The sequence below is a fragment of the Acinetobacter sp. SwsAc4 genome (assembly GCF_013391535.1).
In the GTDB taxonomy this organism is placed as follows: domain Bacteria; phylum Pseudomonadota; class Gammaproteobacteria; order Pseudomonadales; family Moraxellaceae; genus Acinetobacter.
In genome coordinates, this window is record NZ_JACAXC010000027.1 from 1 (window position 1) to 41,349 (window position 41,349).

Sequence of the window (41,349 nt, forward strand, 5' to 3'; positions counted from 1 at the left end):
TCCACTTTAGATATTTGTTTAAGATGAGATGTAACTCATTGAAATGTGTCATCATATTCGTCGTCAGAAAACAAGTATTATGCCATTATTTCAATGAGTTGTCTTTTTTTGTCGTGTACAAAGAATAAAGTTAAAGGTGAGTTGGAAAACTACTTAAAAAGCTTGTCGATGTATAAGCTCTCAATTTTTCAACCTTCACTCTTAATTGGTAAGCGTAGTGAAGTACGAGTTTTAGAAGATGTGGCACAAACGTTATTTAAATTGGTCGAAAAAACTTGGACCAAGCCGTTTAAATATAAGCCTGTAACCGCAGAACAATTGGCGCATACTATGCTAAATGCAGCTCAAACTCAGACAGCAGCATTCAAGCTGTACGATAATTTGAGTATACAACAAACCCAATAATGGAGATTTTTCAGTGACTACGATTCCTTTTGTAACTTGCGACTTGTTAGATGATAATCCTGAGAAAGATTTACAGGTCGTAACACCATCATTGGACGGTAAATTTTTTAAAAGTTATGGTGCGCGTAAAACCTTTGGTGGGCAGGTTGTAACAGTCAAGTGTTTTGAAGATAACTCACGAGTAAAAGAGCTATTGGCAACTGATGGTGCAGGTAAGGTGCTGGTTGTAGATGGTGGCGCTTCTATGCGTTGCGCCCTGATGGGTGACTTGATTGCTGAATCAGCGGTGAAGAACCAATGGAATGGCGTGGTGATTTATGGCTGTGTACGTGATGTGGATGCAATTGCGGAATTAGACTTGGGTGTGCATGCATTGGCTGCAATGCCGCAAAAAAGTAATCGTAAAGGCATAGGTGAAGTAGACATCACATTGTATTTTGGTGGTGTGACCATTAATTCTGGCGATTATATCTATGCAGATAATAACGGAATTGTGATTGCCAAAGAAAAACTAGTCGACTGCTAAAAGGATAACAGTATGCTTAAAATGGTGAGCCATCAGTTTAAAGTTTTACAATCAGTAGCTGCAACACTTATCGAAGGTGGGCGTGGTGTGTCAGGAACACCATTTCCGAATCAGCCTGAAAAACCAATCAAGCTATATGAATTTGAAGGTTCACCATTTTGCCGACGTGTTCGTGAAGTTATTACGCTTCTGAATTTGGATGTTGAAATCTATCCATGTCCGAAAGGTGGTGAAAAATACCGTCAAATCGTAAAGCAAAAAGGTGGGAAAAAGCAGTTTCCATTTTTAATTGATGAAAATACAGGTGATCAGTTATACGAATCACAAGACATTATTCATCATTTATTTAAGCATTATGGAAAAACGGGACAAACTCCAAAGAAATATAGTCATTATCCTAAATTGCCGTATGTATCGACTTTGGCTACTGTTGCAAATGCAGCACGTGGTGTATGGATTAACAAGAAAATTGTTAATCGAGCAGCACCAGAACAATTACTTGAATTGTGGAGTTTTGAAGGAAGTCCCTATACACGATTGGTTCGTGAAGTTCTGACTGAATTGGAAATTCCGTATATTTTGCATAATGTTGCGAAAGAACGTTGGCAAGATATGGGTCCTGCGATTTTGCGTTTAAAACCAGGAAAATATATTCCACTACCAAATGGTAAGCGTGAAAAGACTGTTGAAGTGATGGGACGAGATATTCAGGTTCCGTATTTGGTTGATCCGAACACAGGCGTGAAAATGTTTGAGTCAGCTAAAATTGTTGAGTACCTCAAGAAGCAGTACGGATAATAGAATAAATTGTAAAAAAGCATCTTTTAGAAGATGCTTTTTTTATATATGGAGTCTAGCAGTTGCTTTAATGATTGGTTTAGCGGTTTAATAGGCTCGAAATAGCCATATGATCAATTCCAAAATGTTAAGCCAACTAACGAACCTATTCAAAAGTTCAAAGGAAACACCTGAACAGTTATTCCTCAAAGAAAATGACTTGGTTTTTGATAGTCGCGGTGCAATTTATAGGGGCATCGTTTTGAATGAGTTAGGATTTCGTCTGGAATATTTCTCAAATCGAAAATTAGATCGATTTGATGATCTAGAGAAACTGTTTAGGATTGCACCACAAATTAATGAAAAAATTGATTTAGAAATTCATTCGCAACGTTTTGTAGAACGTTTGGGGAATACAGAAGAAAATCTCAAAGAGTTCAAAGAAATGATCAAAATTTTGAATGATTATTATGTGAAATTTCAAAGACCAAGATAAGCCAATATGTCCTTATGAATAGTAGTATAAAAAAAGCTGAATCAGATGATTCAGCTTTTTTGTGGGTAATCTAGCAATTATTTTTCAATAATAGCAGTTACACCTTGACCACCAGCAGCACAGATCGAAACTAAGATACGACCTGAACCTTTTTGGTTTAAGATTTTCGCAGCAGTCGCGATGATACGACCACCAGTAGCAGCGAATGGGTGACCAGCAGCTAAAGAAGAACCTTTAACGTTTAACTTGCTACGATCAATTGAACCTAAAGGTGCATCTAAGCCTAAACGCTCTTTACAGAACTTCTCATCTTCCCAAGCTTTCAAAGTAGAAAGTACTTGTGATGCAAACGCTTCATGGATTTCGTAGTAGTCGAAGTCTTGAAGTTTAAGGCCAGCACGCTCAAGCATACGTGGAACTGCATAAGCAGGAGCCATCAATAAGCCTTCTTTTTTACCAACGAAATCAACCGCAGCAGTTTCAGTGAACGTCAAGTAAGCAAGAACTTCGTGACCATTTGCTTTAGCCCACTCTTCAGAAGCTAAAAGTACGCATGAAGCACCGTCAGTAAGTGGAGTAGAGTTACCCGCTGTCATTGTTGCAGCTTCGCCTTTACCAAATACTGGTTTTAATTTTGCTAATTTCTCAGCAGTTGAGTCAGCACGTAAGTTGTTGTCACGGCTTAAACCTAAGAACGGTGTGATTAAGTCATCGAAGAAACCTTCTTCGTATGCTTTCGCCATTTTTTGGTGAGAAGAAGCAGCTAAAGCATCTTGATCTTCACGAGTAATACCCCATTCAAGAGCAGTGATTGCTTGGTGATCCCCCATTGAAAGACCTGTACGTGGCTCACCATTTTTCGGTGCATCCATCAAATCTTTAACATTGATTTTTTTCAATGCTTTCAGGCGGTCTTTACCTGTTTTAGCGATGTTCAGCTCAAGCAAAGCTTTACGTAAACCGTCACCCAATGCAATCGGTGCATCAGATGTGGTATCAACACCACCTGCAATACCCACTTCGATTTGACCCAAAGCAATTTTGTTTGCAACAAGGAAAGCTGCCTGTAAGCCAGTACCACATGCCTGTTGAATGTCATAAGCTGGAGTTTCTGGTGCAAGCTGAGTATTTAAAACACACTCACGAGTCATGTTGAAGTCACGGCTGTGTTTTAATACCGCACCTGCAACCACTTCACCTAAACGTTGGCCTTGTAGGTTAAAACGCCCCACTAAGCCGTTTAATGCTGCGGTGAACATATCCATGTTTGAGGCAGTGAAATATGCGCCGTTTGAACGAGCGAATGGAATACGGTTACCGCCAATAATGGCAACACGGCGAACAGTGTTTTGGCTCATGCTTTTATCCTGTTGAACAGAAGGTTTGGTTGTTTTAGCTGTTGCTGCTTTTGTAGATGTAGAAGAAGCAGTGCTTTTTGTACTACGACTGGTAGAACGAGGACGAGTCGTTTTAGTTGTCGTACTTGCTGCTTTAGGAGTTGCGTCAGCACTTTTACTTGGAGTAGAAGTTGCTTTTGATGTATTTGACACAGTCTCTTGAGCAGAATTCTCGACTGCTGGATTTTCTTGAGTTGTTTTGCTCATAAGGCTTTTCCAAGCATAATTGCGATATTCTTACTATAACCATAGCATATTTCCAGTACTGCTGTATTGACTAGAATGACGCTTTAGACCACATTCAGGTCAAGACATCCAGACATGAAGTCAAGTATGATTTATTGTGAGTCAATCAAACATTGGTTTCATGTTATTTTGCTGACATGGTTTAGATGTTTGTAAAAATTCATTTGTATGAGAGATAATAATCATGACCGATCAATACCAAGCATTTACACAATCACCTTTGGGTAAATTTGTTGTAAAAAATTTAGGTTTACCATCACCAGTTAGCTTAGATCGTTTTGTAAGTGCCCAACCTGTTGTAAATGGTGCCGTATTGCTTGGCGCAGCACCTTCAAGCACAATTTCTGCTGCTATTGCTCAAGTTCTTAGCAATATCCATGCAGATAGCTACGTAGGCAATAATGTTGAATTACAACAAACTGCTGCAAAAGTAGGTTTAAACCTTCGCCCTTTAAATGCAGATGATAAAGAATCTAAGTTTAAAGCAGTCGTATTTGATGCTTCAGGTATTCAAGATTCTGAACAGTTAAAAGCGTTGTATAACTTCTTTAATCCAATCGCACGTCAAATCTCAAGTTCTGGTCGTGTAATTGTAATTGGTACAACACCTGAAACAGCTAAAACCGTAAAACAAGCGATTGCTCAACGTGCGCTTGAAGGTTTTGTAAAGTCTGTTGGTAAAGAATTCAAAAAGGGTATCACTGCTCAAGTGGTTTATGTAGATCAAGGTGCTGAAGCAAACTTAGAGTCTACTTTACGTTTCTTAATTTCACCACGTTCTGCTTATGTATCTGGTCAAGTGATCCGTATTTCTAAAGCAGAAACAGTGAAATTAGATTGGGCTAAGCCACTTGCGGGTAAAACTGCAATCGTAACAGGTGCAAGCCGTGGTATCGGTGAAGCAATTGCACAAGTATTGGCACGTGATGGCGCACATGTGATTTGCTTAGATGTTCCTCAACAACAAGCTGATCTTGAGCGTGTTGCGGGTTCAATTGGCGGTTCAGTATTGGCAATCGATATTACTGCTGCTGACGCTGGCGAGAAAATCAAAACTGCTGCGGCTAAACAAGGCGGTTTGGATGTCATCGTTCACAATGCAGGTATTACTCGTGACAAAACTTTGGCAAACATGAAGCCAGAGCTTTGGGATCTAGTCATCAACATTAACTTGTCTGCAATTGAACGTGTTAACGATTACTTACTTTCTAATGATGGTTTAAATGCAAATGGTCGTATCGTTTGTGTATCATCAATCAGTGGTATCGCGGGTAACTTGGGTCAAACCAACTATGCAGTGTCTAAAGCAGGCGTAATTGGTTTGGTTAAATTTACTGCACCAACATTGAAGAATGGTATTACGATCAACGCGGTTGCACCAGGCTTCATTGAAACTCAAATGACTGCTGCGATTCCATTTGCGATTCGTGAAGCTGGTCGCCGTATGAACTCAATGAACCAAGGTGGTTTACCTGTAGATGTTGCTGAAGCAATTGCTTGGTATGCTTCTACTGGTTCAACAGGTGTGACAGGCAACGTTGTTCGCGTATGCGGTCAAAGCTTGTTGGGCGCTTAAGCGTTAAAAGTTTTGAAGAGGGGGTGCTTGTGCATCCCTTTTTTATAAAAATATAGAAAGGTTCATTATGAATACACGCCATTTTAGTCAATTACCAAAGCCTTACTTAGCTTATCCAAAAGTTATTCAAGGTTTAATTTTTAAAAAGCCAAAAGGTGAAAAAGTATTACCACAAGTTGAATATGTGGTAGATACGCTTAACATTGATGCAAAACACTTAGAAAGCTATAACGAAATTTGTGGTTTTAAAAATGATGGTTTTGTACCAGCAATTTATCTAGCAGTACTGTCGCAAAGTCTGCAAATGCATATGATGACCAGTGAAGCGTTTCCATTTGCGATTTTAGGATTGGTGCATATCCGTAACCAAATCAAACAAACTCGTAAAATCGGTGTGAATGAGCAAATTACGTTGTCATGTAAATTTGGCGAACTTCAGCCACATGATAAAGGCTTACAATTCGATTTCATTACAACTGCCAAAGTGGGTGGTGAAGTGGTGATGGAAAGTTTAACGACTTATTTATCACGTCAAAAAACTGAGAAAAAAGCTTCTGAAAAATCGAAAGAATCTAAAGAGCCTGCATATCAGCCAAAAGCAGAATGGAATATTTCTGAGAATACGGGTCGCCGCTACGCATTGATTTCAGGTGATTTTAACTTGATTCATATTCATGCAGTCACAGCCAAAGCATTTGGTTTTAAACAAGCGATTGCACATGGCATGTGGAGTAAGGCAAAAGCTTTGGCGAGTATTGAATTACCAGTTGCTTATGAAGCAGATGTTTGGTTCAAGTTGCCGATGTATTTACCATCAACTGTTGAGTTTTTAACAGCTGCTGAATCAAAACAAACTGATTTCTTGATTCGTAACGTTAAATCTAAAAAGCCGCATGTTGCGGGAACAGTGAAAGCACTTTAATACTGAATCGTATGGTTGAGTCAGCCCTTTTGTTCGCAAGAGGGTTATTCTAAAAAATATAAATATCATAAGGACATGTGCATTGATTAAAGAGATTTTATTTGCCGATACGCATAACTATCATGGCAAGGTTGATCATCGTTTTATTGATCTAGCAATCCAATTCAGCCGTTTGCAAGATGCACGAAGCCATCAGGGTGGTGCTGCGTTGGTGGTTTATTTCCAAGGTCATAAAGTTGTCGATATTTTCACGGGTAAAAAATCTCAAGATCAAGATTGGCAAGCAGATACTTTGTCGATGTGTTATTCGACAGGTAAAGGAATTTTAGCAACGCTTGCACATATTTTAGTAAGTGAAGGCTTACTGGATTACGATACGCCAATTGCACATTATTGGCCTGAGTTTTCCCAAAATGGCAAAGCCAATATTACCTTGCGTCATGTGTTGTCCCATCAAAGTGGTTTGTTTGATATTCGCAATTTGATTGATACAGCAACGGAAATGTTGGATTGGTCGCATATGTTAGAGCTAATGGCTGCTGCTACACCTCGTTTTGCAGCAGGACAAAGTTTTGCTTATCAACCGCTGACCTATGGTTGGCTCGTAGGTGGGGTCATTGAAAAAGCAGCGAAACAGCCTTTAAGTTGGTTAATGCAGCGTTATCTGGTGCAACCACTTGAGTTGAATGGTGCTTATTTTGGTGTGCCTGCTTCTGAACTGGATCGGGTTGCTCGTTTACTGGAAAAACCTAAAAAACCATCTGCACCAAAGCCACAAGTTAAAAAAACTGATTCACCACGCAAAGCCTCATTATCAGAAAAGTTCTTAGAACTTTCAGGACAAAGCCCTCAAGATTTCCAAGATGCGATGATTCCAAAAGGCATGCGTAGTTTTAGCTTCTATAGTGATGCAGGCCTACAAGCCGTGATTCCCGCCGCCAATGGGGTGTTTACAGCAGATAGTCTTGCTAAAGTTTATGCAATGCTTGCCAATCAAGGGCAGTGGAAAGGTCAACAATTTATTCGTCCAGAAGTATTTAAGCAGTTAAGCACCGTACAATCTAAAGCACGTGATCGAGTGATGCCAATTCCAATGCATTGGCGTTTAGGCTATCACCGTATTTTGACGATGGGCAAACGTGCGCCACATGGTTTTGGACATATGGGCTTTAATGGTTCAGGTGCATGGTGTGATCCTGATCGTGAACTCAGTTTCGCTTATACGCATAATTTTAGTACCACTTCTCCAACAGGCGATTATCGTTTATGGGGCTTGAGCCAAGAGACGCTCCGCTGTGCCGATGCAATCTTAAATGGGCGGAAAGGCTGGTTTTAATTTGATCTGGTGTAATGAGGCTGCATATAGTAAATAATAGCCTCCAATGACCTGAAAAAATACCTTATCTCAATAAGCTTAGATAAGGTTTTCTAAGGAATCTTAAGTTCGAAAGCACGTAAGATCTTGCATAACTGAATCATGGGTAGACCCATCAACGTAGTTTGATCGTCACCAACCATTTTCTCAAATAAGCTAATCCCTAAGCTTTCACACTTAAAACTGCCTGCGCAATGTAACGGTTGATCAATCTCGATATAACGCTCAATTTCAGCAAGCGTCAATTGGCGAAATTTCACTTGGTAATGCTCAACCAGTGTTGTTTCAAAGCCAGATTGCAAGTGCTGAACACTGAGAGCGGTGCTAAAAAACACGATTTTCCCTGAGTTTTCTTGTAATTGTTGAATAGCATTTTCAACACTTAAAGGCTTACCAATGAAGTCATATGGTGCGTGTTCACGCCAAGCGACTTGATCAGAACCAATGACAATCGCATTGGGATTCTGTTCAGCAATGACACGTGCCTTCTCATAAGCCAGACGTTTAGCCAAATCATCGGCATGTAATTCACCCATTGCAGATTCATCAATATCAGGTGAAATACAACGATAGTCCAATCGTAAACGATCCATCAAGTCTTTACGAGTTTGGCTGCTCGATGCCAAAATCAATTCAAATTGATTCATTAGACCGCATATTCCACGAGAATATTCAGTGGCACATAATGCAAAACCGCGTTATGGCATGCATTCAACTTAATCGGTGGAGCATGACCTGCTTCGTATGCTTCAACCCAACGAGTCACACAAATACACCAAAAATCACCTGGTTTTAATCCAGGGAAACCCACTTCTGGTAAAGGTGTAATTAAATCATTCCCAACTTTTTGTGAAAAATTTAAAAAATCTGACGTCATTTGCGCGCACATGGTGTGCTGACCTAAATCCGTGACCGCTGTATGGCAAAAACCATTACGGAAATAGCCCGTGATTGGGTCAAAGCAACAACTAGATAAAGGTTCGCCAAGAACATTTAAACGATTAATTTTTGGATCAGGATGAATAGACATAAGAATACAAAGATTTAATGACGATGATTATGATAATCAAAAGTGAAATTTTAGACAGCTTTTCTGCAAAAAAACTCACCTTTATTTTAGAGAATCATTTAAAATTGTGCCGTTTTTAAAATCAACTAGAGAGCCATCCATGAATTTTCAGCGCATGACGGACCTTGATTTAGCAGGTAAACGTGTTCTTATTCGTGAAGACTTAAACGTTCCTGTAAAAAATGGGGAAATTACCAGCGATGCACGTTTACGTGCTGCATTACCAACAATCAAAGCTGCGTTAGATAAAGGCGCTGCGGTAATGGTATTTTCTCATCTTGGTCGTCCTGTAGAGGGTGAGCCAAAGCCAGAGCAATCACTTGCACCAGTTGCAGCTTATTTAAGCACTGCATTGGGTCAGGATGTTAAATTATTTACTGATTATTTAGATGGCGTTGAGGTTGAAGCGGGTCAAGTGGTATTACTTGAAAATGTACGTTTCAATCATGGCGAAAAGAAAAATAAAGAAGAGCTTGCACAAAAATATGCAGCACTTTGTGATGTATTCGTTATGGATGCATTTGGTACTGCTCACCGTGCAGAAGCGTCAACAGAAGGCGTGGCACGTTTTGCTAAAGTTGCTGCTGCTGGTCCGTTATTAGCCGCTGAATTAGATGCGCTAGGTCGAGCAATGCAAACACCTGAAAAACCAATGGTAGCAATTGTTGCGGGTTCTAAAGTATCAACAAAACTTGATGTATTAAATTCACTTTCTAGCATTTGTGATCAATTGATTGTGGGTGGTGGTATTGCTAATACATTCCTTGCTGCTGCTGGTTTCAATGTTGGTAAATCTCTCTATGAAGCTGATTTAATTGACACTGCAAAACAAATTGCTGCAAAAGTAAGTGTTCCATTACCAACTGATGTCGTTGTTGCTGACGCAACTCAAATCGACTTCAGTGACTTCTTAGGTTCTTTGGCAAATGCTCAAGCAGTTGTTAAGAAAGTAGAAGATGTTGCAGATACTGACATGATTTTAGATGTTGGTCCTGAAACTGCACAAGCTTTTGCAGAAATCTTAAAAACATCAAAAACGATTCTTTGGAATGGTCCAGTAGGCGTATTTGAAGTTGATCAATTTGGTGAAGGGACTAAGACGCTTTCATTGGCAATTGCTGAATCTACTGGTTTTTCAATTGCAGGCGGTGGTGATACATTAGCAGCTATTGATAAATATGAAGTAGCTGATCAAATCGGTTATATCTCAACGGGTGGTGGTGCATTCTTAGAATTTGTAGAAGGCAAAACATTACCTGCGGTGGCTGTGTTACTTGAGCGTGCTTAAGTCAGGTTTAGCTTCTGTTATATAACAAGTGATTAAAAAAAGAGTCGATATCAATCGGCTCTTTTTATTGTGTCATTAAAATGTCATATATTTGCAATATAATCGTCATCAACTTAACCAAGTAACTGTGGAAAGCCGTGATGAAAATGAAATTAACCCTTGCCGCTTTAATTATTGCTCCAATCATGTTGACTGCATGTGGAAAGAAAGAAGAAGCAAAAAATGTTGAACAGCAAGAACCAGTAGCTTCAGAAGTATCAGCACCGACTACGCCAGAGCAACAAGCTGCGATCAACGCAATTGATAAGCCAGAATTACAAGATAAGAAGAATGCTGAAGCAGTAAGCCCAGCTTCAGAAGAGGCTGCGAGCGAAGCTCACTAAGCTGAATGTAATAAAAAAGCCGATATTAATATCGGCTTTTTTATATTTATGAATTTGCTTTGCAATAGAAAGTAAGCGTTGTTTGATAGTCATCATCTTTGGCTAATGATGCATTTTTACCTGTAATCGTTCCAAGTACACCCGCAGCAGCTTCCACCAATTTGCCTGTTTGTTCATCGACTACACCTTTTAAAACGCCTTGATATGCAGTTTTCTCATCAACCACGACTGGTGATGTATTTCGGGTGCAAGTTTTTTGAGCGGCACTAATGGCATTATTTTTAGCGATCAAATTGGTTTTACCAATTCCCGTCACTTCATATTGATTATTTTCTTTTTGAATCGCTAAGGTGTTGGTCGGTGTTGATGCACAGGCGGTGAGCACGAGTATCAAGCCACCTAATAAACTCATGATTAACGTTTTTTTCATTGCTTGTTCTCAAGTAGTTACCTCATTGGATTATTTGAACATATTATTTTTAATTGCTTTTGCAGGTTATGTACAGTTTGTAGTAGCACTCTGTTAAATTTCTCAAATTGATGATTAAGCAAGGATTAAACGTGGTAGAAATCAGTTAGATTATGCTAATCTAAACAAATCCTTGTGTTAGTTAGATTCATGTCAATGACGGACTCAAATATAGAGACAATTCATCAAAATATTCATCAACGTCAATCTATTGGGCAATTAATTGAGCCAGCACCGAATACAAAACAACTCGAAAAAGCGGTACAAGCAGCATTAACTGCACCCGATCATCATCGTTTAAAACCAACCCGTTTTGTGGTTGTAACACCTGAGCAACGAGCGGCTTTTGGTGAGTTTTTAGCAAATGCTTTAGCTGATATGGGCGAAAATGACCCTGCACAATTAGAAAGAGTGAAGCATCATCCATTTCGCGCGCCACTTTTGGTTTTAGCACTTACGACAATTCAGGATCATCCGAAAGTCCCGCATTTTGAACAAATTTTAAGTACGGGTGCAGCCATTCAGAACTTTTTATTGTCTTTGCAAGTACAAGGTTTTGCGAGTATGTGGCGTTCTGGTGCAGTTGTAGAATCCAATTGGCTTAAACAACAGTTGGGCTTAAAAGAGCAAGATTTGATTTCTGGTATTATTTATATTGGAACAGCTGCTAAAACGATTGCACCTCGTGCAGAAATAGAGAGTCAAGATTTTTTAAAAATATGGCAACAAGTTTAATCTTATTGATGAATGATTAAAGAAAGAAATTGGTTTCAGGAAAAAAAATGACAGAGTTAAAATTTAGTGATTTAGTTGAGCCTGTGGCTGTAGATCAAAAAACAGCATTAAGAATTACGGTATTAGGTGGTGGAAGTTTTGGTACAGCAATGGCAAATTTAGCTGTACGCAATGGTTGCGATACCATGATTTGGATTCGAGATGCGGCTGTAGCAGAAGAAATTAATCAAACACATATTAATAAACGTTATTTACCTGATTATCCATTAGAGCCAGCTTTGCGCGCTGTTGCTGATTTAGAATTAGCAGTAAGAGATCGAGATATTATTTTGGTCGCAATTCCTAGTCATTCATTTCGTGATGTTTTAAAACAAATTGCGCCGTTTATTACAGCCCAAGCAGTAGTTTCATTAACCAAAGGCATTGAAGCAAAAACCTTTAGTTTTATGAGTGAAATTATTCGCGCAGAATTACCAGAAGTTCCTTATGGTGTTTTATCAGGTCCTAATCTAGCAAAAGAAATTATGGCAGGCATGCCATCAGGAACAGTGATTGCAAGTGAATCGGAATTGGTTCGCTATGCGGTACAACATGCTTTGCATAGCGCATTGTTCCGTGTTTTTGGTAGTGATGATGTACACGGTGTGGAACTTGGTGGTGCATTAAAAAATATCTATGCAGTTGCCATGGGAATGGGCGCAGCTTATAACATTGGTGAAAATACCAAGAGTATGATTTTGACCCGTGCTTTGGCTGAGATGAGCCGTTTTGCAGTCAAGCAGGGTGCGAATCCTTTGACTTTCTTAGGGCTTTCTGGTGTAGGTGATTTATTCGCAACTTGTAATAGTCCATTAAGTCGCAATTATCAAATTGGTTTTGCACTCGGTTCAGGCAAAACACTTGATCAAGCAACCAAAGAGTTAGGTCAAACAGCCGAAGGGATTAATACCATTGTCCAAGTACGTGCTAAAGCACAAGAACTGGATGTTTATATGCCGATTACCAATGCCTTATATGAAGTTATTTTTGAAAATGCGCCACCAATGACGATCGCTTTATCATTGATGAAAAATGGTCATCGTAGTGATGTAGAATTTGTTTTACCACATCATGAAGTTTAATCAGAAAACTGTCATCAATCATTGTTAATATATAGGTATAAATAATAAGGTCGTTATATGCAGTTAACTTTAGTACGTCACGGTCAAGCATCTCCAGCAATCAATGGTAATGATACTCAACGCCCATTAACAGTGCGTGGACATCAACAAGCTGAGCAAACAGGACATTTTTTAAAAGATGTCATTCAGCCTGAAATTTTTATTGTTAGTCCGCTATTACGTGCCCAAGAAACTTTGGCACACATCAAAGCTCATTTTTACGGCATTCCTGTTTTAATTTGCGATAAAATTAAACCTGATGATGATGCTAAAGATGCAATTGAATGGTTATCTAAATTACCCTATGAATCTATTGCTGTGGTCTGTCATATGAATGTTGTGGCACATATCGCAGAGCAATTGACCCATGAGAATTTTAATCCGTTTGCATTAGCAGAAGCACGTATTTATGATCAAGCTGTGATTGCTAATGGTTTATCAACACAAAAGAATCGTTTTATACCAACACTATAATTTATATATCCGCGATAGGATAAGGGTACTGAACACCGATGCTGTATATATGGATGCCCGAAACCAATGGAACATGGTATTGGTCGGCAGGGGAAAATTGGTTGCAGGCAAATAGTCTTGAGCAGTTGATTCAGGACTTACAAGTGCATAATGGAAAAGAGGCAGTGGTCTATTTTCCAAGCCGTAATGCGCAAATCTTGCAACAGCCTATGACAAAAATGCACTACAAGCAGTTAGGGCAAGAAGGGCTTAAATACTTATTAGAAGAATATGTAACTTTGCCAATCGATCAAATGAAGGTGGTTCATCATTTTCAAAATGATCAGCTTAGTGTGATGGGCGTGGCTCATTCCACAGTTGAGACATGGCAACATGCGCTTAGTCTTTTGCCAATTCAAATTGCAGCGTTCTTACCTGATTTTCTAATTTTGCCAACGCCAGAAGAAAACCAAGTGGTGATTGCAAACCTCTATGATCACTTATTGGTAAGAGAATCGGAATGGTCTGGTAATTCATTGGATGACTTGGGATTATTCCTTGAGTTTCAAACACCTGAAACGAATTATAAGCTGGCAAATCTTAGTTCAACTGAATTAGAAACAGTTATGGCTGCTTCAACCCAAGATCAATACACTGAATTTAGTTACCAATTTCAGCCCTTGGCAAAGGCAAAACAGCATCCATTTAATGTTTTGCCAAAATCCAAGAATGCAGAAGTTCAGTGGTCAGGTTATTGGAAAGCTTCAGCATTGGTTTTGGTTGCCGTCATTTTTGTTCAATTGGGTTATGACGCTTTACGTTGGTCTAAACTAAAAAAAGTGGCTGATCAGACATCGGCTCAGGCGATAGATCAATATAAATTGTGGTTTGGTGAAAATAGTCGCGTTACTGAGCAAAACATTAAAAGTCAGTTCGAAAGTCAATTACGAATGAGTCAGCTGGGTGATACACAAGCACTTTCGCTGTTGAGTCGAGTAGGACCGATTTTAATGCAGAAACAGATCATTGCTCAGCAAGTCAATTATGATGCTTCGACTTTAGCAATGTCATTAAAAGCTAAATCTGCAGATGACTTACAAGGATTAACTCAACAATTAAACCAACAAGGTTTCCAAGCTGAATTGGGTAATGTGCAAGCAGATTCGATTGGTGCGATTGGGGTGGTAAAAGTAAAATAATGAAAGCATTAACAAGTCTACAAAATAGTTTCGATCAAAAAATTGAAACCTTAAATCAATATTTACAGAGCTTATCTGTACGTGAACGCGTGATGGTAATTTTCACAACAGTTTTTTTAGTTGTTGTGATTATTGGTTTTGCATTATGGAAAATGCATGCTTTGGCCGAGCAACAGCAAAAACGTTTAAATGAATTAAAAGATTTAATGGTTTGGATGCAAAGTAATGCAGTAACAATGAAACCTGCAAATGATCTGGAGCTATCAGCAGCAGATAAAATTCAACGTACGGCACAACAACAAGGCTTATCGGTTTCTTCACAGCAGAATGGTGAGCAAATTCAAATTGTCGCTGAACATCAAAATTATGCTGTTCTTGCAAACTTCTTAATGCAACTCTCTCAAATGGGCTTAAGTATCCAGAAAATGGACTTGGTCTCAAATAACAATCAAATCAAGTTAACTGCGACCGTGCAATAACTATATAGGAGCTTGAAGCTCCTTTATAGTTATAGACTCATCATGATTAACTCTGAATGACTCTAATGATGGTTTGACCACGCTTGGACTGAACATCCATGACAGAATGAATTTGCTCAAGACGAATTCTCATGCTACGCAAACCAATATTGACATTTGAACTATTCATTTCACCGACATTAAAGCCGATACCATCATCTTCAATCTCTAAAATAATTTTTTTAAGATCAGAAAAATACAAACGAACAATGACTTTTTTGGCGTAGCTATGTTTGATGACGTTGGTAAGTGCTTCTTCTGTAATCCGCAATAATGTCAAACATTCCAATGCACTAGGTTGTGAATGCCAAAGTTCTGCAAAATCCCAAACAGAGACTAAGATTAAAAATCTGAATAAAACCAGAAAATTGTTTAATCAAGAAGCACTAAAGCAAAGACTCTACAAAATAAGCCTATGTCAAGCATGGTGTTTTGTTGAGCCTATGCCTATAATACGGCTACTTGAAAAATCAGTAGACTGTGATTGGTATGTTATATTCATTGGCTCGCCCTTTGTTGTTTACTTTGGCACCAGAGCGTGCACATGAACTCACACTTTCTATGCTCGATACAGCGCATAAATTTGGATTGATGCATCAGAAAACTGCACATAAACCAGTGAGCTGTATGGGTATCGAGTTTCCAAACCCTGTTGGTCTTGCTGCTGGTTTAGATAAAAATGGTGCGCACATTGATGCTCTAGCTGCTTTGGGTTTCGGTTTTATTGAAATTGGTACTATTACACCACGTCCACAAGCAGGTAATCCTCAACCACGTTTATTTCGTATTCCAGAAGCGAAAGCAATCATCAATCGCATGGGATTCAATAATGACGGTGTTGATCAACTGATTGAAAATGTTAAAGCTGCTAAGTTTAAAGGCGTTTTAGGAATTAACATTGGTAAAAATGCAGATACTGCCGTTGAAGATGCGGTTTCTGATTATTTGATTTGTTTAGAAAAAGTTTATAATTACGCATCATATATTACAGTTAATATTTCCTCACCGAATACAAAGAATTTACGTAGTTTACAAAGTGGTGATGCACTTACAGAGCTATTACAAACTTTGAAACAACGTCAACTAGAACTTGCTAAAGAAAATAATCATTATGTTCCTTTAGTACTCAAAGTAGCGCCAGATTTAACGCCTGAAGATATTACATTTATCGCTAAACAATTATTGAAATTTAAGATTGATGGCTTAATTGTTACCAATACAACATTAGGGCGAGAAGGCGTTGAAAATTTGCCAAATGGTAATGAGGCAGGTGGTTTGTCGGGCGCACCCGTTTTTGAAAAAAGCACCGAATGTTTACGTCAGTTCGCCGATGTTTTAGATCGAAAAATTCCTTTAATTGGTGTCGGGGGAATTGTTTCAGGTGAGCAGGCCGTAGAAAAACAAGAGGCGGGCGCGAGTCTCGTTCAAGTATACAGTGGCCTTATTTATACAGGCCCAACACTAGTAAAAGATTGTGTTAACGCGATGACTGTGTGACATGAACACACTTGATATCATCATCCTGATCATCTTGCTCATTGGAGGGCTGAACGGTTTGCGTCAAGGATTTATTAAAGCCTTTGCGAACTTGATCGGGTGGATATTCGCATTGGTCATTGGGGCTAAATACGCGGTCATTTGGGCACCTGCGATGAGCAGTCTAAGCCAAGACCCAGTTGTGCAAAAAATTGCTGCTTTTGCTTTTATTGTATTAGTCATCGTGATTTGCACGTGGGTGATTACCGCATTCCTGAATGGGCTCTTGAAAAGTTTAAAATTGGGCCCATTAAATCGTCTAGCAGGCGGTGCATTTGGTTCACTAAAAGGTTTATTAATTGTCTTGATTGCGATGCAGGGTGTCGGTCCTTGGGTGAATAGTTCACCACATTGGAAACAATCAAAATTTGTACAGATCTTATTGCCATACGCGCCATTAGCGACTGAAATATCAAAAGATGCTGCAAATGAAGCGATATATCAAATGACATCTGAAGGTGCGTTATTACATCGCCCTTCGACTGAAATGGAGGAGTCAGAACGTGCTTCAGTAGATCAACGTTCTGATCATTCAACGAAAAATCCTTTTTATTAATTGGGGTTAAACCCCGTTCCTAGCTTGTCGCGAGGTTGCTATGTGTGGAGTTGTTGGGATTGCCGGTAAATCGCCAGTAAACCAAATGTTATTTGATGCCTTGACGATGTTACAACATCGAGGACAAGATGCAGCAGGGATTGTAACTTGCCATCAAGGGCGTTTATTCCTCCGCAAAGATAATGGTATGGTGCGTGATGTATTCCATACCCGTCACATGCGTGCTTTGCTTGGTAACTATGGGATAGGACATGTTCGTTATCCAACAGCAGGTTCGTCAAGTAGTGCTGAAGCACAGCCGTTTTATGTAAACTCTCCATATGGTATTACCCTTGCACACAATGGTAACTTGACCAACGCCGCAGAAATTCATGATGATCTGTTTAAAACAGATTTACGTCACATGAATACTGATTCTGATTCTGAAGTCTTACTCAACGTATTTGCACATGAGTTACAGAAGATCGGTACACTCAACCCAACGCCAGAAAATATCTTCCACACCGTATCTCGTGTTCATGAGCGTTGTAAAGGTGCTTATGGTGTTGTTGCGATGATCACAGGTCATGGGCTTGTTGGTTTCCGCGATCCAAACGGGATTCGTCCTTTAGTTTACGGTTCTCGTGAAACTGAACAAGGCACTGAATATATCATTGCCTCTGAATCCGTTGCGATTACAGCGCTAGGTTTTAAAGTTGAGCGTGATATTGCACCAGGTGAGGCAATTTTCATTAATTCAAATGGTGAATTGTTTACCAAACAATGTGCAGTAAATCCAGAATATCGTCCATGTATTTTTGAATATGTGTACTTTGCTCGCCCAGATGCAACAATTGATGGCATCTCAGTTTATAAAGCTCGTTTAAAAATGGGTGAAAAGCTGGCGTATAAAATTTTGAAGGAATGGGGTGAAGAGCACGATATTGATGTGGTCATTCCAATTCCAGATACCAGTCGTACTTCAGCATTAGAATTGGCTAATATTTTGGGCGTGAAATTCCGTGAAGGTTTTATGAAAAACCGTTACATCGGACGTACCTTCATTATGCCAGGTCAACAGCAGCGCAAAAAATCAGTTCGTCAAAAGCTAAACCCAGTTGAGCTTGAATTTAAAGATAAAAATGTACTGTTAGTGGATGATTCGATTGTACGTGGTACAACGTGTAATGAGATTATTCAAATGGCACGTGATTCTGGCGCGAAGAAAGTATTCTTTGCTTCGGCTGCACCTATGGTGAAATATCCAAACGTGTATGGTATCGATATGCCAGCAAAATCTGAATTAATTGCTTCAGATCGTACAGTTGAAGAAATTCGTGAAATTATTGGTGCAGACCGTTTGATTTTTCAGGATCTTGAAGATTTGAAAAATGCGGTTCGTACCAGTAAAGTGCCTGATCTGAGAGAGTTTGATTGCTCTGTTTTTGATGGAGTCTATGTGGCTGGTGGGATTGATAATGACTATCTGATTAATCTCGAGCAGAAACGTAATGATTCAGCAAAAAAGAAAGCAGATGGTTATATTGATGTAAATATCGATGCTTCTTCTGTTGATTTAACAGGTATTAGAGAAGAGTAAGCATTTAAATCTATAGAAAAGCGGGAAATTCCCGCTTTTTTATTTTATGATATTTAAGGTTTCGAAGCCTCTAAGATCAACAATGTAATCGGGAAAATTTACATTGAAAGAAATGAGCCATTATTTAATTGAAAATAAAAATATTGCATGGTCGGTAAGTTTTTGCTTGCTCGCTATGTTGTCGACAGTTTTTATTCTCAATTTGATTTTGGGGTTGGTCGTTCATTTCTTTGACTACACTCAACCCATTTGGTGGCATGTTCTTAGTCCATATTTCATCTTTCTTTTATTCTTTGTGATGATTTGGTCGGTTGGTGCTGAGCTGTATGTTTTGCGTGAGGGCGGTCATTCACTGGCAAAACAATTAAAAGCACGACGTCTTGTTTTTGATGAAAGCACGCCTGAAGAAAGTACCGCATTAAAAGTCGTAGAGCAGGTTGCCCAAAGTTTTAAAATAGATACACCCGCTGTTTATGTACTTCCTGATGAAGTGGGGGTCAATGCTTTAACAGCAGGCTTCAAATCTCAAGATATTGTCATTATTTTAACGTGGGGTGCTTTACAAAATTTGGATGAGCTAGAGCTATATGGCTTATTAAGTTATGAATTCAACCAGATTTTATCAGGCGAAGCAGTCGAAAATACCAAATTAAAAATCTTATACAGTGGTTTAACCACCTTTAGTCAATGGGGGAGTAAATTAGCTCAAGCAGGCTACAATCCTTATGCAACCTCTTATCGAAACAAATTCGAAACTATTTTTGTTGCGATTGGTGGAGTGATTTGGCTGATTGGTAGTTTAGGCATCTTAATAACGCGTTTAATTAAATATTTGACCTTAAGTGGGCGAACCTTTCGTAATGACCTGAAAACTATGCGTTTGATGAATAATAATGCCAATATTCAAACCTTGTTACGTATCTATGTCCACCATTCAGGGTCGCAAATTCATAGTGCGTATTCAGAATCGATTTCACATATGTGTTTCGCAAATTCTCTTAGTCCGCAAAGTTGGATGAATATTCATCCAAGTATCAAAGATCGAATTTATGAACTAAATCCTACTTTGCTACAGGATTTGCAATTAGAAAATTTAAAAAAGCTACGTAATCGTCCTTTGTTTAGTCTGTTTCGTTCTTTGGAAGAAGAAATGACAGATATGACATTACCTTGGAGTTCTCCACAGCCTTTACCTTTATTACGTTTATCACCGATCAGTTTTGCCTTAAATGATGCAATTAAGCCTTTAAATTCTGAAATGCGGAAGAATAAAAAGCGCCCAGAATTGATACAAAGAGCGATGCAAACGGCGACAGGTTCAAGGGAAGTGATGGTTGCGATTTTGATGATTCGTCAATATCGTGAATTCATTCCTCAAGAAGCCGCTGTAAGTCATGCAATCGTAGATTCTTTATTGAATTTAGATGGTCGTATTCATGTTCAAATCTTCCATGATGCCTGTAAGAATATTGGACACATGCCGACAAGTATTGCTCGTCAATTTTTGACTAAATTGGCTTGTATTATTCAAGAAGACGGTGAAGTGGGTTTGCTTGATGCTTTATTGTTGGAGAGAGTAAAGCGTGAACTTAATCTTATGCCTGCACATTTACCAACATCATTTGAAGATGTGAAAGCACAAATTGTGCATTTAATTGATGCTTTATTGCATGTACAACAAATTAATAGTCCAAATCAGCTTGAGGTGCGTGAGCGAATTCTTCAGCAGATTTTAGCACCTGAAGAAATGCAGATTTATGCAGATATTTCTGATGAACCACTTGATTTAGCAGAAATTTTAAATGATGTTTCAGGCTTATTATTACGTGATCGCCTCAATATTTTAGCAATTGCAGAGCGATGTTTATGGAGCGATCGTATCATCACGCAAGATGAATTAGATGTTTTAGAGTTGCTTTATTGGCGTTTAGGATTCGATACACGTGAAGTTGTTGAACAAATGCAAAAGAAAAATAGTTTGATGATTATTTAATAATAAACTCGTATTAGAGCTAAAAAGATCAAGCTTAAAACGTTACGTGACAATCACATAAAATGATTTAATTTCAAGGTAAGCTTGCCTTTTATTTTAATCTTGAATTACCATTTTTTGAGTAAGTTATGCAGCATATTGAAATTTTAAAGGCTTTATTTTTAGGGTTTATTGAGGGTTTGACCGAGTTTTTACCGATTTCAAGTACGGGTCATTTAATTTTATTTGGTCACATGATCGACTTCCATTCTGACGATGGGCGTGTATTTGAAGTTGTCATTCAGCTTGGTGCAATTTTGGCTGTCTGTTGGTTATACCGACAAAAGATTTTTGATTTGGTTAAAGGTTTTTTTAGTGGTGATTCAGAAGCGCGTCATTTTGCTTTTAGCGTTTTAATTGCTTTTTTTCCTGCTGTCGTGATTGGTATTTTTGCAGTCGATTTTATTAAAAGCGTCCTATTTAGTCCACTTGTGGTCGCAATTGCACTGATTGTTGGTGGTCTGATTATTTTCTGGGTTGAATCCAAGAATTTTGATCATAAAACAACTGAAGCGACAAAAATTACTTACAAGCAAGCTTTTTTAGTCGGTTGTGCACAATGTGTTGCGATGATTCCAGGGACTTCTCGTTCTGGTGCTACCATTGTTGGAGGAATGTTCTCAGGCTTGTCTCGTAAAGCGGCAACAGAATTTTCTTTCTTTCTTGCGATGCCAACGATGTTGGGGGCTGCAACTTTTGATCTTATTCGTAATGCGGATGTATTGACACAAGATAATATGTTGAATATCGGGGTTGGTTTTGTTGCTGCTTTTATTTCGGCATTATTGGTGGTGAGCGCATTAGTTAAATTTGTTGAACGCCACACTTTACGTGTATTTGCTTGGTATCGGATTGTACTGGGTATAATTTTATTATTTGTTTTTCTATAAAAATAAAATCTCCCTTTTAGAAAAATTACTAAAAGGGAGAGATTCTAAGTTAAAATTCTTATTCTTTATTTCTTTTTTCATGTTTAGAACTGGTTCGATTGTAAGATGACAATAGCTAAAATGAATGCCCGAGATTTAATCATTGATTTACTGTTAGGGCTACAAGGTCGTGAGATCTCGATTAAACAAATTATTATCGCAGCGAAGCTTTTTGAGATTAGCGAAAATAGTATTCGTGTCGCAGTAACCCGATTATCTAGTGATGGGGTGATTGAAGCGATTGAGCGGGGTATATATCAATTTACGGCTAAATCACACGAATGGGCCGATGTAATGTTGAACCGTAAAAACGGAATTAAACAAACAAAACAATGGGATCACCAATACTTAGCTGTCTTTACGGGTGAATTAGGGCGGGTTGATCGTACAGCTTTAAACCGCCGAGAACGCGCATTAAAGCACTTCGGTTTTAAAGAGTTAGAACAAGGTATTTATATTCGCCCTGATAATTTAGCCATTTCTTTTAAAGAGGTATTTTTGGGATTACAAGCTTCTGGCTTAGAAAAAAGCGCCAAAATTTGCCAAATTAATCATTTCGACACCACAACATTAAATAAAATTCCGAAGCTTTGGCCCACTCAAACACTTAACCAAAACTATAAAAAATATAGTCAAATGATTCAAAAGTGGTTGGAGACAGTTGAGCAATTAAGTTTAGATATTGCTGCTAAAGAATCGCTATTGCTTGGTCGGCAGACCATTTCTTTGCTGATGAATGATCCATTATTGCCTGAGGATTTTGTTGATGTTCATTTACGTGATCAATTTGCGTTAAGTGTTCAGCAATTGGATCAGACTGGACTGGAATTGTGGCAACGATTCTATGAAATTAGTTTAGTATAAATATTACTAAAAAATTAATTTTAATGTATTGACAGAAATATTACTTAATCTAAAATAAAAATTATATTTATGTATCTATGAAAATAAAAAATTGTAGGGTAGGGATATGAATACACGTACATCAATAAGTGATTTGTTCACCAGAGAAGAAATCACAGAATTGACAACAAAGTCAGATTTACACGGTAGTTGGGCTGTTTTATCAACTTGGGCAGTCATTGGTGGAACCTTCGCTGCGGTTGCCAGTACATGGGAGTATTTACCTGTCTGGGGCAAATTACTGATGTGTATAGCTGCATTGGTAATATTAGCGGGTCGTCAACTTGCGCTTGCAATCATTATGCACGATGCTTCACACCAAAGCTTGTTTAAAACCAAATGGCTGAATGATATTGCCACTGATTGGCTTTGTGCTCGCCCAATCTGGAATGATTTAAAGAAATATCGTGCCCATCATTTACGCCATCACAGTAAAACTTCTACCGTAGAGGATCCTGATCTGTCTTTGGTAGAGGGTTTTCCAACTTCGAAGAAATCGTTAATGCGTAAGTTTTTCCGTGATGTTTCTGGAATAACAGGATTAAAATTCGCACTTGGACGAGTGCTTATGGATGTTGAGAAAATGGAGTGGACGGTATCTAACGACCGTCGTTGGATTTCTCAAGAGGGACGCCATTGGGTCGACTATCCAAAAGCATTTCTAAAAAATAGTGGTGGTGCAATAGCAACAAATGCTGCTTTGTTTTCAATATTATGGGCAGCCGGTCATCCTAAATTGTATGCGCTTTGGATATTGGCATATTTAACACCATTTCCATTATTTTTACGTGTTCGTTCGATGGCAGAACATGCAGGTATGCCAACCAGTAATAGTGCATTAACCAATACACGGTCTACAAAAGCAGGTTATATTGCTCGTGCTTTAGTTGCACCTATCCATGTCAATTTCCATAAAGAACATCACTTAATGGCAACAGTTCCATATTTTAAGTTACCTAAAATGCACCAGATGTTATTAGAGCGTGGGCATGTTCCTGAGCCTCCTAGTTACTGGCAAGTCTTAAATGAACTTTCAGATCAAGCTGATTAAATGTTTGTTTATAGTTTTAGTCATAATTTAAAAATAATCTAAGTCATTTGGGATGTATTGTTATGGCACTTAGTAAGCATGAAATTACTCGTTTTTTGGCACAGGAATTTCCTCAAGCACTCGAAAAAACTAGTATTGAAGAGATTAGCCCTAAAGGGGCACAGTTACTTTATAAAATCGATCAGAACGATTTACGTCCAGGTCAAACTGTATCAGGTCCAACCTTGATGTTGGTGGCTGATTTCGCGCTTTATGTTGCGATTATGGGACATTTAGGTCTAATTGCTATGGCTGTTACAACCAACATGACCATTAATTTTTTTCGTAAACCGAATGGAAATCAAGATATTAAAGCTGAGTGTAAATTAATCAAAGTTGGTAAAACATTAGTTACAGGTGAAGTGTGGTTATATTCTTTGGATGATGAAGAACCAGTTGCGCATGTGATTGGAACATATGCGCTTCCACCGCGAATAGCTCAGTAATTATTTGATTAATTAGAATTGTTTAAAACGGTCTTGTTTAGAGAGTAATTGAATGGAAATTCCTAAGATTTGAAACTTAGACAATGTGATGGTGCGATTATTAGTGGTTTGCGTGGTCGCCAATTCAATAAATATGTAGCATCATTGGATGCAATTGGTGCATGAATAGACTTAAAAACAGCAATACTTGCCTATCAATGATTGTTGCTTATGAACCCTTTGAACTCTATAAAGGTTTTGGGATAAAGGTGGAATCGTAAAATTTCCATTAACACAAATTTCAGCAAATTTTATTATTCGAAAGGATAAGTTTCCTGAAGGATTTGGGCAAAAGTCTCGTGAATGGGTAGCGGGTCAACTTGAGGGTACTTTTAATATCATCGCAAAATATGAAAAAGAAATTCCTGAAAAATATTGAATGAACATTCCCCCACCCCCCGAAGAACAGCTTAATTATATGAAAATGATGCACGAAGCTCGTATTTCTTTAACCAAAGCAGGTATTTATGATCCTAAAATGATGAACTTTCTGAAAAAAGTGCGTTGTAAGCAAAATCCAAATAGTTTTGAATACGCTCTGAATGATGAATAAAGCATCGTTTACAATTCTGAAAACCTCTTTATTCATTGTAATTAAGAGGTTTTTTATTCATTCCAAAATGTTAAATTTTAAAAAACATAACAACATTTAAGTATGCGAAAGAGTAAGAACATGCTAAAACTAATTATGTTCAAATTTATTTGTTCTTACTATACTCGGCTAATATGACGCAATCGTTCGACTTCATACCTTTATCGCAAATTGAATCAAATCAAGAACATATTTTAGCGATTAAACGTAATGATTTACTTCCTCTACTCAATGATCCACATCGTTTGAATCATTATGCCGATCATTTAGTTCAAGCTCAAAGTGTATTACTGAATGGTGTTGACCCTAGATTGAATCAGCAATTGAGTGAAGTGATTACCCAGATTATTCAGCAACTTTCAATTTCCAAAAAACATTTAGGTGGTCGTCGTTTTAACGCGTTGCAAAAATGGTTAGGTATAGATGTTGAATACGATGCTGGTCAAGTAAAGTTTGTCAAAGATCTTGAGCGTTTAATCAATGAAGCAAATCATTTAAGTCAGCGCTTACAGATCGAAATCCAAAAATCGCAATCACGACTACAGCAAGCTTTAGGTTTGAGAGAACAGATGGCCGCTTATATCCGCGCCGCTGATGAATTTTTAAGAGAATATCCTCAATTTACTCAACAGCAAAAGCTTGACCATTTTGTTGAACGGCTCTCAAAAAAAATAAACACCTTACACACCTTACAAACGAGTAATGATATTGCGATGAAACAAATGCAGTTATCACAAGAGTTATCTTTTGGCTTGCTAGATCGATTTAAAGAAGCACAACAGGTTTTGATTCCTGCATGGCAATATCACGTTAAACAAAGTACAGCATCGACTTCAACAAATACACTTGATCAGCTTGATAAAAGTCGAGAAGATTTAATTAAAAATTTGAAAAAATCATTACAGAAATAAGAGGGACAAAAGATGTCAGATTCAGAACTTAGCAAATTATCTCATGAGCTTGAAGTAAAGCCTGAGCAACGTTTTGAACAGTTGAATTTAAAAGATTTAGGATTGCAACCACATGATCTTGCAGAAGTAATGGATGCACATAAAGAATTGGCAGATATCAGTACCACAGTGGTAGCTGAATATGGCAAAAATATTGCCAGTAAAACTTCAACTTATACCGATGAACTGTTAAATCTGGTTCAGAATAAAGATTTGGATACGACTGGACAAAAACTTAATGAGGTCGTGCAAGTCGCACAGCAATTGAATACTTCAAGTATTTTGAATAAATCAAAAAGCTCTGGGTTTTTTGGCGGTTTACTGAGTAAGTTTAAAAATGCTAAACAAAATTTTGATCAGCATTTTAATACCACTAAAGAGCAGATTGATGTATTGGTCAAAGAAATTGAAAGTTCTCAATCGGGGTTGAAAGCTCGGGTTGGAACCTTAGATAAAATGTTTGATGCGGTACAGGATGAATATAAACAGCTTGGTGTTTATATTGCTGCAGGACAATTAAAACAGCAGGATATTCAGCAACAGATCTCAATGCTCACATCAAAAGAGCAGGATCAACAAACGATGCAACAGATTTATGATCTTAATCATTTGGCGAATAATCTTGAGAAAAGAGTCAGTGATTTGCAGGTTTTGCAACAATCTGCAATGCAGACTTTGCCGATGATTCGGATCATCCAGTCGAATAATTTAATGTTGGTAGATAAGTTCTATGCCATTAAGAACATTACGCTACCTGCATGGAAAAATCAGATTAGTCTGGCGATTTCATTACAAGAGCAAAAGAATAGTGTCCAGTTAGCAAAAGCGATTGATGACACAACGAATGAATTATTACGCCGTAATGCTGAATTATTGCATCAAAACTCAGTCGATACTGCGAAAGCGAATCAACGTTCAGTGATTGATGTAGAAACACTTGAACATGTACAAAACACCCTCATTAAAACAGTAAATGATGTGATTCAGATCCAGAAAGAAGGGATGCAAAAGCGTGCGGAAGCGACAACACGTTTACGTGCTTTGCAAGAGAACTTAAATCATTTAGTGCTTGAGCATAGCCAGCCACCTAAATCTTGATATTGTTAATTTTTGAAGGAAAAATCATTGTCACCCATAAACGATTTTAGTGTACAACCGATTGACCAACGTTTAGATGCATTAAAAAAACGTCAACGTCATTTAATGATCTGGTTCGTTTTAGCCTGTACATTGGTCGTTATTACAGTTGCATCGTTATTTTTGCAAAAAGAATTTATCTATCGGTTCTTTGATCTTTCCACGCATGTTCAGGCATTAGATTTGCCTTATCATGTTCAAGAATTGGTGCCATTTAAACAACCAGTCGATTATTTTTTTAATTTATTATCATGGTTTGGTTGGTTGTTTCTAAAAATTTTGGTTTCGTTTATTGGGGCATTTTTATTGCTCAGTTGGATGAAGAAATTTAAGTTTTTTCAACAACGTTTCCAAGCATGGACACAGCGTATTCTAGCTTGGATTATTGCCTTTATTTTGCTTTGGTCCAGTCTGAGCTACATTCAATACGATTGGAAAGATGAAACCAAACAGGCGTATCAACAATGGATGAGTTATCAAAATAATATTGTTGAAAGTCAAATTGCTCAAGATTTACAGCAGGCCAACATTTCATCGACTGAAAAAGCCTATGTGTTGGCACAAGTGGCTTTATTGCATCAGCCTGTCGATCGTAAAACTGCCAATGTCTATGTGAATCAATTGATTGTCGCTGAGAAGAATAACCCGATTCAGTTTAAACAATATGATTTTAAGCCTGAACAGTTATGGGTTATGCAGCAGCAGCTCTACGGTAAGAGTATCACCTCAATTACTCAGCCCTTAGATCTGCGTGCACAACAAGCCGAACGTATTTCTCAGATTGTGAATGTAATTTTATGGGGCTTGATTATGTTGGTTGTTGCTTTAAGCACCATTTTGTATGTACTCGCTAAGCAATTGAAAAATCGTCATATGCGCATTAATCAAAAGCTTGATGTCTCTTAAATCTTAATTCGGTTTATCCGATTAAATTTATAAAAACATACTGTTTTACCTATTTATTAGTTTTGCATACTATAGCTTCATTGAATGAATTTAGCTGATTTGAACTGCTTAGAATTTGGAGAAATACATGTTAGATCAAAATATTAAAACTCAATTAAAAGCTTACTTAGAACGTTTAGAAAGTCCAATCGAGTTAGTGGCTGCTTTAGATGAATCCGATAAGGCTGCAAAAATCAAAGAACTCGTGACCGAAATTGCTGAACTTTCTGATCAAGTTACGGCGCGTTTTGATGGTTCAAACGCTCGCCGTCCTAGTTTCGGTGTGGCTAAAGCAGGTGAACAACCTCGCGTGTTCTTTGCTGGTCTACCAATGGGACATGAGTTCACCTCTTTGATCTTGGCATTGTTACAAGTTTCAGGTTATGCACCGAAGGTATCTGATGAGGTGTTAAATCAGATTAAAGGTTTGAACTTAAAATCAAACTTTGATGTGTTTGTATCTTTGAGTTGTCACAACTGTCCAGATGTGGTTCAGGCTTTGAACTTAATTGCGATCTATAACCCAGATGCAACTGCGACCATGATTGATGGTGGTTTCTTCCAAGAAGAAGTTGAAGAACGCAAAATCTTAGCTGTACCGATGGTGTTTCAAGACAATGAACATATTGGACAAGGTCGTATGACTTTGGAAGAAATCGTGGCGAAGCTAGATACCAACTCAGCTGAAAAAGATGCCGCAGCACTCAATGCCAAAGATGCTTTTGATGTATTGGTGATTGGTGGTGGTCCTGCAGGTGGTACAGCAGCGATCTATGCAGCACGTAAAGGGATCAAAACAGGTATCGTGGCTGAACGCTTTGGTGGTCAGGTCATGGATACTATGGACATTGAAAACTTCACCACGGTTCAAAAAACTGTAGGTCCAAAGTTTGCTCAAGATATGGAAGCCCATGTACGTGAGTACGGTGTGGATATCATGAATTTACAACGTGTCAGCAAGATCACAGGTGCAGATCAGACAGCCAATGGTCTGGTTGAAGTTGAATTGGAAAATGGGGCTAAGCTTGAATCGAAAACCATTATTCTTTCAACAGGCGCACGTTGGAGAGAAATGAATGTACCGGGTGAAGCAGAATACCGTACCCGTGGTGTAGCGTACTGCCCACACTGTGATGGCCCATTATTCAAAGGCAAACGTGTTGCGGTGATTGGTGGTGGTAACTCTGGTGTAGAAGCAGCGATTGACCTTGCAGGAATTGTGGAGCATGTGACGTTGGTTGAGTTTGATACCAAGCTTCGTGCAGATCAAGTGTTGCAAGACAAATTAAACAGCTTGCCGAATACCACTGTGATTTTGAATGCGCTCAGTACTGAAGTGGTCGGAGATGGTGCTCAAGTGACGGCGTTGAAATACAAAGATCGCGCGACTGATGTTGAACATACAGTTGAGCTTGCAGGAATCTTTGTGCAGATTGGTTTATTACCAAACACAGATTTCTTGAAGAACAGTGCGGTTGAACTCAGCAATCGTGGTGAGATTGTGATCAATGATCGTAATGAAACCAATGTCAAAGGTGTATTTGCTGCGGGTGACTGTACCACCGTGCCTTACAAGCAAATCATCATCGCGACAGGTGAAGGTGCCAAAGCGTCTCTATCCGCTTTTGATTATATGATTCGCTCTGATGTGTAAATGATTTGATTAAAAAAGCCCCAATTGTTTGGGGCTTTTTTATTATGCTTAATTCTTCGGTTTATATAAACCATGATCAACTAAATGTTGGCGTAAGATGCGACGAAGTTCTAACACAGCTTCGGGCGTTTCTTGAATAGAGTGACCACCCGTGAAGATCTTCTCGGAAACAGCACCATCTAAATGTGCACTCTTATAAGGAACAATCCCATCTGTAATGACATTTGGATCATCACTTTTAGTAATATTGCCCATAATAGAATGAAAAACTAAGCCTTTTTCGGGTGGGATACTAGCTGTCAGTTCCATAAATTTAGATTTTTTACTTAGATCACTTGGTCCATTTTGAATGACATCATTCGTTAGTGTTTTGACAAAGTCTTTTAAATCAACATCATAACTGGTCAGCGTATCTGCAAGGGTCGTTAAGAAAGTTGCAGGAATTTTAATAATTTTTCTTGCTGCTAAAGTAAACCATCGGTCTGCATAATCTGTACCTCGGTGTGGTGCTGCGAGAAAAATAGCTCGATCAAAATTTTCAATTGGTTTCATTTTGAGTCTTTCACCAATGACAGGGTGTTTTCTTAGACGTGTTTGTTGGCGATTATTCATCAATTCTAAAGCTTGTTTAGAAATATCTGCATCACTCACTAAAAGTCGACTAATAATTCCACCCATGCTATGCCCAATTAAAACTGCATCTTGGGCTGCTGCATCTTTGGGATTAAGTGAACCAAATGCTTGTTTTAATAAAGCATAAATTTGAAAACGGCTTTCCAAAATTGGCATATTGGTAGAGTAAAAAATTTGCCAAACTTGATAATGTTCTCTTAATATTGCATCACCCATAATGTCATTAGTTACCGCAATCCATGCTTCAGGGCTACTTGCTAGACCATGTACTAATACAATGATTTTCTTATTCGGGTTATAGGGTTCCAGCATGTATATATGCGGCATTGCCAAATGCTGATCGCGGTCAATTAAGGTCAAATATGCAGCCGCACCTAAATTGTTTTCTGCTAGCCATAAACCATAGGGTGCAGAAAAATTTGCTGCTAATGAATATGGTTTACCTGCAATCTCTACTTTCTCAACGCTATAAGGATCATAAACCTTAATTTCAAAATTCGGGTTTGTTAAAACATCTTCTATCGTTGCATTCGATTTTTTAGGTTGAGCAATAATTGTTGCTGCTAAATAACGTGCTTTATGAATATTCGGATTTATCCCTTTAGGATAATCATGCGTTAAAGGATTAAGAATATATTTATTTTCTTGTGATGATGAGTCGGTCGATGGAAAAACTGCGACAAAATCAGAACCGAAACCATCACGGCGGTTAATCGCCCTTAATCCAGAAAAATTCATGTTATAACTGGAAATGAATTTTTCCAGTTTCATATTTTGTAGGCGTTGATATGCTTGAATATCAATTGTATAAGTACTTTTTCCAATTTTAATCGTTGGGGTAAGATTGGTCGATGGATTCCTTAAACGATGACCATTCACCAATTGAGTAAGTGCCTGATTGTAGAAATCTCGAATTTGTACTTGGCGGTTATCAAAAAGTCGTTCTTGTGGCTGACGTGATGTTTTGAATAAATAGGCATAACTATAACGAATACTTTTATCCAAAGCTTCAAGCTGCTGATCTAAACAACGTTCATAATTTTGCTGAATGAGCTTTTGTTCATCAGCAGGTTTGTGTTTAGACAATTTACTGATTTTACATTCTGATGAGTCCGACAGTGACATGGCTTTAGCAAGATATAGTTCACTGGCTGTCGACAATAATTGTTCGTCTTGAATCTGAGGAATTTTGTGTAGATCTGCAATGCATTCATTCGGAGATTGCATACAAATTTTTGCTTCTTTACCTGACATCGATAAGACATTCAGGCTTGCTTCACTTAACTTTTTCTGAGTTACTATACTATTACGTTCATTGGCTAGGGTGACATCAACCGCTTGTTGCTTGAGGCTAACGACCTGACAGCCATTTAAAGCAATAGTTGATAACAGCGTAAAGGCAAATAGATATTTGTTTGAATTAGATGCTTGCATTATCAAGGAGCAAATTTAGCTGGAAGATTCTAGCTATAATACGAAAAAAAGATGTTTTTTCAATCAACTTAAAAAAATAGACTGTTCTGAACAGTCTATTTTTACAAAATCACAAATCTTTAATTTAGGACTTGCCAAACATTCCAACGTTTTCCAGATTCAACTTCTTTGATAAGTTGATCTGCAACTTCGGCTTCATCAGGATAATTAATTTTATAATTTTTGAGTGTTTGAATCGCATTTTTCTTTTGCTCTAACCATAAATAGTTATTTGCGGCAGAAAGATAGGCTTCTTGTACACCGCCTTTAATCGCTTTATCTAGATATGGAATCGCTTCACGTTGACCGCCACCTTCAGATAGACCAAAACCAAACCAGAAATTAGTTTCAGGGTCATTTGGGCTAATCGCAAGAATACGCTGTGCGTAGTTGAGTGATTTGGTTGTATAGGCTGTACCTAAGTCCATATTACGTGCCATAACGCTTGCTTTAAATGCACGAGTAAGTACATCCAGAGAAGCATTCGGCTTTTCTGCTAAAGCATCAAGTTTCTGCGTAATTTCACGAAGTTTTGCCTCATAACCTTTACGTTCTTGGCGTTCAGTAAAACGTGGTGGGTAGTGACGCGCTTTACCTTCAACCAATTGAAGAAAATCATCAATTTCAGTGACATCTACTTCATTATCGCCAGCAAGCACCGCATATTTCATATTACGTTGCTTCTGATCAATCGTAGGGACGATTAATTTATTCACCTCAAGGGTGGTTGATTTTGATGGGTCACCTTGAAGTGAAACAACCATTTTTGTTACAGGTTGAGCCGATGCATATTTAATTGCAACTTCAAAGCTTGGTGGAGCATCATATTTAACTGGATTTAAAGCGTAAAATGGGGGAGTTGGATCAGGTTCTTTGAATACAAAAGGTTCAGCAGCTTTTTCTTTTTTTACTGGCGTAGTACCACAAGCTGTTAAAAAAGAAGTTGAAAGTACAAGAAGTGCCAAAGGCTTAAAATTCATGCTTTACATCCATTAATTTTAGTGAATTAACTAGGTCGATCGTTGGTTTTACCAGTCTAGGAAAAGCAAAACCAACTTGCAACGAGAAGCTTGTTACATTTTTTATAAATTGGATTAGTTCGAAGAAGTTTTGCTCTGAGCTTCACATTCACGTCTAACTTCTTCAATAATTTTAAGTTCTTCTTTACTAAATGGCTGGGTCTTCTGTTTTTGACCGTTAAATGTTGGGTCTAGTAGCGAGAGGCGCTGGCAAAGGGTATTCATGCGCTTTTCATTTTGCTGCATCCGATCCAGTAAAACACGAATACCTTCTAAAATTGGGTCTGACTGATCCTGAGTGGTGGCATAAGGTTGGAAACCGATGCTTTCAGCATAATCACGGCGGCGTGCTTCATCCTGCTCAATCTGGGTTTTATCCTTGAAAATGTATCGTGCAGGGTTGCCAACGGCGGTTACGCCCTCAGGAACTTCTTTGGTGATGACTGCATTTGAGCCAACTTTTGCACCTTTATGGACGGTAAAGGGACCGAGGATTTTAGCACCTGCACCCACCACCACACCATCTTCAAGCGTGGGGTGGCGCTTGCCTTTATTCCATGTTGTGCCGCCAAGCGTTACTCCATGATAAAGCGTGACATCATCACCAATTTCAGCTGTTTCACCAATCACCACACCCATACCATGATCGATAAAAAAGCGTTTACCAATTTTTGCGCCAGGATGGATTTCAATTCCTGTGGCAAAGCGGCTAAATGAAGAAAGTAAACGTGCTGTACCTTTGTACTCTTTTTTCCAAAGCTCATGTGCCATACGATGCATGATCAAAGCATGAATACCCGGATAGGTGGTTAGAACTTCGAGTGTATTTCGAGCAGCAGGATCACGTGCAAATACAGCCTCGATATCTTCTTTAAGCTGTTTAATCATTGGGCATGATCCTCCGAATTGGTTTGTTTCCATGAGCCTTTGGCTAAAGCCTGTACGCGGCTGAAGATTCCGCGCAATAAATGATATTCCATACGATCTAATTGTATCCTTCCGAACAGTCGACGCAAGCGTAATGGAAGTAAACGAGGATTATTTGGATCTAAAAATTCGATTTCAGTCAGCATTTTTTCTAGATGAGGATAGAATTCTTCCATTTGTTTTTGTGTTACTAATGGCTCATCCCATTCCATGCTCTGTTGTTGTTTAAGTTGCATGTGATCATCTGGAACAACAGTCATTTGTTGCGTATTTTGTTCGAGTGCAGCCATTCTCAACTCATAACAAATGACTTGAATCGCTTGTGCGACATTTAAAACACCATACTCAGGATTAACTGGGATGGTTAAGTGATAATTGGCTAAAGCAAGTTCTTCATTGGTGAGACCACGGTCTTCACGACCAAAAACAATAGCGATATTTTGTTGTTGAGTTGCAGCTTGTAACGCTTCTTTTGCAGCAGGACGTACGTCCAGTAACGGCCATGGAATGGTACGACTACGTGCGCTGGTTCCAAACACGAGATGACAGTCTTGAATAGCTTGTTCTAAAGTATCAACGATCTCAATTTTTTCAATTAAATCCTGTGCACCTGCGGCTAAAGCATCAATATCTGGGTGTGGATAGGTTTTAGGCGCAACTAAAACGAGTTGAGATAAACCCATCGTTTTCATTGCGCGTAAGGCACTACCAATATTGGCTGGTAGGGTGGTATTGACCATCACAATACGCACATGATCCAAGTGTTTGGACACGTTATTTGAGTCAAACAGATTCATATATCATCCAAAATTAAGAGTATTGAGAGATTTCAGCTTGATACAGATCAAGCGCTTCATCCATAGACATGTTTTCAGGTGGTGGTGCAACTGTCGTTACTTTAGGCGCTTCTGCTACTTTTGCAGCTTTTGACTTCACTTGATATTCAATAAAAATCGCGTCCTTACCAAAATAATCACGTAGCTTGCCTAGCAATTCATCTAAAGGTGCGACTTTCCATTGCGGACCTAGATGCAACTCTGCTGTCGCAAAGCTTTGTTCAAGTTGGATTTGTAAAGCAATATGCTGACACATATCGACATTGCAATAAGGTAATAAAATTGCCTGTAAATCTTTGGCTAAAGATTTGGTCATTAAATCTTGAGGGAGACGAATTTGAATACTTTGGGCTCGCTTTTGGCGGATTTCATTTAAATTAAACGCTTTACTTAAACGCGCCATTGGGCGATCAAAGCCTTCACGTTCGTAGATTTCGCCTTCGATAACAATGACTTGTTCTAGACGAACGATTTCTTTATAACGTTGAAAACGCTCATGATTACAGCTGATTTCCACACGAGCAGTACCATCATCTAGTGTAATCATGATACGGTTCGGGAAGTTGGCAATATCAACGACTAAACCAGCAAAGACGGTCGTGACACCACGACGAGTAGGTGTTAGTTCATTTAATTTTGCTGGAATAAACGATTTTAATTCTGGACGATAGACATCAATCGGATGACCAGTGAGATACAATCCAAGCGTATCTTTTTCACCTTTAAGGCGAACTTCGTCTGACCACGGTTTCACAGGTTTAGCAGGTTTGCGTTGAACTTCTTCAACTTCACCAAATAAATCCATGATACCCGTCTCACGGTTACTTCGTGCTTGTTCAGCCGCTTGAACAGCTTCAGGCAATTGAGCCATTAAGCTTGAGCGTTCAATGCCTAAACAATCCAATGCACCTGCACGAATTAAGGCTTCTAAGGTACGTTTATTGATTTTTTTCAGGTCGATTCGATGACAGAAATCAAATAAATCCTTGTATGGACCTTCATTGATGCGTGAGTCGATGACCGATTGCATCGCTTGTTCGCCGACACCTTTAATTGCACCGAGACCATAAACAATAGTTTTCTCATCACTGGCATGGAAATGATACAAAGACATATTTACGGAAGGCGGTAGCACTTCTAATTTATTATTACGGCAGTCATCAATTAAAAATACGATACTGTCAGTATTCTGCATTTCTGATGATAAAACCGCCGCCATAAATTCTGAAGGATAATGTGCTTTTAACCATGCAGTGTGATAGGCAACAAGGGCATAGGCTGCAGCATGTGATTTGTTAAATCCATAACCTGCGAACTTTTCCATATAGTCGAAGATATGGTTTGCTGTCGCTTCATCAATCTCTTTTTTTGCAGCACCTTCAATAAAGATTTGGCGCTGTTTAACCATTTCTTCAGGTTTCTTTTTACCCATGGCACGGCGAAGTAAATCTGCACCACCAAGTGTATAGCCTGCGCAGAACTGTGCTGCCTGCATCACCTGTTCTTGGTAAACCATAATCCCGTAGGTAGGTTCAAGTACGCTTTCTAGCAATGGATGTAGATATTCGAACTCACCACCATGCATACGATGGATAAAGTCTGGAATTAGATCCATTGGACCGGGGCGGTATAAAGAAACGAAGGCAATAATTTCTTCAAATTTACTCGGTCTTGCTTCCTTGAGCATTTTTTTCATGCCGACGGATTCAAACTGGAACACCGCAGTTGTATTGGCGTTCGCAAAGACTAAATAAGCATCCTTGTCATCTAATGGAACATTTGCAATTTCGAGAGGAATTTCAGATTTGATTCTTTTATTAATATTTTGAACGGCATCTTCAATAACTGTGAGGTTACGCAAACCTAAGAAGTCAAATTTAACCAGACCTGCAGCTTCAACATCATCTTTATCGTATTGCGCAACACGACTTGTTCCATCTGCTTCACACAGTACCGCTGAATAATCGGTAATTTTTCCGGGTGCAATGACTACACCACCTGCGTGTTTCCCTGTGTTTCGTGTAATGCCTTCGAGCTTAAGTGCCATTTCCCAAATTTCAGCAGCATCGTCATTATCAGGGTTTGATGGGTTGGTCACGATGTCTTTGAGCTGTGGTTCCATGTCAATCGCAGTGACTAGATCAACGCCAAGCGGCTTGGTCGGAATCATTTTGGAAATACGGTCAGCCAGACCATAAGACTTACCTAAGACACGTGCAACATCTCGGATTGCGCCTTTTGCAGCCATCGTACCAAAAGTCGCAATCTGTGAAACGGCTTCACGACCGTAGTTTTGTGCGACATATTCGATCACTCGGTCACGACCTGCAATACAGAAATCGACGTCAAAATCGGGCATTGAGACACGTTCAGGGTTTAAGAAACGTTCGAAAAGCAAATCATAACGTAATGGATCAAGGTCAGTAATTTTTAAACTGTAGGCAACTAATGAACCAGCACCCGAACCACGGCCAGGACCTACAGGCACACCATTATTTTTGGCCCATTGAATAAAGTCCATGACGATCAGGAAGTAACCCGGAAAACCCATTTTTAAAATAATATCAACTTCGTACTTGATACGATCATCATAAGGTTTACGAATTTCAGCCCAATCTTCATCACGTTCAGCAATAGGGTAAAGGTGATTTAAGCGTTCCTCTAAACCTGTACGAGATAAATGTTCGAAATAGGTGTCGATGGTATAACCATCTGGGATCGGGAAATCAGGTAAGAAATAAGTACCGAGCTGTAAGGCAACATTACAGCGTTTTGCAATTTGATAAGTGTTTTCAATCGCGCTTGGAATGTCTGAGAACAGCTCAGACATTTGCTCACCAGTTTTAAAATACTGTTCAGAGCTATAATTCTTAGGACGTTTATCGTCACCAAGGACATAACCATCGGCAATACACACACGTGCTTCATGTGCTTCAAAATCATCTTGTTCAACAAAGTGAACATCATTATGTGCAACGACACCAATTTGATATTTAGCAGCGAGTTTAACGGCTTGTTGAATAAAATCTTCTTCACCAACACGTTCAGTACGTGTTAAAGCTAAATAAACACGATTACCAAACTTTTCAATCCATGCTTCTAACAAAGGTTCTGCTTTTTGTGGATTGGATGAACAAAGCATTTTGCCAACATCACTATGCTGTCCAAGCAATACAATTAAATCTTCTGATTGTTCAAGTATCCATTCTTTTTGTACGCATGGGATACTAAGTTGTTGTCCTTCAATAAAGCCCCGAGATACGATTTCGGTTAGATTTCGCCAACCTTTACTGCTCATAGCTAATAAGGTTGCGCGGTGCTCTGCGTCATTCAGTCGAATGACACTGCCTAAAACAGGTTTAATGCCTTTTTTTAAACAAGCTTCATAAAATTTCACCGCAGCGTGCAAGTTGGATAAGTCTGTTAATGCAAGCGCAGGCATGTCATCTTTAACGGCAGCTTTGACCAAATCAGGTATGCGAACAATCGATTCCGTAATCGAAAATTCTGTATGGATACCGAGATGAACAAACCGCATAGAAGGACTATCCTTTTTCAAAGCAACGCATAGTTTAGCATGCAAACCGAAAATGGCATGCTTAATATTTTGGCAAACTGTCTATTTGTTCTGTGCTTTTTATAAATTAATAAAAATTAACTTTTGATTTATATGGAAATATAAATATACATTTACTTAAGTTGTTTGACCGCTAGAATGTATCTGCATAAAAATGTACCAAAGCGGGTTCAAGAATGAAATTAAAGAATATCGTATTTTCAATATTATTAAGTATGAGCGCAATTTCTTTAGCTCAAGCTGAGGATGTATCTTTTAGCCAAGAACTCGTTCAACAAGCAAAAAGCGGTGATGTGATTGCCCAAAATAATCTTGGAGATGCTTATTATTATGGAAATGATGTCGATCAAGATTTTGGTAAAGCATTAGAGTGGTTCAAAAAGGCGGCTGCAAAGGGAAATGCTGATGCACTTTTTTCTGTAGGGTATATGTATGATTATTGCGAAGGGGCTGAAGAAGATAATCCCACAGCGTTAAAGTGGTATACACAGGCGGCACAAAAAGGGCAATTATACGCTCAGTATTATATACCTCTATGGTGATGACGGTGTTAGCATTAATACTAAAAAGGCTTGGAATGGATGACCAAATCTGCTGATGCGGGATTAGATCTTGCACAAACTGAATTAGGTCATTGAAGTTGCCATAAAAAAGTAACCATGTGTACGTCTGTTTTAATTTCATCTATAAACAAGCTAAGCCTAATTTTCTAAAAGAATTTTTCGCATGTTTATTTTGAATACTCAACTTATTCATCTTAAAAAAAGGAAGCGATTTGCTTCCTTTTTATTGCCAATTTTGCTTAACGCATTTTCGCCAAGAAACGGCTTAAACGATTAATTGCTTCACGTAGCTCATTTTCAGCAGGTAAGAACACTACTCGGAAATGATCTGGGCTTGGCCAATTAAAACCTGTACCTTGAACCAACAAAACTTTTTCAGCCTTTAATAAATCCAACATCAATTTCTCATCGTCTTCAATCGGATAGATCTCAGGGTCTAGTTTTGGGAAACAGTACATTGCTCCGTCAGGCTTAACACAGCTTACGCCAGGAATCTCATTTAACATTTCCCATGCAATATTACGTTGTTCATACAGACGACCGCCTGGACGAATTAAATCATTGATAGACTGATAGCCACCGAGTGCAGTTTGAATTGCGTATTGTGCTTGATGATTCGCACACAAACGCATTGAAGCAAGCATGTCTAAACCTTCAATATAGTCTGCAGCACGTGATTTATCACCTGTGATCGCCATCCAACCTGCACGATAACCAGCAATACGATAGGCTTTTGATAAACCATTAAATGAAATGCAAAGTTGATTGCCAGCCAAAGCTGCAACAGCAACATGCTCAATGCCGTCATAAACGATTTTGTCGTAGATTTCATCTGCAAACAAAATTAAGTCATGCTTTTTAGCTAAAGCAACAATTTGCTGCAATACATGACGTGGGTAAACAGAACCTGTTGGGTTGTTTGGATTGATAATGACAATACCACGCGTATTTGCTGTGATTTTGCTTTCCATATCCGCAAGATCAGGATACCAATAGTTTTCTTCATCACATTTATAATGAACAGCTTTACCACCAGACAGATTAACTGCTGCTGTCCATAATGGATAGTCAGGCATAGGAACGAGCATTTCATCGCCATCGTTTAATAAGCCTTGCATCGCCATCACAATCAGTTCAGACACGCCATTTCCGACATACACATCATTAACGTGCATATCAAAAACGCCTTTTTGCTGATAATACTGGCAAATGGCTTTACGCGCAGGGAAAATCCCTTTGGAGTCTGTATAACCAATCGCATTCGGTAGGTTTAATGCAACATCATTGATAATTTCTTGTGGAGCTTCAAAACCAAAAGGTGCAGGGTTGCCGATATTGAGCTTAATGATTTTGTGTCCTTGCTCCTCCATTTCATTGGCGGCGCGTAATACTGGTCCACGAATGTCGTAGCAAACATGCTCAAGTTTCGATGATTTCTTAATTTCACGATTTGATTGAGCAGAGTGGGATGTAACAGTATTTTTAGACATAGCTGGATTCACTTTTGCATATCGGTATAAATAACTTTTAAAGGTTTCGACACTTACCAAATCTAGATCATGTTGATCTCTAAGTAATTCAACAATTTTCTCATAGGTAAAACCTGATTGTTGATATTGTTTGATTGTTGGTAAGAGTTTTTGAAAAACCACACTTTTTTTCTGAGACATTTTTTGTCCTATACAACCGTGCCAAACAAGAATAACACTATCTTTGCTTACGAGAAAGATAGTTTTGTTAAAATTTGCTTACCTTTAAATTTAAAATTGCTTTCTTTTTGCTATTAAAAAATTAATGCTTAAATTTCACTAAATTGTACGTTATGAGACTAGAGTTTTTGTTATGAATGGCGTAAATATAAAACCTGATCATCGAGATATTTTTAACATCAGAATAAAAGGTGTAGGTTATGGGAAAAGTCAATAAAACAGAGCGGGAATGGCAAAGAGAACTATCACCAGAAGAATATCGTATTACTCGTCAGAAAGGCACAGAACCAGCATTTACAGGGCAATATTGGAATAACAAACAGCATGGTATTTATGTCTGTCGATGTTGTGGTGCAGAACTCTTTTCATCTGAAACGAAATACGATAGCGGTTGTGGATGGCCAAGTTTTTATAGACCAATTGATGCTGTTGCAATAGAAGAACATGAAGATTTATCGCATGGTATGGTCAGAACGGAAATCGTCTGCCATGATTGCGATGCACATTTGGGTCATGTGTTTGAGGATGGTCCACAGCCGACAAGACTGCGTTATTGCGTGAATTCGGCATCATTACAACTTAAAACAGAAGAAAAGAATGACGAGGAAACCTATCCATGAGTAACATTTATCAGTTTGAAGCTGAATTGTTAGAGGGAGAAACAAAGGCGCTCGCTGATTATAAAGGCAAGGTCATGCTGATTGTGAACACCGCAAGTAAATGCGGTTTCACTCCGCAATTTGCAGGACTCGAGAAGCTTTACGAAAAATATAAAACTCAAGGATTAGAAATTTTAGGGTTTCCTTGCAATCAATTTGGAGGGCAAGATCCAGGGACAAATAAGGAAATTGGGAATTTTTGTCAAAGGAACTATGGTGTAACTTTTCCAATGTTTGCAAAGGTTGATGTGAAAGGGCCGGAAGCACACGTTATTTTTAGATTTTTGACACGTGAGGCAAAAGGTATTTTGGGTAGTCAAAATATCAAATGGAACTTCACAAAGTTCTTGGTTGGTCGTAATGGTGAAGTTTTGGGGCGATATGCACCAACCACTAAACCTGAAGCTTTAGAAGCTGATATAGAGAAAGCTTTAGCGAAAAAGTAACAATAATCTTTGTACACGACAAAAAAAGACAACTCATTGAAATAATGGCATAATACTTGTTTTCTGACGACGAATATGATGACACATTTCAATGAGTTACATCTCATCTTAAACAAATATCTAAA

Annotated in this window: 38 protein-coding genes and 3 pseudogenes; 30 read left to right on the forward strand and 11 right to left on the reverse strand. The window is 38.5% G+C overall.

Annotated features, from left to right (window positions below):
* Positions 1–123: 123 nt before the first annotated feature.
* From HYG88_RS11985 to HYG88_RS12000, 4 genes and pseudogenes are all read left to right on the forward strand, one after another.
* Positions 124–405 (forward strand): annotated as a pseudogene (locus tag HYG88_RS11985) (nucleoside-diphosphate sugar epimerase); the annotation flags it as partial.
* A gap of 13 nt (positions 406–418) precedes the next feature.
* A complete protein-coding gene (gene rraA, locus HYG88_RS11990; protein ID WP_005160760.1) occupies positions 419–931 on the forward strand; it encodes a ribonuclease E activity regulator RraA in 513 nt (170 codons plus the stop codon).
* Between the two features lie 12 nt (positions 932–943).
* Positions 944–1,729, forward strand: a complete 786-nt coding sequence (locus HYG88_RS11995) for a glutathione S-transferase N-terminal domain-containing protein (protein WP_005160757.1) — start codon at positions 944–946, stop codon at positions 1,727–1,729.
* A 124-nt stretch (positions 1,730–1,853) separates the two neighbouring features.
* Positions 1,854–2,204, forward strand: coding sequence for a hypothetical protein (locus HYG88_RS12000; RefSeq protein WP_005160754.1), 351 nt, complete (start codon positions 1,854–1,856; stop codon positions 2,202–2,204).
* Between the two features lie 77 nt (positions 2,205–2,281).
* Here the strand turns inward: HYG88_RS12000 and HYG88_RS12005 are convergent, their stop codons facing one another.
* Positions 2,282–3,808 carry an acetyl-CoA C-acetyltransferase gene (locus tag HYG88_RS12005; RefSeq protein WP_005160752.1) on the reverse strand — a complete coding sequence of 509 codons (1,527 nt, stop codon included), beginning with the start codon at positions 3,806–3,808 and terminating at the stop codon, positions 2,282–2,284.
* Positions 3,809–4,031: 223 nt separating this feature from the next.
* On the opposite strand from HYG88_RS12005, the gene HYG88_RS12010 reads away from it, so the two are divergent.
* The 3 genes from HYG88_RS12010 (at position 4,032) to HYG88_RS12020 (ending at position 7,681) form a co-directional block, all read left to right on the forward strand.
* Positions 4,032–5,423, forward strand: a complete 1,392-nt coding sequence (locus tag HYG88_RS12010) for a 3-oxoacyl-ACP reductase (RefSeq protein WP_178883182.1) — start codon at positions 4,032–4,034, stop codon at positions 5,421–5,423.
* Positions 5,424–5,490: 67 nt separating this feature from the next.
* On the forward strand, positions 5,491–6,345 hold the full coding sequence (locus HYG88_RS12015; RefSeq protein WP_005160746.1) for a MaoC/PaaZ C-terminal domain-containing protein: 855 nt from the start codon (positions 5,491–5,493) through the stop codon (positions 6,343–6,345).
* A gap of 82 nt (positions 6,346–6,427) precedes the next feature.
* Positions 6,428–7,681, forward strand: a complete 1,254-nt coding sequence (locus tag HYG88_RS12020; RefSeq protein WP_178883183.1) for a serine hydrolase — start codon at positions 6,428–6,430, stop codon at positions 7,679–7,681.
* A gap of 92 nt (positions 7,682–7,773) precedes the next feature.
* On the opposite strand, the gene HYG88_RS12025 is transcribed toward HYG88_RS12020, so the two are convergent.
* On the reverse strand, positions 7,774–8,367 hold the full coding sequence (locus HYG88_RS12025) for a nucleoside triphosphate pyrophosphatase (RefSeq protein WP_178883184.1): 594 nt from the start codon (positions 8,365–8,367) through the stop codon (positions 7,774–7,776).
* Entirely contained in the window at positions 8,367–8,750 is a 384-nt protein-coding gene (locus HYG88_RS12030; protein WP_004680899.1) for a DUF2237 family protein, read from the reverse strand. The genes HYG88_RS12025 and HYG88_RS12030 overlap by 1 nt, the downstream gene beginning before the upstream one ends.
* 139 nt (positions 8,751–8,889) lie before the next feature.
* Here HYG88_RS12030 and HYG88_RS12035 point away from each other — a divergent pair, with 139 nt between their 5' ends.
* Both HYG88_RS12035 and HYG88_RS12040 read left to right on the forward strand, forming a co-directional pair.
* A complete protein-coding gene (locus HYG88_RS12035; protein ID WP_087547133.1) occupies positions 8,890–10,077 on the forward strand; it encodes a phosphoglycerate kinase in 1,188 nt (395 codons plus the stop codon).
* 140 nt (positions 10,078–10,217) lie between these two features.
* The gene (locus tag HYG88_RS12040; RefSeq protein ID WP_005160734.1) at positions 10,218–10,460 is read left to right on the forward strand and encodes a hypothetical protein; all 243 of its coding nucleotides are present in this window, start codon (positions 10,218–10,220) and stop codon (positions 10,458–10,460) included.
* A 46-nt stretch (positions 10,461–10,506) separates the two neighbouring features.
* Here HYG88_RS12040 and HYG88_RS12045 read toward each other — a convergent pair whose 3' ends face one another.
* Positions 10,507–10,890, reverse strand: coding sequence for a hypothetical protein (locus HYG88_RS12045; protein WP_005160731.1), 384 nt, complete (start codon positions 10,888–10,890; stop codon positions 10,507–10,509).
* Between the two features lie 195 nt (positions 10,891–11,085).
* Here HYG88_RS12045 and HYG88_RS12050 point away from each other — a divergent pair, with 195 nt between their 5' ends.
* The 5 genes from HYG88_RS12050 to gspM are packed head-to-tail and all read left to right on the forward strand — an operon-like array spanning position 11,086 to position 14,955.
* Positions 11,086–11,664: a nitroreductase gene (locus tag HYG88_RS12050; protein WP_034602709.1), complete on the forward strand. Its 579-nt coding sequence runs from the start codon at positions 11,086–11,088 to the stop codon at positions 11,662–11,664.
* Positions 11,665–11,711: 47 nt separating this feature from the next.
* Complete coding sequence (locus HYG88_RS12055) at positions 11,712–12,785, forward strand: NAD(P)H-dependent glycerol-3-phosphate dehydrogenase (RefSeq protein ID WP_004661512.1); 1,074 nt, start codon at positions 11,712–11,714, stop codon at positions 12,783–12,785.
* A 57-nt stretch (positions 12,786–12,842) separates the two neighbouring features.
* A complete protein-coding gene (locus tag HYG88_RS12060; RefSeq protein ID WP_005160718.1) occupies positions 12,843–13,298 on the forward strand; it encodes a histidine phosphatase family protein in 456 nt (151 codons plus the stop codon).
* Between the two features lie 38 nt (positions 13,299–13,336).
* Entirely contained in the window at positions 13,337–14,476 is a 1,140-nt protein-coding gene (gene gspL / locus HYG88_RS12065) for a type II secretion system protein GspL (RefSeq protein ID WP_005160709.1), read from the forward strand.
* Entirely contained in the window at positions 14,476–14,955 is a 480-nt protein-coding gene (gspM, locus tag HYG88_RS12070; RefSeq protein WP_005160707.1) for a type II secretion system protein GspM, read from the forward strand. Before gspL ends, gspM begins: the two co-directional genes overlap by 1 nt.
* Positions 14,956–15,001: 46 nt before the next feature.
* Here gspM and HYG88_RS12075 read toward each other — a convergent pair whose 3' ends face one another.
* A complete protein-coding gene (locus tag HYG88_RS12075; RefSeq protein WP_005160705.1) occupies positions 15,002–15,274 on the reverse strand; it encodes a sensor histidine kinase in 273 nt (90 codons plus the stop codon).
* A 209-nt stretch (positions 15,275–15,483) separates the two neighbouring features.
* Here HYG88_RS12075 and HYG88_RS12080 point away from each other — a divergent pair, with 209 nt between their 5' ends.
* The 13 genes and pseudogenes from HYG88_RS12080 (at position 15,484) to ahpF (ending at position 29,382) form a co-directional block, all read left to right on the forward strand.
* The gene (locus HYG88_RS12080; protein WP_005160703.1) at positions 15,484–16,491 is read left to right on the forward strand and encodes a quinone-dependent dihydroorotate dehydrogenase; all 1,008 of its coding nucleotides are present in this window, start codon (positions 15,484–15,486) and stop codon (positions 16,489–16,491) included.
* Position 16,492: 1 nt separating this feature from the next.
* Entirely contained in the window at positions 16,493–17,086 is a 594-nt protein-coding gene (locus HYG88_RS12085; protein ID WP_005160691.1) for a CvpA family protein, read from the forward strand.
* A 40-nt stretch (positions 17,087–17,126) separates the two neighbouring features.
* Entirely contained in the window at positions 17,127–18,665 is a 1,539-nt protein-coding gene (purF, locus tag HYG88_RS12090) for an amidophosphoribosyltransferase (protein WP_005160688.1), read from the forward strand.
* A gap of 103 nt (positions 18,666–18,768) precedes the next feature.
* Positions 18,769–20,658 carry a M48 family metalloprotease gene (locus HYG88_RS12095; protein ID WP_171063562.1) on the forward strand — a complete coding sequence of 630 codons (1,890 nt, stop codon included), beginning with the start codon at positions 18,769–18,771 and terminating at the stop codon, positions 20,656–20,658.
* A gap of 128 nt (positions 20,659–20,786) precedes the next feature.
* Positions 20,787–21,587 (forward strand): undecaprenyl-diphosphate phosphatase, encoded by an 801-nt coding sequence (locus tag HYG88_RS12100; RefSeq protein ID WP_005160682.1) that lies wholly within the window; start codon positions 20,787–20,789, stop codon positions 21,585–21,587.
* 105 nt (positions 21,588–21,692) lie between these two features.
* Complete coding sequence (locus tag HYG88_RS12105) at positions 21,693–22,490, forward strand: PaaX family transcriptional regulator C-terminal domain-containing protein (RefSeq protein ID WP_005160665.1); 798 nt, start codon at positions 21,693–21,695, stop codon at positions 22,488–22,490.
* A 106-nt stretch (positions 22,491–22,596) separates the two neighbouring features.
* Positions 22,597–23,580 carry a fatty acid desaturase family protein gene (locus HYG88_RS12110; protein WP_005160663.1) on the forward strand — a complete coding sequence of 328 codons (984 nt, stop codon included), beginning with the start codon at positions 22,597–22,599 and terminating at the stop codon, positions 23,578–23,580.
* 62 nt (positions 23,581–23,642) lie between these two features.
* The gene (locus tag HYG88_RS12115) at positions 23,643–24,065 is read left to right on the forward strand and encodes a PaaI family thioesterase (protein WP_005160661.1); all 423 of its coding nucleotides are present in this window, start codon (positions 23,643–23,645) and stop codon (positions 24,063–24,065) included.
* Between the two features lie 66 nt (positions 24,066–24,131).
* Positions 24,132–24,657: pseudogene (locus HYG88_RS12120) on the forward strand (putative solute-binding protein); the annotation flags it as partial.
* Positions 24,658–24,830: 173 nt separating this feature from the next.
* The gene (locus tag HYG88_RS12125; RefSeq protein WP_005160657.1) at positions 24,831–25,607 is read left to right on the forward strand and encodes a hypothetical protein; all 777 of its coding nucleotides are present in this window, start codon (positions 24,831–24,833) and stop codon (positions 25,605–25,607) included.
* Between the two features lie 12 nt (positions 25,608–25,619).
* On the forward strand, positions 25,620–26,744 hold the full coding sequence (locus HYG88_RS12130; protein ID WP_005160655.1) for a toxic anion resistance protein: 1,125 nt from the start codon (positions 25,620–25,622) through the stop codon (positions 26,742–26,744).
* A gap of 27 nt (positions 26,745–26,771) precedes the next feature.
* Positions 26,772–27,689 carry a hypothetical protein gene (locus HYG88_RS12135; protein WP_005160653.1) on the forward strand — a complete coding sequence of 306 codons (918 nt, stop codon included), beginning with the start codon at positions 26,772–26,774 and terminating at the stop codon, positions 27,687–27,689.
* A gap of 127 nt (positions 27,690–27,816) precedes the next feature.
* Positions 27,817–29,382 carry an alkyl hydroperoxide reductase subunit F gene (ahpF, locus tag HYG88_RS12140; protein ID WP_005160651.1) on the forward strand — a complete coding sequence of 522 codons (1,566 nt, stop codon included), beginning with the start codon at positions 27,817–27,819 and terminating at the stop codon, positions 29,380–29,382.
* Between the two features lie 48 nt (positions 29,383–29,430).
* Here ahpF and HYG88_RS12145 read toward each other — a convergent pair whose 3' ends face one another.
* The 5 genes from HYG88_RS12145 to dnaE all read right to left on the reverse strand — a co-directional run bounded on the left by HYG88_RS12145 (position 29,431) and on the right by dnaE (position 37,808).
* Positions 29,431–31,449, reverse strand: a complete 2,019-nt coding sequence (locus HYG88_RS12145; RefSeq protein WP_005160649.1) for a triacylglycerol lipase — start codon at positions 31,447–31,449, stop codon at positions 29,431–29,433.
* Between the two features lie 119 nt (positions 31,450–31,568).
* Complete coding sequence (locus HYG88_RS12150) at positions 31,569–32,468, reverse strand: ABUW_2363 family tetratricopeptide repeat lipoprotein (RefSeq protein WP_005160647.1); 900 nt, start codon at positions 32,466–32,468, stop codon at positions 31,569–31,571.
* Positions 32,469–32,582: 114 nt separating this feature from the next.
* The gene (cysE, locus tag HYG88_RS12155; protein WP_349628948.1) at positions 32,583–33,497 is read right to left on the reverse strand and encodes a serine O-acetyltransferase; all 915 of its coding nucleotides are present in this window, start codon (positions 33,495–33,497) and stop codon (positions 32,583–32,585) included.
* On the reverse strand, positions 33,392–34,231 hold the full coding sequence (locus HYG88_RS12160) for an RNA methyltransferase (RefSeq protein WP_005160643.1): 840 nt from the start codon (positions 34,229–34,231) through the stop codon (positions 33,392–33,394). The genes cysE and HYG88_RS12160 overlap by 106 nt, the downstream gene beginning before the upstream one ends.
* Positions 34,232–34,244: 13 nt before the next feature.
* Positions 34,245–37,808, reverse strand: a complete 3,564-nt coding sequence (gene dnaE / locus HYG88_RS12165; RefSeq protein ID WP_005160642.1) for a DNA polymerase III subunit alpha — start codon at positions 37,806–37,808, stop codon at positions 34,245–34,247.
* Between the two features lie 215 nt (positions 37,809–38,023).
* Between dnaE and HYG88_RS12170 the strand changes: the two are divergent.
* Positions 38,024–38,482 (forward strand): annotated as a pseudogene (locus HYG88_RS12170) (tetratricopeptide repeat protein); the annotation flags it as partial.
* Between the two features lie 167 nt (positions 38,483–38,649).
* Here HYG88_RS12170 and HYG88_RS12175 read toward each other — a convergent pair.
* On the reverse strand, positions 38,650–40,080 hold the full coding sequence (locus HYG88_RS12175; protein ID WP_005160640.1) for a pyridoxal phosphate-dependent aminotransferase: 1,431 nt from the start codon (positions 40,078–40,080) through the stop codon (positions 38,650–38,652).
* Between the two features lie 239 nt (positions 40,081–40,319).
* Between HYG88_RS12175 and msrB the strand changes: the two genes are divergently transcribed.
* Both msrB and HYG88_RS12185 read left to right on the forward strand, forming a co-directional pair.
* Positions 40,320–40,739, forward strand: a complete 420-nt coding sequence (msrB, locus tag HYG88_RS12180; RefSeq protein ID WP_178883185.1) for a peptide-methionine (R)-S-oxide reductase MsrB — start codon at positions 40,320–40,322, stop codon at positions 40,737–40,739.
* On the forward strand, positions 40,736–41,224 hold the full coding sequence (locus HYG88_RS12185) for a glutathione peroxidase (RefSeq protein WP_005160634.1): 489 nt from the start codon (positions 40,736–40,738) through the stop codon (positions 41,222–41,224). Before msrB ends, HYG88_RS12185 begins: the two co-directional genes overlap by 4 nt.
* Positions 41,225–41,349: the final 125 nt, after the last annotated feature.

Coding starts and splice junctions, on each gene's coding strand:
- HYG88_RS11995 (WP_005160757.1), top strand. CDS start 944: ATGCTTAAAATGGTGAGCCATCAGTTTAAAGTTTTACAATCAGTAGCT.
- HYG88_RS12000 (WP_005160754.1), top strand. CDS start 1,854: ATGTTAAGCCAACTAACGAACCTATTCAAAAGTTCAAAGGAAACACCT.
- HYG88_RS12005 (WP_005160752.1), bottom strand. CDS start 3,808: ATGAGCAAAACAACTCAAGAAAATCCAGCAGTCGAGAATTCTGCTCAA.
- HYG88_RS12010 (WP_178883182.1), top strand. CDS start 4,032: ATGACCGATCAATACCAAGCATTTACACAATCACCTTTGGGTAAATTT.
- HYG88_RS12015 (WP_005160746.1), top strand. CDS start 5,491: ATGAATACACGCCATTTTAGTCAATTACCAAAGCCTTACTTAGCTTAT.
- HYG88_RS12025 (WP_178883184.1), bottom strand. CDS start 8,367: ATGAATCAATTTGAATTGATTTTGGCATCGAGCAGCCAAACTCGTAAA.
- HYG88_RS12030 (WP_004680899.1), bottom strand. CDS start 8,750: ATGTCTATTCATCCTGATCCAAAAATTAATCGTTTAAATGTTCTTGGC.
- HYG88_RS12035 (WP_087547133.1), top strand. CDS start 8,890: ATGAATTTTCAGCGCATGACGGACCTTGATTTAGCAGGTAAACGTGTT.
- HYG88_RS12040 (WP_005160734.1), top strand. CDS start 10,218: ATGAAAATGAAATTAACCCTTGCCGCTTTAATTATTGCTCCAATCATG.
- HYG88_RS12045 (WP_005160731.1), bottom strand. CDS start 10,890: ATGAAAAAAACGTTAATCATGAGTTTATTAGGTGGCTTGATACTCGTG.
- HYG88_RS12050 (WP_034602709.1), top strand. CDS start 11,086: ATGACGGACTCAAATATAGAGACAATTCATCAAAATATTCATCAACGT.
- HYG88_RS12055 (WP_004661512.1), top strand. CDS start 11,712: ATGACAGAGTTAAAATTTAGTGATTTAGTTGAGCCTGTGGCTGTAGAT.
- HYG88_RS12060 (WP_005160718.1), top strand. CDS start 12,843: ATGCAGTTAACTTTAGTACGTCACGGTCAAGCATCTCCAGCAATCAAT.
- gspL (WP_005160709.1), top strand. CDS start 13,337: ATGCTGTATATATGGATGCCCGAAACCAATGGAACATGGTATTGGTCG.
- gspM (WP_005160707.1), top strand. CDS start 14,476: ATGAAAGCATTAACAAGTCTACAAAATAGTTTCGATCAAAAAATTGAA.
- HYG88_RS12080 (WP_005160703.1), top strand. CDS start 15,484: ATGTTATATTCATTGGCTCGCCCTTTGTTGTTTACTTTGGCACCAGAG.
- HYG88_RS12085 (WP_005160691.1), top strand. CDS start 16,493: ATGAACACACTTGATATCATCATCCTGATCATCTTGCTCATTGGAGGG.
- purF (WP_005160688.1), top strand. CDS start 17,127: ATGTGTGGAGTTGTTGGGATTGCCGGTAAATCGCCAGTAAACCAAATG.
- HYG88_RS12100 (WP_005160682.1), top strand. CDS start 20,787: ATGCAGCATATTGAAATTTTAAAGGCTTTATTTTTAGGGTTTATTGAG.
- HYG88_RS12105 (WP_005160665.1), top strand. CDS start 21,693: ATGACAATAGCTAAAATGAATGCCCGAGATTTAATCATTGATTTACTG.
- HYG88_RS12110 (WP_005160663.1), top strand. CDS start 22,597: ATGAATACACGTACATCAATAAGTGATTTGTTCACCAGAGAAGAAATC.
- HYG88_RS12115 (WP_005160661.1), top strand. CDS start 23,643: ATGGCACTTAGTAAGCATGAAATTACTCGTTTTTTGGCACAGGAATTT.
- HYG88_RS12125 (WP_005160657.1), top strand. CDS start 24,831: ATGACGCAATCGTTCGACTTCATACCTTTATCGCAAATTGAATCAAAT.
- HYG88_RS12130 (WP_005160655.1), top strand. CDS start 25,620: ATGTCAGATTCAGAACTTAGCAAATTATCTCATGAGCTTGAAGTAAAG.
- ahpF (WP_005160651.1), top strand. CDS start 27,817: ATGTTAGATCAAAATATTAAAACTCAATTAAAAGCTTACTTAGAACGT.
- HYG88_RS12145 (WP_005160649.1), bottom strand. CDS start 31,449: ATGCAAGCATCTAATTCAAACAAATATCTATTTGCCTTTACGCTGTTA.
- HYG88_RS12150 (WP_005160647.1), bottom strand. CDS start 32,468: ATGAATTTTAAGCCTTTGGCACTTCTTGTACTTTCAACTTCTTTTTTA.
- HYG88_RS12160 (WP_005160643.1), bottom strand. CDS start 34,231: ATGAATCTGTTTGACTCAAATAACGTGTCCAAACACTTGGATCATGTG.
- dnaE (WP_005160642.1), bottom strand. CDS start 37,808: ATGCGGTTTGTTCATCTCGGTATCCATACAGAATTTTCGATTACGGAA.
- HYG88_RS12175 (WP_005160640.1), bottom strand. CDS start 40,080: ATGTCTCAGAAAAAAAGTGTGGTTTTTCAAAAACTCTTACCAACAATC.
- msrB (WP_178883185.1), top strand. CDS start 40,320: ATGGGAAAAGTCAATAAAACAGAGCGGGAATGGCAAAGAGAACTATCA.
- HYG88_RS12185 (WP_005160634.1), top strand. CDS start 40,736: ATGAGTAACATTTATCAGTTTGAAGCTGAATTGTTAGAGGGAGAAACA.